50 protein-coding genes and 1 other RNA gene (2 of these 51 cut by a window edge) are annotated in these 57,671 nt (G+C 46.1%); 14 read left to right on the top strand and 37 right to left on the bottom strand.

Features of this window, described 5'->3' with window-relative positions:
- Positions 1-893: the final stretch of an aminopeptidase P family protein gene (locus PEB0122_RS08680; protein ID WP_075916750.1), read on the top strand. The gene continues 934 nt to the left of window position 1, outside the view; 893 of the gene's 1,827 nt are visible here — the last part of the coding sequence; its start codon lies beyond the left edge, outside the window; it ends in the stop codon at positions 891-893.
- Between the two features lie 466 nt (positions 894-1,359).
- Here PEB0122_RS08680 and PEB0122_RS08675 read toward each other — a convergent pair whose 3' ends face one another.
- The 25 genes from PEB0122_RS08675 to PEB0122_RS08545 all read right to left on the bottom strand — a co-directional run bounded on the left by PEB0122_RS08675 (position 1,360) and on the right by PEB0122_RS08545 (position 33,474).
- Positions 1,360-2,289, bottom strand: a complete 930-nt coding sequence (locus tag PEB0122_RS08675; protein ID WP_075916748.1) for a DMT family transporter — start codon at positions 2,287-2,289, stop codon at positions 1,360-1,362.
- Positions 2,282-4,441: an NAD-dependent DNA ligase LigA gene (gene ligA / locus PEB0122_RS08670; protein WP_075916879.1), complete on the bottom strand. Its 2,160-nt coding sequence runs from the start codon at positions 4,439-4,441 to the stop codon at positions 2,282-2,284. Before ligA ends, PEB0122_RS08675 begins: the two co-directional genes overlap by 8 nt.
- A gap of 795 nt (positions 4,442-5,236) precedes the next feature.
- On the bottom strand, positions 5,237-6,904 hold the full coding sequence (gene recN, locus PEB0122_RS08660) for a DNA repair protein RecN (RefSeq protein ID WP_075916746.1): 1,668 nt from the start codon (positions 6,902-6,904) through the stop codon (positions 5,237-5,239).
- 6 nt (positions 6,905-6,910) lie between these two features.
- On the bottom strand, positions 6,911-7,804 hold the full coding sequence (locus PEB0122_RS08655) for an outer membrane protein assembly factor BamD (protein WP_075868688.1): 894 nt from the start codon (positions 7,802-7,804) through the stop codon (positions 6,911-6,913).
- Positions 7,805-8,027: 223 nt separating this feature from the next.
- Positions 8,028-8,921 carry a UDP-3-O-acyl-N-acetylglucosamine deacetylase gene (gene lpxC, locus PEB0122_RS08650; RefSeq protein WP_075916744.1) on the bottom strand — a complete coding sequence of 298 codons (894 nt, stop codon included), beginning with the start codon at positions 8,919-8,921 and terminating at the stop codon, positions 8,028-8,030.
- Positions 8,922-9,703: 782 nt separating this feature from the next.
- On the bottom strand, positions 9,704-11,488 hold the full coding sequence (gene ftsZ / locus PEB0122_RS08640) for a cell division protein FtsZ (RefSeq protein WP_075916740.1): 1,785 nt from the start codon (positions 11,486-11,488) through the stop codon (positions 9,704-9,706).
- A 71-nt stretch (positions 11,489-11,559) separates the two neighbouring features.
- Positions 11,560-12,858, bottom strand: coding sequence for a cell division protein FtsA (gene ftsA / locus PEB0122_RS08635; protein WP_075916738.1), 1,299 nt, complete (start codon positions 12,856-12,858; stop codon positions 11,560-11,562).
- Positions 12,855-13,784, bottom strand: a complete 930-nt coding sequence (locus PEB0122_RS08630) for a cell division protein FtsQ/DivIB (protein ID WP_083639709.1) — start codon at positions 13,782-13,784, stop codon at positions 12,855-12,857. The genes ftsA and PEB0122_RS08630 overlap by 4 nt, the downstream gene beginning before the upstream one ends.
- Positions 13,751-14,671, bottom strand: a complete 921-nt coding sequence (locus PEB0122_RS08625; RefSeq protein WP_075914219.1) for a D-alanine--D-alanine ligase — start codon at positions 14,669-14,671, stop codon at positions 13,751-13,753. The genes PEB0122_RS08630 and PEB0122_RS08625 overlap by 34 nt, the downstream gene beginning before the upstream one ends.
- Before the next feature lie 843 nt (positions 14,672-15,514).
- Positions 15,515-16,489, bottom strand: a complete 975-nt coding sequence (gene murB / locus PEB0122_RS08620; protein ID WP_083639710.1) for a UDP-N-acetylmuramate dehydrogenase — start codon at positions 16,487-16,489, stop codon at positions 15,515-15,517.
- 11 nt (positions 16,490-16,500) lie between these two features.
- Positions 16,501-17,910 carry a UDP-N-acetylmuramate--L-alanine ligase gene (gene murC, locus PEB0122_RS08615; protein ID WP_075916736.1) on the bottom strand — a complete coding sequence of 470 codons (1,410 nt, stop codon included), beginning with the start codon at positions 17,908-17,910 and terminating at the stop codon, positions 16,501-16,503.
- Positions 17,907-19,031, bottom strand: a complete 1,125-nt coding sequence (murG, locus tag PEB0122_RS08610) for an undecaprenyldiphospho-muramoylpentapeptide beta-N-acetylglucosaminyltransferase (RefSeq protein ID WP_075916734.1) — start codon at positions 19,029-19,031, stop codon at positions 17,907-17,909. Before murG ends, murC begins: the two co-directional genes overlap by 4 nt.
- Position 19,032: 1 nt before the next feature.
- Positions 19,033-20,178: an FtsW/RodA/SpoVE family cell cycle protein gene (locus tag PEB0122_RS08605; RefSeq protein ID WP_075916732.1), complete on the bottom strand. Its 1,146-nt coding sequence runs from the start codon at positions 20,176-20,178 to the stop codon at positions 19,033-19,035.
- Between the two features lie 182 nt (positions 20,179-20,360).
- The gene (gene murD / locus PEB0122_RS08600) at positions 20,361-21,752 is read right to left on the bottom strand and encodes a UDP-N-acetylmuramoyl-L-alanine--D-glutamate ligase (RefSeq protein WP_075916730.1); all 1,392 of its coding nucleotides are present in this window, start codon (positions 21,750-21,752) and stop codon (positions 20,361-20,363) included.
- Positions 21,753-21,757: 5 nt separating this feature from the next.
- Complete coding sequence (mraY, locus tag PEB0122_RS08595; protein ID WP_075868714.1) at positions 21,758-22,828, bottom strand: phospho-N-acetylmuramoyl-pentapeptide-transferase; 1,071 nt, start codon at positions 22,826-22,828, stop codon at positions 21,758-21,760.
- Positions 22,829-22,850: 22 nt separating this feature from the next.
- Positions 22,851-24,269, bottom strand: coding sequence for a UDP-N-acetylmuramoylalanyl-D-glutamyl-2,6-diaminopimelate--D-alanyl-D-alanine ligase (locus PEB0122_RS08590; protein ID WP_075916728.1), 1,419 nt, complete (start codon positions 24,267-24,269; stop codon positions 22,851-22,853).
- A complete protein-coding gene (locus PEB0122_RS08585) occupies positions 24,266-25,714 on the bottom strand; it encodes a UDP-N-acetylmuramoyl-L-alanyl-D-glutamate--2,6-diaminopimelate ligase (protein WP_075916726.1) in 1,449 nt (482 codons plus the stop codon). The genes PEB0122_RS08590 and PEB0122_RS08585 overlap by 4 nt, the downstream gene beginning before the upstream one ends.
- A gap of 18 nt (positions 25,715-25,732) precedes the next feature.
- Entirely contained in the window at positions 25,733-27,484 is a 1,752-nt protein-coding gene (locus PEB0122_RS08580; RefSeq protein WP_075868718.1) for a peptidoglycan D,D-transpeptidase FtsI family protein, read from the bottom strand.
- Positions 27,481-27,888, bottom strand: a complete 408-nt coding sequence (gene ftsL / locus PEB0122_RS08575) for a cell division protein FtsL (RefSeq protein ID WP_075868720.1) — start codon at positions 27,886-27,888, stop codon at positions 27,481-27,483. Before ftsL ends, PEB0122_RS08580 begins: the two co-directional genes overlap by 4 nt.
- Positions 27,885-28,910 (bottom strand): 16S rRNA (cytosine(1402)-N(4))-methyltransferase RsmH, encoded by a 1,026-nt coding sequence (rsmH, locus tag PEB0122_RS08570; protein WP_075916724.1) that lies wholly within the window; start codon positions 28,908-28,910, stop codon positions 27,885-27,887. The genes ftsL and rsmH overlap by 4 nt, the downstream gene beginning before the upstream one ends.
- A gap of 125 nt (positions 28,911-29,035) precedes the next feature.
- Positions 29,036-30,349 carry an Nramp family divalent metal transporter gene (locus PEB0122_RS08565; RefSeq protein WP_075914211.1) on the bottom strand — a complete coding sequence of 438 codons (1,314 nt, stop codon included), beginning with the start codon at positions 30,347-30,349 and terminating at the stop codon, positions 29,036-29,038.
- Between the two features lie 113 nt (positions 30,350-30,462).
- Positions 30,463-30,857, bottom strand: an RNA gene (gene rnpB / locus PEB0122_RS08560) — RNase P RNA component class A.
- A gap of 667 nt (positions 30,858-31,524) precedes the next feature.
- Positions 31,525-32,292, bottom strand: coding sequence for an N-acetylmuramoyl-L-alanine amidase (locus tag PEB0122_RS08555; protein WP_075916722.1), 768 nt, complete (start codon positions 32,290-32,292; stop codon positions 31,525-31,527).
- Positions 32,289-33,002, bottom strand: a complete 714-nt coding sequence (locus tag PEB0122_RS08550; RefSeq protein WP_075916720.1) for a J domain-containing protein — start codon at positions 33,000-33,002, stop codon at positions 32,289-32,291. The genes PEB0122_RS08555 and PEB0122_RS08550 overlap by 4 nt, the downstream gene beginning before the upstream one ends.
- Before the next feature lie 115 nt (positions 33,003-33,117).
- Positions 33,118-33,474 (bottom strand): hypothetical protein, encoded by a 357-nt coding sequence (locus PEB0122_RS08545; RefSeq protein WP_075916718.1) that lies wholly within the window; start codon positions 33,472-33,474, stop codon positions 33,118-33,120.
- Between the two features lie 116 nt (positions 33,475-33,590).
- Here PEB0122_RS08545 and PEB0122_RS08540 point away from each other — a divergent pair, with 116 nt between their 5' ends.
- Together PEB0122_RS08540 and PEB0122_RS08535 are read left to right on the top strand one after the other, a co-directional pair.
- Entirely contained in the window at positions 33,591-34,394 is an 804-nt protein-coding gene (locus tag PEB0122_RS08540) for a glycoside hydrolase family 25 protein (RefSeq protein WP_075869827.1), read from the top strand.
- A gap of 146 nt (positions 34,395-34,540) precedes the next feature.
- Complete coding sequence (locus PEB0122_RS08535; RefSeq protein WP_083650296.1) at positions 34,541-35,785, top strand: lytic murein transglycosylase; 1,245 nt, start codon at positions 34,541-34,543, stop codon at positions 35,783-35,785.
- A gap of 1,271 nt (positions 35,786-37,056) precedes the next feature.
- Here PEB0122_RS08535 and metF read toward each other — a convergent pair.
- Complete coding sequence (metF, locus tag PEB0122_RS08525) at positions 37,057-37,974, bottom strand: methylenetetrahydrofolate reductase [NAD(P)H] (protein ID WP_075868734.1); 918 nt, start codon at positions 37,972-37,974, stop codon at positions 37,057-37,059.
- Entirely contained in the window at positions 37,974-38,981 is a 1,008-nt protein-coding gene (locus PEB0122_RS08520; protein ID WP_075914204.1) for an ArsR/SmtB family transcription factor, read from the bottom strand. Before PEB0122_RS08520 ends, metF begins: the two co-directional genes overlap by 1 nt.
- A gap of 555 nt (positions 38,982-39,536) precedes the next feature.
- Here PEB0122_RS08520 and PEB0122_RS08515 point away from each other — a divergent pair.
- Complete coding sequence (locus PEB0122_RS08515; protein WP_075914203.1) at positions 39,537-39,848, top strand: DUF2293 domain-containing protein; 312 nt, start codon at positions 39,537-39,539, stop codon at positions 39,846-39,848.
- Positions 39,849-40,138: 290 nt separating this feature from the next.
- Here PEB0122_RS08515 and PEB0122_RS08510 read toward each other — a convergent pair whose 3' ends face one another.
- Complete coding sequence (locus PEB0122_RS08510; protein WP_075916714.1) at positions 40,139-40,843, bottom strand: L,D-transpeptidase; 705 nt, start codon at positions 40,841-40,843, stop codon at positions 40,139-40,141.
- A 123-nt stretch (positions 40,844-40,966) separates the two neighbouring features.
- Positions 40,967-41,194 (bottom strand): hypothetical protein, encoded by a 228-nt coding sequence (locus PEB0122_RS08505; protein WP_075916712.1) that lies wholly within the window; start codon positions 41,192-41,194, stop codon positions 40,967-40,969.
- Positions 41,195-41,302: 108 nt separating this feature from the next.
- On the opposite strand from PEB0122_RS08505, the gene PEB0122_RS08500 reads away from it, so the two are divergent.
- Together PEB0122_RS08500 and PEB0122_RS08495 are read left to right on the top strand one after the other, a co-directional pair.
- A complete protein-coding gene (locus tag PEB0122_RS08500) occupies positions 41,303-42,244 on the top strand; it encodes a hypothetical protein (protein WP_143238821.1) in 942 nt (313 codons plus the stop codon).
- On the top strand, positions 42,234-42,686 hold the full coding sequence (locus PEB0122_RS08495; RefSeq protein WP_075916708.1) for a hypothetical protein: 453 nt from the start codon (positions 42,234-42,236) through the stop codon (positions 42,684-42,686). The genes PEB0122_RS08500 and PEB0122_RS08495 overlap by 11 nt, the downstream gene beginning before the upstream one ends.
- Here PEB0122_RS08495 and tam read toward each other — a convergent pair.
- Entirely contained in the window at positions 42,679-43,443 is a 765-nt protein-coding gene (gene tam, locus PEB0122_RS08490; protein WP_075868742.1) for a trans-aconitate 2-methyltransferase, read from the bottom strand. The two genes, PEB0122_RS08495 and tam, sit on opposite strands and share 8 nt — an antisense overlap.
- A gap of 678 nt (positions 43,444-44,121) precedes the next feature.
- On the bottom strand, positions 44,122-45,771 hold the full coding sequence (gene ettA / locus PEB0122_RS08480; RefSeq protein WP_075868746.1) for an energy-dependent translational throttle protein EttA: 1,650 nt from the start codon (positions 45,769-45,771) through the stop codon (positions 44,122-44,124).
- A gap of 545 nt (positions 45,772-46,316) precedes the next feature.
- Here ettA and PEB0122_RS08475 point away from each other — a divergent pair.
- Together PEB0122_RS08475 and PEB0122_RS08470 are read left to right on the top strand one after the other, a co-directional pair.
- Entirely contained in the window at positions 46,317-46,868 is a 552-nt protein-coding gene (locus tag PEB0122_RS08475) for a hypothetical protein (protein ID WP_075916704.1), read from the top strand.
- A 93-nt stretch (positions 46,869-46,961) separates the two neighbouring features.
- The gene (locus PEB0122_RS08470; protein ID WP_143238820.1) at positions 46,962-47,303 is read left to right on the top strand and encodes a hypothetical protein; all 342 of its coding nucleotides are present in this window, start codon (positions 46,962-46,964) and stop codon (positions 47,301-47,303) included.
- Between the two features lie 475 nt (positions 47,304-47,778).
- On the opposite strand, the gene pncA is transcribed toward PEB0122_RS08470, so the two are convergent.
- Entirely contained in the window at positions 47,779-48,390 is a 612-nt protein-coding gene (gene pncA, locus PEB0122_RS08465) for a bifunctional nicotinamidase/pyrazinamidase (RefSeq protein WP_075916700.1), read from the bottom strand.
- A 91-nt stretch (positions 48,391-48,481) separates the two neighbouring features.
- On the opposite strand from pncA, the gene PEB0122_RS08460 reads away from it, so the two are divergent.
- Positions 48,482-49,780 (top strand): UDP-glucose dehydrogenase family protein, encoded by a 1,299-nt coding sequence (locus PEB0122_RS08460; RefSeq protein ID WP_075916698.1) that lies wholly within the window; start codon positions 48,482-48,484, stop codon positions 49,778-49,780.
- Positions 49,781-49,889: 109 nt separating this feature from the next.
- Positions 49,890-51,362 (top strand): ArnT family glycosyltransferase, encoded by a 1,473-nt coding sequence (locus PEB0122_RS08455; protein WP_075916696.1) that lies wholly within the window; start codon positions 49,890-49,892, stop codon positions 51,360-51,362.
- Positions 51,363-51,526: 164 nt separating this feature from the next.
- On the opposite strand, the gene PEB0122_RS08450 is transcribed toward PEB0122_RS08455, so the two are convergent.
- Together PEB0122_RS08450 and PEB0122_RS08445 are read right to left on the bottom strand one after the other, a co-directional pair.
- Positions 51,527-51,856, bottom strand: coding sequence for a lipid-A-disaccharide synthase N-terminal domain-containing protein (locus PEB0122_RS08450; protein ID WP_075916694.1), 330 nt, complete (start codon positions 51,854-51,856; stop codon positions 51,527-51,529).
- Entirely contained in the window at positions 51,853-52,584 is a 732-nt protein-coding gene (locus tag PEB0122_RS08445; protein ID WP_075916692.1) for a glycosyltransferase family 2 protein, read from the bottom strand. The genes PEB0122_RS08450 and PEB0122_RS08445 overlap by 4 nt, the downstream gene beginning before the upstream one ends.
- A 594-nt stretch (positions 52,585-53,178) precedes the next feature.
- Here PEB0122_RS08445 and PEB0122_RS08440 point away from each other — a divergent pair.
- Entirely contained in the window at positions 53,179-53,769 is a 591-nt protein-coding gene (locus PEB0122_RS08440; RefSeq protein WP_075916690.1) for a hypothetical protein, read from the top strand.
- 516 nt (positions 53,770-54,285) lie between these two features.
- On the opposite strand, the gene PEB0122_RS11675 is transcribed toward PEB0122_RS08440, so the two are convergent.
- Positions 54,286-54,477: a hypothetical protein gene (locus PEB0122_RS11675; protein ID WP_143238819.1), complete on the bottom strand. Its 192-nt coding sequence runs from the start codon at positions 54,475-54,477 to the stop codon at positions 54,286-54,288.
- 82 nt (positions 54,478-54,559) lie between these two features.
- Here PEB0122_RS11675 and PEB0122_RS08430 point away from each other — a divergent pair, with 82 nt between their 5' ends.
- Positions 54,560-54,841: a hypothetical protein gene (locus tag PEB0122_RS08430; RefSeq protein ID WP_143238818.1), complete on the top strand. Its 282-nt coding sequence runs from the start codon at positions 54,560-54,562 to the stop codon at positions 54,839-54,841.
- 118 nt (positions 54,842-54,959) lie between these two features.
- Here the strand turns inward: PEB0122_RS08430 and PEB0122_RS08425 are convergent, their stop codons facing one another.
- Positions 54,960-56,018, bottom strand: a complete 1,059-nt coding sequence (locus PEB0122_RS08425; protein ID WP_075868770.1) for a DUF475 domain-containing protein — start codon at positions 56,016-56,018, stop codon at positions 54,960-54,962.
- A 679-nt stretch (positions 56,019-56,697) separates the two neighbouring features.
- On the opposite strand from PEB0122_RS08425, the gene PEB0122_RS08420 reads away from it, so the two are divergent.
- The gene (locus tag PEB0122_RS08420) at positions 56,698-57,321 is read left to right on the top strand and encodes a YceI family protein (RefSeq protein ID WP_075916684.1); all 624 of its coding nucleotides are present in this window, start codon (positions 56,698-56,700) and stop codon (positions 57,319-57,321) included.
- On the opposite strand, the gene PEB0122_RS11755 is transcribed toward PEB0122_RS08420, so the two are convergent.
- Positions 57,305-57,475 carry a hypothetical protein gene (locus tag PEB0122_RS11755; RefSeq protein WP_158025429.1) on the bottom strand — a complete coding sequence of 57 codons (171 nt, stop codon included), beginning with the start codon at positions 57,473-57,475 and terminating at the stop codon, positions 57,305-57,307. The genes PEB0122_RS08420 and PEB0122_RS11755 overlap by 17 nt on opposite strands.
- Before the next feature lie 129 nt (positions 57,476-57,604).
- Here PEB0122_RS11755 and PEB0122_RS08415 point away from each other — a divergent pair, with 129 nt between their 5' ends.
- Positions 57,605-57,671 carry the 5' portion of a DUF2218 domain-containing protein gene (locus tag PEB0122_RS08415; protein WP_075868778.1) on the top strand. Its footprint extends 236 nt past the window's final position, so only the first 67 of its 303 coding nucleotides appear in the window; the start codon lies at positions 57,605-57,607; its stop codon lies off the right edge, out of view.

The raw sequence follows: 57,671 nt of genomic DNA, 5'->3' as shown, positions 1-57,671 counted from the left end.
CAATCAAAAACGAGGCTGAGCTTAAAGGAAGCCGCCAGGCCCATGCGCGCGATGGTGTGGCTCTCTGCCGGTTTTTCTCTTGGCTTTCACGACAGAAACCCGCCACAGTGGACGAGATTTCGGCAGCGACGAAACTTGAGAGTTTTCGTGCCGACACTGCCTTGAAGATGGGTTCAAAACTCGAAGACCTGTCATTTGATACGATTTCGGGAAGTGGTAGCGATGGTGCTATTATCCATTATCGGGTTAATACTGCAACCAACCGGCCGCTCAATGAAGGCGAGCTTTATCTCGTTGATTCCGGTGCGCAATATCGTGATGGCACAACCGATGTCACCCGCACCGTTGCAATCGGCCATGCAGACTCGGAAGAAAAACGGTGTTTCACACTCGTTCTCAAAGGTATGATCGACCTTTCCTCGGCGCGTTTTCCGAAAGGCACACGTGGGCAGGATGTTGATGTTCTGGCGCGTATCGCTTTATGGAAAGCCGGACTGGATTTTGCCCATGGCACGGGACACGGCGTCGGCTCCTATCTTGCTGTTCATGAGGGGCCGCAAACCATTTCAAAACGTGGTGGGCAAGAACTTTTACCTGGAATGATTGTTTCCAATGAACCGGGCTATTATCGCGAAGGTGCATTCGGCATCCGCATAGAAAACCTGCTTGTTGTCAAACCGGCCGAACCTGTCAAGGGTGGCGATATTGATATGCTCGGTTTCGAGACTCTCACTCTCTGCCCGATCGACCGTAACCTTATTGCCGTTGATATGCTGACGAATGAGGAACGCGAATGGCTAAACGCCTATCATGCCCGTGTCATGAAAGAAAACGCACCACACCTTGATGAGGTTGATCGCAAATGGCTTGAGGCAGCAACGCAACCTCTATGAAATTGAAATAAAACGCGAAAGAAAAATCTTTCGCGTTTTTCATTCCGCAAGTTTGGTCACTTGTCACTGCACAATAACCTTTCAGCAACTACCGTAGCCTATAAAGACTAAAGGTGGTCTTCAGAGATGGACTATGCTTACAAGACCAAAACGCAAGAACGAGTGAGGCAAAACGTTTGGCCTCCTCGCAAAAGCGGCGCCAACGAACGTAAATATAAACCACATATCATAAATGATTTTGAGTACGGGTATAAATCGCTATATCCTTGCAAAAGAATTGAACGCTTTCACCAATCCGACGTGGCAAAGGCTCCAATGCGGCACTCAGCAGAGCGCAGACGATAAAGGTGAAATATCGGGCGATGAATATCCCGAAATTGCGGCTCATTTTTGCCTTATAACCGCCAGCCCGCTTCATAACTCGACGGGAGAGACAAGCTTTCGAGTGCACGAGGTTTCTTTCGCGTTACTTCACAACGATTTTTGCTGTCTTTACCTGTTCGCGGAAGAATACAAACAAACCGCTTCCCACTACCAGAGCAGCACCAACCAACGTCAATATATCCGGCATATCACCGAAGACAATATAGCCGATGATAACCGACCATACGAGCTGCAAATAGTTGAACGGCTGAACCACTGTAAGAGGCGCAAGGCTCAACGCTTTGATCATTAAAAAATGACCGACAACAGAGGTAAAGCACAAAGCCACGAGTATCCATACATAATGGCTATCCATATGAACCCAGAAGAACGGAAGCCCCAGATTCATAACAACAAGCCCGACAAGCCCGACATAGAAAAACGAAGTTTGTGGCTTGTCAATACCGCCAACAAGGCGTGTCAAAGCCATGTAAAGGGCGAAAAACAATGCCGCAACGAGTGCCCAGATTGCACCCACCGATAATACACCACTTCCAGGTCGCAGCATAATCAAAATACCGACAAAGCCGATAACCAGCGCACACACTCTTCTCCAGCCAACTTTTTCCTTCAACAGAAATACCGCTATGATCGTACCAAAAAGCGGATAGGACTGGAAAATGGATGTCGCTTCGGCAAGTCCCATAACACGAAAAGCCAAAGCAATGGCAATGAGTTCCAGAAGAAGCAACAGACCACGCAAACATTGGACAATCGGGCGCTTGCTTTTGATATTGGCAATAAGCCCCCCACCTGCCGTTTTAGCCATATAGACACCGGCGAGGAAAAACACCCAATAGCGCACCATAACAATAAAAGTAGCCGGATAGTTATGAACCAGCGTTTTGGTCATGGCATCCTGACAGGCAAAAATAACGGTTGCAGCAAGTGCAAGGCAGATGCCTAAAATATAACGTGGCTCTGTCGATGGCGCGATTTTTGCGTGAAATTCCGGTGGCGCCGCTTTACGCATCTTCCTCACCAATCAGTTTGAACCACTGATCTTCGTCAATGATTTGCACACCCAACTCCTGTGCTTTTGTCAATTTTGAACCTGCTCCGGGGCCAGCCACGACAAGATCTGTCTTCTTCGAAACAGATGCGGCAGTTTTCGCCCCCAATCTTTCTGCCATTGCCTTTGCTTCGTCACGGGACATGCGCTCCAGCGAACCGGTAAACACAATTGTTTTGCCCTGTACGGGCGACCCGTCGGTAACCGGCAAAACTTCATCCAAAGGAGTGACTTCGGCAAGCAAGGCTTGCAAAATATTGCGGTTATGTTCCTCACCATAGAAATCGACAACAGCTTCGGCAACAATAAAGCCTATGCCTTCAATATTGGTGAGCTCGTTCCATGCATCATTTCCGCTTTCGCCGCTATTTTCTTCCGGATAACGTGCCGCCAAAGCAACCTTTTCGAAAGCATTATAGCTTTTATAAGCTCGTGCAAGTCTTCTTGCATTGACTTCGCCAACATGGCGAATACCCAAAGCGTATAAAAACCGGCTTAGCGGTATTTGCCGGCGGGCATTGATTGCATCATAAAGTTTATGAACCGATGTGCGTCCGAAACCTTCAAGATTTTCCAATTTACTCAATGCTGTCTTCTGGCGCGTTTCAAGAGTAAATATGTCAACGGGGCTGCGGATTGCCAAATTCTTGTCTTCAGTATTGAAGAAAAATTCAACCTGTTTTTCACCAAGCCCCTCTATGTCAAAGGCATTGCGGGAAACAAAATGACGTATGCGCTCCATTGCTTGCGCCGGACAAATAAGGCCACCTGTACAACGACGAACGGCCTCCCCCTCTTCCCGCACTGCGTGACTCCCGCAAGCTGGACAAATATGGGGAAAGACATAAGGCTCGGCCGTCTTCGGGCGGCGCTCTTCCACAATATCGACAATTTGCGGAATAACGTCACCGGCGCGTTGGATGACTACCGTGTCGCCAACTCGAATATCCCTGCCGCCCCGGATAGTTTCCCCTTTATTGCCAATACCCTTGATATAATCTTCATTATGAAGTGTAGCATTGGTAATCACCACGCCACCAACCGTAATCGGTTCGAGACGGGCAACCGGTGTCAAGGCACCTGTGCGCCCCACCTGAATATCAATGGCTTTCAGAATGGTCATAGCCCGTTCAGCCGGAAATTTATGGGCAATTGCCCATCTTGGAGAACGCGAAATAAAACCGAGCCGCTGCTGGAGCGCAAGGTCATTGACCTTATAGACCACACCATCAATATCATAGTCAAGATCGGCACGTTGTTCTTCGATTGCATGAAAATGTTCAAGCAGCCCGTCGGCCGAATGAAAGAGTTTCGTTAAAGGATTAACTGTAAAACCGTAAGAGCGGAAGACATCCATCATACCCAATTGCGTATCGGCCGGCATGCGGCTGACCTCGCCCCAGGCATATGCGAAATATTTGAGTTTACGCCGCGCGGTAATGCTGGCATCAAGCTGGCGCAAGGAGCCAGCAGCAGCATTTCTGGGATTGGCAAAAACCTGCTTGTGTTCAGCTTCATGGCGCTCGTTCAGCGCCTGAAAATCGGCGTGCGCCATATAGCATTCGCCCCTAACCTCGATAAGATCGGGATAATTGCCTTTCAAAACATGTGGAATATCGGAAATCGTCAACGCATTGGCGGTAACATTTTCACCCACCGTTCCGTCACCGCGGGTTGCTGCTGTTACGAGTTTTCCGTTTTCATATCGTAAAGACAGTGACAAGCCGTCAATCTTCGGCTCGGCGCTGATATCAAGCTCGTCATCATCTTTCAGCCGCAAAAACCGCCGGATACGGTCAACAAAATCGTAAACATCCTGATCTGAAAAAGCATTATCAAGCGAAAGCATCGGGATGCGATGACGCACTTTTTCAAATTTTTCGGAAACCTTGGCGCCAACTTTGCGGGAAGGCGAATCCGGCCTGATCAATTCCGGAAAACGCTGTTCAATGGCGTTGTTACGCCGGCGGAGCGCATCATATTCGCCATCCGATATTTCCGGCTGATCCTTGGTATTATATAAATAATCATGGTGGGCAATTTCTTTTGCCAACCGTTCCAGTTCCAGTTTTGCCTGTTCGGCTGTAAGATCATCAACTGAAATATCTTGCATCATCGGTTTCCAGAATTCTTAAAAATAAGCCTGACAATATCATCGCTAACCGTTTTCTATTTCATGAAAACAAACATTGAATATGGCCCATTTTTAATATGTGACCATATGTTTAGCGGATAAAATGCGAAAGAACCACAACCAACCATTGGTGCCACACTTTTATTTTATCAATTTATCGACATTCCGCTGAAGCCATGAACAATTTGACGGAAAAATCGAACTCGTTGCTTACTGTCGGTTTGATGAGAAAATACATCGCATTTCTCGAAGACCATACCTCTAGCAAAATAACAGATACGTAAAACTTCGCAAAATCGACTTTCTGGAACTTTTTCCATAGATAAATCAAATCCTCCCGACTTCGGCATAATGTCCGGACTTTTGATAAAAATAGAATTCCGTTGGAATAGAGGTCAGTCGTCGTTGTTTTTATTGCCGAATATTAAAAAGAATGATGAACACGGTACCCGGAATATCCGACAAGGAAACAAAACTATCGGTCAAAAAAATATGCAGGTCGACCTTTCCTTGTTTCTGATTGTTTCCGGATTCACTTGGCCGTAATGTTGGCTTTAGACAGCTATTTCTTCAAGATTTGCTGCAAGATTATGCGGCACTATTATAACGCATTCCGGCTTTTCTGATGCGAATGATCCAACCTTTTTTCAAAATCATATAGCCAGTCGCTTGATGAATTAGCCAGCCGCTTGACTTCGATTGATTAAACGAATTGCCGAACAACAGACTTTGAAATCGTTGAGCTTTTACGCCGCTACTTAAATTTGGTGTTTTCTATTTTGCATTAAGCAGTTTCAATGCCGCGGCGCGGGCTTCATCGGTAATATGTTCGCCTGCAAGCATGCGTGCAATTTCCTCGGCGCGTTCATCCATGTCGAGTTTATGGACACGCGTAATCAGGCGGTCACCATCCCCATGTTCGGATTTGGATATCAGGAAATGGCTGTCGGCACGGGCAGCCACTTGTGGCGCGTGGGTTACAGAAAGCACTTGTACACCTTTGGCAAGTCTAGACAGCCTCTGCCCGATAGCGTCGGCAACTGCACCGCCGACCCCGGTATCAATTTCATCAAAGACCAGTGTCGGAGCAGACTCCCGATCGGCAAGAGCCACTTTCAAAGCCAAAAGAAAACGCGACAATTCACCGCCCGAGGCCACCTTCATCATCGGACCTGCTCGTGTTCCGGGATTTGTGCGCACCCAATATTCAACCCTGTCTATTCCTTCGGGCGTACGTTCATCTTTGTTGCTCTCAATATTGACGATAAATTCCGCACGTTCAAGCTTGAGAGCAGGCAATTCGGCCATGACGGCTTTTGTCAATTCTTCTGCCCGTTCATGCCGTTTTTGCGAAAGCCGTCCGGCCGCCTTGTCATAATCGGCAAGGGCTGCAGCAACTTCTTTTTCAAGTTTTCCGACGGTTTCCTCGCTCTCATCAATATCTTTCAAATCCTGATCCATCTTGTCGCGCAACTCCGACAGATTGTCGGCTGGAACATTATATTTACGTGCGGCGGCACGCAAAGCAAACAACCGTTCTTCGACATTGCTTAATTCTTGCGGGTCAAAATCGAGAGCGCTCATGGCTGCATCAACGCTATCTTGTGCAAGGGCCAAAGCTTCAAGCGCATTATCGATTGAATCCACGATCGGTTTGACAAGTTCTTCTGCTTCGGGAATTTTCCTTTCAAGCCGCCGAACGAGATTTGCCAAAACCGGAACCGGTGATTGCGCGCCGTTCAACATATCTCCGGCCTCATTGATGTCGCCTGCAATTTTTTCGGCTTTCATCATATCGGTACGCCGGATTGCCAAACTTTCTTCTTCCCCAGCCTCGGGGCTAAGCTTATCCAGTTCTTCAACAGACGAGCGCAAATAGTCCGCCTCGCGCAAAGCTTCTGCAACTTTTTCGCGATGTTTCTTCAACGTTGTTTCGAGATCATGCCAATGGCGATAACGTTCTCTCACCGCGTTAAGGTCATCGTCTACACGTCCATAGGCATCAAGAAGATCGCGATGGGAGGCAATATCGACAAGCGCACGATCGGCGTGCTGCCCATGGATTTCAACAAGCTCATGGCCAACGTCACGCATCAGAGCAACGCTTGCCGCCTGATCGTTAATGAAAACTCGCGAACGACCATCCGAAGACTGGATGCGGCGAAGGATAATATCACCTTCGTCATCAAGGCCATTTTCTTTGATAAGTTTTCTGGCAGGGTGGTCAATCGGCACATCAAAAACAGCCGTTACCTGCCCGCTTTCTGCACCATGGCGCACAAGGGAAGCATCACCTCGCCCCCCGAGTGCAAGCGAAAGCGAATCAAGCAGAATAGACTTGCCGGCACCGGTTTCACCAGTGAGTACCGACAGGCCCGTTTCAAAGTTGATATCGAGCCTTTCGATCAGAACGATGTCGCGGATCGAAAGCTGTACAAGCATCTAGGGTCAAGAGCCTTTTTTCAGACCGGTTTTATTCAAAGCGCGGGATATCCACGATCCTTTGTTTTCCTGAGGAGCGACACCACCCTTTTGCAGCAGGTTGAAGGCATCCTTATACCATTTGCTTTCCGGATAGTTTTGTCCAAGAACGGCAGCAGCCGTTTGCGCTTCCGATGTTAAACCCAAAGCATAGTTTGCTTCTGTCAAACGATAGAGCGCTTCCTCGATCTGGTTTGTATTCGAATATTCTTCGACAACGGTGCGGTAACGCTTGATAGCCGAAAGATATTGCTTACGCTCCTGATAATAGCGGCCAATCTGCATTTCTTTACCGGCAAGCTGTTCGCGGCCGAAACGTATCTTGGTCTTGGCATCATCGACATATTCCGAATTCGGATAGCGGTCGACAACTTCCTGCATAGCGGCAATTGCGCGCTTTGTGTCTTTCTGGTCGCGCGTAATATCGGGAATCTGTCTGAAGTAGGAAAGGCCGATGATGTAATAGGCGTATGCAGCTTCTTCGGATGTCGGATAAAGGGCAATATAGCGCTTGGCCATATTGACCGCTTCATCATAGTTGCCTTTGCGGTAATTGGTGAAAGCCCCCATGACCAGAGCTTTACGAGCCCATTCGGTATAAGGATGCTGGCGATCAACCGCATCGAATTTTTTTGCAGCTTCGCTCAAACGACCTGCATCAAGGTTGGCCAGAGCCTGATTGTAAAGAACATCCGGCGGATCGATCTTTTCGACATACGATGTCAAATCGACATCTTTATCTTTTTTCGAACAACCGGCTGTCAGGCATACGCTGCCAAGCATCAGCCCGATCAGGACTTTACGTACGATAGTGGATTTTTTGCTTCCAGCATCCATAATATACGAATTCAACTTCGTCATGCTCTCTCCGGCCTTCCGGCATTCCCTTGTTTATCAAAACCCAAAAGACAACACCGGGAACATGTCCTTGCCCGAATAGAAGTCATGGGAGGTTATAACCAGCTATTATCAACCTATAACATTAACATTGGATTAGCCGATTTTTACTCACTCGGTCAATCATTCGTTATAGACTGAATTATGGCAATTCCCTGAAAACTAAAGTATTGGAAGTCAATTTCCATCAAAATTCTTTGGTCTCGAATGCGGAAGTATCCTGAAGCAACGCTTTTACGAGCTTCGCATTCAGCGAATGTCCACCGCGAAAAGAACGGAAAAGACCTATAAAAGGTGAACCTGTCAATGCTGTATCACCAATGGCATCCAACAATTTATGGCGAACAAATTCGTTTTCATAATAGGTTCCGCCAGGGTTTATCACCTTGTCATCTGCATCAATAACAATTGAATTTTCCAGGGAGGAACCGAGTGCCATACCAGCAGCCCATAAAGTTTCCACATCTTTGAGAAAGCCGAATGTGCGGGCTTTTGAAATCTCTTCCTTGAACTTTTCCGGCTCGCAATCAAAAACGAATGTACTCTTTCCGATTATCGGCGTTGGAAATTCGATCGAAACATCAAAACGTCTACCTTCAAACGGCTCGATCTCGGCAAAACCGGTCGCTGATTCGACTCGTACAGTTTTTTTTATGACAATAAATTTGCGTTTGGCCTTCTGGTTGACGATGCCTGCCTCGTCAAAAGCTTTAGAGTAACTCCATGATCCCCCGTCGAGAATGGGTAGTTCGTTCTGTGATACTTCAATATGAAGGTTATCTAGATTATAGGCGCTGATTGCGGCCATCAGATGTTCGATCGTTTCAACACGCACCGCGCCCGTTCCCAAGCTCGTCGAACGCTCGGTTGCTCCGGTTTCTGCCGAGATGGCACGGAATTTCTTTTTTTCACCTGTCGGGGTCGATCTTATAAACACGATCCCCTCGCCGACTTCTGCCGGATGGATTATCACAGTCGAGGCAAGTCCGCTATGAACACCGTGTCCGCTTAACGTAACAGACTTCGCCAAAGTCGACTGGTAATGGGGATCAAAATGAGAATTCTTATGTTTGCCAACCATAGTTGAAAGATTTTCCCTTTGTGAGGCTTATCGAAACTTTCTTTCACATAGCACTATTGTCAACAATCTTCGACATTGAATTTCGTTTCTCTTCATCCAGCGCAAAAATCGCCTTTTGATTTACCGGAATTTGTACATCGGATATCTTTTAACCTGTCTATTTGTGAACCGCAGTTTCTTGCAGGTTCGAAATCCGAAAATCCACTTTTGCATCGGCGTGCATTTCACCAGTTTGAAATGAGAAAAATTCTAACCTCTTTTTTCTCGGTTTCACTTCAATTTAAACAAATTCTTTCCGCATTTATTAAAGGTAGTCACACCGCATTCCCGACTTTAGCCATTTCAAGCTTTCATTGTTATTTTATTGGAATGAGCGATTATGCAACGACAGAGCCTCTTTCCAAACTCTTGCATACGTTCGGCGAGTTATCGAACCCCGAAATCAATAAAAAAGCAAAAACGTGGCCACGCGATACAATGAATAGCTTCATGAATTAACCTCCCGAAGAGATAATGTATTGACTGATGGTCGGTCGAATTTCCGCTGTCTCTATCACTATATTTTCAAAAATCTGTTCCCGAGCGTGCTTGCCATAAAATCAGCAATCGTTCATGATAAGCTCATTTAAAAACCGGAATTAATAAAGAAAAATTAGGAAAAATTTATAAAACGCAAAAAAAACCGCTGTTTAAAAAAACAGCGGTAATTTTGAGAAGGTTATTGGGGCTTTTTATTATATCGGCTTTCCATTCCGGAAAGCCGAATTATTATTACCATTTATTCAGTTTGCCTGACGGCGCAGAAAAGCCGGAATTTCCAACTGTTCTTCTTCACTGACAGGTTGCCGTTGTTGCGTCTGAGGGCGCATTTGCGGTTCAGCCGCCTGCTGACGGCGCGGTGCATAAACTGCAGCGTCAGATGAAAGCTGACGGCGATTTTCCTGTGCGGGTAAGACCGGCTCACGATTTTGCTTGCGTTGAGGTTCCAACCGTGCAGTCGGTTCCTCGTCACGATGGATAAGGCTCTGTGTCAGTTTCTGCCAGAGGCTACGTGGTCCCTGCTGAGCCGGTTGACGATGTGCTGCCGCATTGGCTTTTTCGCGGGCAACCGACGGAAAATCACGCAATTCCGGCATTCTGACAGGTGCAGGACGCGATTGCGGTGCCGGTTGTTTTTCACGCATTGACGGCACTTCCGTCATTTCGTCGAGTACGCGGGCTGTTGCTTCCATGTTAACCGGCGCAGCAGATGCTTGCGGTTGTGCCAAGCGCGGAGCCTGCTGCATACGCGGTGTTTGCGGCATTTGCTGCGGTTGTGCATGCACTGTAGACGAAGCCTGGATTTGTGGGTTGGCGCGCTGGGGAATAGCATTGCCATTTGACATCGGCGTTTTGAAAATTTCGCTTTGCGGACGGAACGGTTCTTCAACCGGTCTATTCATTTCCAGTTCGAGAGCTTCCATAACTTCAACCATTGGCTGGGCCTTGGTGCCAGACAACTGTGCCTTAGGACCATTTTGCGGAGCAGCCGAATTTTCGAGTTTACGAACCGGACTTGCAATTTGGCTTCCTTGTCCGTCGGTATCGGCGCCTTCTACATTCGCGCGATCAATGCCGGTTGCAACAACCGAAACGCGGATGACACCTTCAAGCGACTCGTCGTCAATGGCACCAAAAATAACATTGGCATCGGCATCGACTTCTTCGCGGATGCGGTTTGCAGCCTGGTCAACCTCGAACAAGGTAAGATCGCGACCACCTGTAATCGAAATCAACAAGCCGCGTGCACCGCGCATTGATGTTTCATCAAGCAACGGATTGGCAATGGCCGCTTCCGCAGCAGCAAGTGCACGATTTTCACCGGAAGCTTCACCGGTTCCCATCATTGCACGACCCATTTCATGCATGACCGAACGTACGTCGGCAAAATCAAGATTGATAAGGCCTTCTTTGATCATCAGATCGGTGATCGAAGCAACGCCCGAATAAAGCACCTGATCGGCCATCATGAACGCATCGGCAAAAGTTGTCTGTTCATTTGCAATGCGGAACAGGTTCTGGTTTGGAATAACAATCAATGTATCAACACATTTTTGCAATTCCTCAATGCCTGCTTCGGCAGTTTTCATGCGACGGGCACCTTCAAATTGGAAGGGCTTGGTCACGACACCAACTGTCAGAATGCCTTTTTCTCTTGCTGCACGGGCAACCACTGGTGCTGCACCGGTTCCGGTGCCACCCCCCATACCACAAGTGATGAAGACCATATGCGAATTACCAAGATGATCGACAATCTCGTCGAGACATTCTTCGGCAGCCGCCTGACCAACTTCCGGAAGTGCACCGGCGCCCAGACCTTCGGTTACCGCTGCACCAAGCTGGATCACACGATCAGCCTTTGACATGGTAAGCGCTTGCGCATCTGTGTTGGCGACAACAAAATCAACACCTTGTAATCCGGCATTGATCATGTTGTTGACTGCATTACCGCCGCCACCACCGACGCCAAAAACAGTGATGCGTGGCTTCAATTCTGTAATATCTGGCCCGTGCAGATTGATTGTCATTGTCTTTTCCTTCTCAATAAGTACACCGCAAAGCCCTTAGCGGTAGAATTTTAAAAACATAACTCAACAACTCAAAAACTCTCGCGCAGCCATTGGCCTACGCGTTGAAACCGTCCCCCCGTACCAGTCTTGAGTTGACCGATCGTATGGACAATTTTTTCCTCGAAACTTGTTGTCTGCGGATAGATCATCAAACCGACGACTGCCGAGAAAGCAGATCCTTTTGCCAAAGTCGGCAGCCCCGATACTCCGAGTGGACGGCCGACCCGCACATTGCGTCCCAATATTTTTCTCGCCGTTTCCGGCAAACCAGTTAACTGGCTCCCGCCGCCAGTCAACACGATACGCTTTCCAATGACATGACCGAAGCCCGAGCGGTTCAAACGGTCACGCACCATTTCAAGAATTTCTTCAACCCGTGCCTGAATAATCCGGGTAAGCACAGCGCGCGGATATTGCATTTCACTACGCTCGTCGGCAATCGGCGAAATACTGATCATATGGCGGTCATCGACGCCTCCGGGAAGTGTCGACCCGTGCATAACCTTGAGCCTTTCGGCATCTTCAAGAGGCATCGAAAAACCGCGGGCAATATCAAGTGTTACATGATTGCCGCCAACAGGAATGGCATCGGCATGAACAAAACGGTTATCCGAAAAAACAGAAAATGTCGTGGTGCCACCACCAATATCAATGCAGGCAGCGCCCAAACGCGCTTCATCATCGACCAGAACTGCAAGGCCACTTGCAAATGGTGTTGCAACCATTGCTTCAACACTGATGTGGGCACGATTGATGCAGGCTTCCAGATTTCGCAACGGTACAGTTTCTGCGGTTAGAACATGAACATCTACGCCAAGCAAATTACCGGTCATTCCGACAGGGTCGGAAATGCCTTTTTCACTATCCAGCGAATAACTAAGAGGTATTGAATGAACAATATGACGATCAAGCTCGAAAGCCTTTTGCGAAGCACTCGCCAGAACCGAGCGGACATCGCGCAAAGAAACTTCACGACCGCTTACATCATATTCACCATGAACGACAACGCTTCTCAAGCGGGCAGACGAAAAATTGACGATCAGTGAATCGACAATGAGGCCAGCCATTTTCTCGGCTGCATCAACTGCCAAGCGAACAGATTGTTCGGCTGCTGCCATATCCATGACGACGCCGGACTTTATTCCACGAGAGCGCTGTACACCGAACCCCAATATTTCGATATGGTGCGTGCGGCCGGGAAGATATTGCATATGATCAAACGGGCGCAAACGGGCAATGACACAAACAACCTTGCTTGACCCCATATCAAGCACCGTCAACAGGCGTGCCTTGCGCAATCCGTTATGGCCTGAACCAAGCAAATTCATGCGTGACCTGCCTTCTGCGCCTTCAAGCGACGCTCTTCTTCCTTAACAACGTTATTGCGTCGTTCCACTGCCTCGTCCGACAGTGCAACGGTAATACGATCAGGAAGCCGTAAATCAACACTCAGCACATCACGTGAAAAAAGCCCTTGTTCCTTATCTGCTTTGACTGCATCGGCAAGTCTCGCCATAGCATTGACTTCCGGCAATTTGATGCGAACACCATTATCAAGAAGTACATCCCAACGTCGGTCACCAACACGTATATAAGCCCGTACATGTTCCTGAATTTCGGGAAAAGCTGCTAATTCATGTACAAAGCCCGATGCTTTTTTATCGGCACCAATACCGACAACAAGTGGTAAATCACCAGCAAGACCGGGCTTGAAAGGAACGATAACCCTGCCGTCATTATCGATAATGTCAAGGTCATCGCCATGTTGCCAGACGGCGTATGGCTGGCGTTCGACAAGCGAAACACGTACGCGATCGGGATAGATTTTTTGCACATCAACCGATTGCACCCACGGCAATTCGCTTAAAACTTTACGCGCTTCAACAGCATCAAAACCTATCATTGAAGTTTCGCCGTCAAGTCCAAGCGCCGAAAGAACGTCAAGTTCCGACATTCTGTTATTGCCGGCAATCTCCACATCTTCAACTGCAAAACCGAATGTCGAGGTAGTAGCTTTCACCACCTCATCGGTGTGGCCACCGGCTGAAATACCATAGAGAGCCGTTGCCCCTAAAAAAAGAACTGCTGCAAACGTGCCAAAATGGCGTGGCAGCTCGATATCGGCCAAAACGAGTTGCGAGACAGTACGCCGCAACCGCCTGTAGAGGCGGGGCAAATTCGACATGACAGGCGTCGAAAAACCATCTCCGTTCTGACTGTTCAACGCATACACGACGCGTCCTCCACCATCCATTTTACGAGGTCACCAAATGAAAGACCTGAAACTTTCGCCATATCGGGAACAAGTGATGTCGGTGTCATTCCGGGTTGCGTATTGATTTCCAACCAGACCAACTCACCCTTTTCCTCGTCATAACGAAAATCCGAACGGCTAACACCCTTGCACCCTAATGCCTGATGTGCCGCTACCGACATCCTTTGCACATTTTGGTAAATATTTGGTGAAAGTGATGCAGGACAAACGTGTTTTGACCCGCCCGGTTTGTATTTTGATTGAAAATCGTAGAACTGGAATTCTTTATCCGGCACAATTTCGCAAACATCCAGTGCTTTGTCGCCCAAAACTGTGCACGTAAGCTCACGTCCGGCAACGTATTTTTCAACAATAACATCATCACCATAATGCCAGGATGAACCGGTTATTTCTGCGGGCGGTGTGTTCTGACCGGCTTTGACAATAACAACGCCGAAACTTGACCCTTCATAGACAGGCTTAATGACATAAGGTGGTTCGATCGGATGAGTTTTGCCAATTTCAAAACGGTTCATAACACGTGACGGTGCCACCGAGACGCCATTTGCCGAGGCAACAATTTTTGCCCGCCCTTTATCCATAGCAAGAGCAGATGCCAGAACACCCGAATGGGTGTAGGGAATTTGCAAAAATTCCAATATGCCCTGAATGCGCCCATCTTCACCGAAAATTCCGTGCAAAGCATTGAACGCGACATCAGGTTTTATTTCGGCCAGTTTCGAAGCAACATCACGCCCGACATCCACTTTGGTGACTTTATAGCCGACACTTTCGAGAGCTTCCGCACAGGCTGCGCCGGAGGACAAACTGATCGGCCTTTCAGAAGAAAAACCACCCATCAATACGGCAACGTGCTTGCTTGCCATGCTCAAAAGCTCCCTCAGCAACTACTATATTTAGTCCCCTTGCATCAAACCGATACAATTGATCGTTTTGAATTCCAAATCATCCTTGCGAATCAATGGACTAGCGTTAACCATAATGAATCAGAATCGGCCTTCCATGACAAGTCCTGCAAAGTGCAAGATGCTGATTCGTAAGGTGAAATTCCGTTCATCCCCTTGAAATGACTCATAGATTTTTTTCAGTTTTTTTTCATGCTTGGCTTTTTCGAAGAAGCATAAAATTCGCATCTCTGAAAAACGTGAAAATTTCAAATTGAAACATTTATATTTTTAGAAAATTTTTCTATATTTATTGCTACCAACTGTTTGCCCGCTTTCTTCACCGAAATAGTTTCCGTTTTTTGATGCGTAATGGCAATAAAAAATCATAAATAACCAAGTGTTATCATAAAATTTTCGCCTAGTGGTTTGCAAGGAAACACAGCCATTCCAAAGCAGTTTCATTTTTTCCACGCTAATATTTAATAACACTTTAAATCGTATTCTGTATTTGCTTAATCAAAATAACAAACGCATAAATTGGTTTTATGCCAAACATTTCTTATTTTATAAGAAAATTCGCAATAAATTTTATTTATAAAAAACAGATTGTATTTATTTTTAACTTATTAAAGCGTTTTGTGATGACTTGCGGCGCTTCAAAGGCAACAAGCATAGGAATGAACAAACATCGCAAGAATTGAAATAGACAGACGAGCAACCGTCCATTTCCCGAAAAATTATTCTAGTTGTTGCGATAATTTCCACTTACAGTCATCTATGGTAACTGGACGAGCCATCGTAATAAGCTCATCCTTCCATTATTTATGCGTTATCTGAAGGAGACGGCACAAATGGCTTGACTTCTTTACCGGTCACAAATTGGCCTATACGTTTGATTTCCCAATGGAGGTTAATTCCGGTTTTTTCAAACACTCGTTTCCTTACTGTTTCGCCTAAAAGCTCGAGATCATAGGCAGTTGCATTGCCGGTGTTGATCATGAAGTTGCAGTGCATGGTGCTCATCTCGGCACCACCAATTGTCAAACCACGGCAACCTGCTTCATCAATGACTTTCCAAGCCGACGTGCCCTCCGGGTTACGGAAGGTTGAACCACCGGTTTTTTCGCGGATCGGTTGAACCTCTTCACGGTGACGAATGGCCTCGTCCATGGCTTTCTTGATATCTTCCTTATTACCTTTTTGGCCTTCAAGCAGTGCTCCAACAAAGATCAAACCATCGTCGACTTTTGATTGACGATAGGAATAGTGCATATCCGATAGATTGAGGATATGGCGTTTTCCTTCGCGGTCGAGTGCATAGACTTCAACAACATGTTGCGCTGTTTCACCGCCATTCGCACCGCCATTCATCTTCAATGCTCCACCGAGACCACCCGGTATGCCACAATAAAAATGAAAGCCTGAAATTCCCGCCTCAAGGGCAACAGAAGCAAGCCTTTTATCGGTCGTTGCGGCACCGGCAAAAATACGCGTCTGCGAAACTTGCTGGGTTTCGCCGAAGCCTTTAGCCGAAAGGCGGATTGTTACGCCGGCAATGCCGCCATCACGTATCAACAAATTGGAACCGATGCCGACAATTGTTATCGGCACATCCCGCGGCAATTTTTTTAAAAAAACCGCTAGATCGGCTTCATCTGCCGGTTGATAGAAGACTTCGGCAAGGCCACCGGCTCGAAACCAGGTGACTTTGCTCATATCCACATTCGGGTGAATTCGCCCTCTTATACCTTCAAGAGAAGGTTGCAACCGCTTTAAAAGTGCTTCGCCATCTATCATCTAACTAAAACTTATTTTTTATCAAGATCTGCCAATTCATTGGGGAGAGCATAAGCCCATTGTGTAATATTGCCAGCCCCGAGGAACACAACATAATCACCGGGCTTTGCAATTTTTCTCACGATCGGAGCGATTTCTTTCGGGTCGGCAATATAACGAGCATCACGGTGGCCGGCAGTTTTGATCCGGTCAACCAGAGCTTTCGAGTTAACACCTTCAATCGGGTCTTCTCCGGCCGGATAAACCGGAGCGACGAGAATTGTGTCGGCATCATTGAAACAGGTGGCAAATTCGTCAAAAAGGTTATGAAGGCGTGTATAACGGTGTGGCTGCGCAATAGCAATCACACGACCTTTTACACTTTCACGCGCTGCTTTCAGCACAGCCTTTATTTCAACCGGATGGTGTCCATAGTCATCGAAAATTTCCACTCCGTTCCAGCTACCGGTATGGGTAAAGCGGCGTTTGACACCACCAAAGCCCGCCAATCCTTTGATAATGGCGTCATCAGAAACGCCAAGTTCGTGGGCAACAGCAATGGCTGCCGTGGCATTAAGAACATTATGACGGCCAGGCATTGGCAAAACCAGTTTTTTCATCTCGATAACCGCGCCGGTTTTACGCGAGCGGATGACAACATCGAAATGCGATTTCGGGCCTTCCATATGGTGGTTCAGAAAACGCACATCCGCCTGCGGGTTAGAGCCGTAAGTAATAACGCGGCGATCATCAATGCGGCTCACCAATGCTTGCACTTCCGGATGATCAAGACACATGACGCCAAAACCGTAAAAGGGGACATTCTCGACAAATTGCAAGTAAGCCTCACGTTCAGCCTCGAACGTGCCGTAATGGTCGAGATGTTCAGGATCAATATTGGTAACAACCGCAACATCGGCAGGAAGTTTCAAAAATGTACCATCGCTTTCGTCGGCTTCGACCACCATCCAGTCACCTTCCCCCATACGAGCATTGGTACCATAAGCGTTGACAATACCGCCATTGATCACAGTCGGGTCCATATTACCGGCTTCCAAAAGCGTGCCGATGAGTGATGTGGTCGTGGTTTTTCCGTGCGTACCGCCAATGGCAACAGCCTGTTTGAAACGCATCAATTCTGCAAGCATTTCAGCCCGCCTTACAATTGGCAAATGCCGTTCTTTGGCTGCAATATATTCCGGATTATTTTTATGAATAGCGGTTGAAACAACGACAACTTCTGCCTGCCCAAGATTATCGGCACTGTGGCCGACATGAATTTTTATTCCATGGGCGCGCAAACGCTCGACATTGGCATTGTCCGCCTGATCGGAACCTTGAACTTTATAACCAAGATTATGGAGCACTTCGGCAATACCGCTCATGCCTATGCCCCCAATTCCTACAAAGTGGATAAGGCCAATACTCAAGGGCATTTTCATGAAGTTTCTCCTTCTTTATATTCTTTTACTGTTTTGCCCGCCACCAATGCTTCTGCAAGATCTGCCAATTTTTTTGTGGCATCTCTATGACCTGCAGTTTTGGCAGCTTTTGCCTGTGTAACGAGAAGAGTGCTATTTTTGGCAACAGCATCAATCATTTTTGCAAGCTCTTGGCTATCAAGTTCTTTCTGCTGCATCACTTTAACGGCACCTGTTGCCGCGAGCCTCGCAGCATTGGCTGCCTGATCGTGATCAAGTGCGTAAGGATAAGGAACAAGCAAAGCGGGTCGACCGATTGCTGCAATTTCCGACACTGTCGAAGCGCCCGACCGTGCGATAATAAAATGTGCATCGGCAATACGCTTCGGCATATCCTCGAAAAATTCTTTAACTTCGGCTTCGACTTGGAGATTCCGATAGGTTTCCAGGAGTTCCTTATCGTCGCCCCTGACCTGCTGGACAATATGGAGGCGTTTTTTGACATCATTGCCAAGTAGTTTTACCGCCGCCGGTACAACTTCGTTGAAAAATGAAGCGCCCTGACTGCCGCCGAAAATCAGCAGATTAAATACATCAGTTCCATCAGACGGACGATATGGCTGGTTTGAGGCGTCAATCACCGCGTCGCGAACCGGATTGCCGGTTACAACAATCTTGTCTTTATACTGCCCTTCATCTTCAAGAAAACCACCGGCAATCGCATCAACCCGTGCAGCCAAAGCTTTATTGGCGCGCCCCATCACTGCATTTTGCTCGTGAATAAAAGCGCGCAAACCGATCGACTTTGCCGCATAAAGCGGTGGCAATGTGGGATATCCACCAAATCCGACGACAAGAACCGGCCGCAATTTCCTGAATAGCCGCCGTGATGCGCGCACACCTTTCAAGAGTTGCCAGAGCGTTCGTGCAACTGCGAAAGGATTTTTGCTCGTTATGGTTGCCGAGGGAATGACGTGCACATGATCATCGTCAAATGTGCGTACAAAGCGTCTCGCCCTGTCATCGGTAATCAAATGGACATCATAGCCCCGCCGGACGAGTTCGCCTTTTAAAGCTTCAGCAGCAAAAAGATGGCCACCGGTGCCGCCCGCAACCAGAACAATTGTTTTTTTATCAGTCATTTTACACCGCCGGCATAATTGTCGGTAACGACGCGGAAAGCCTTGCTTCAGGGCGTCTGCGCGTCAAGCTCAACAAGATTCCCATGGAAATCGCAATGGCCACCATAGACGAACCGCCATAAGAGATAAATGGCAAAGTCATGCCTTTTGGTGGCATCAAGTGCAAGTTCACTGCCATATTGATCATGGATTGGCAACCGAACAGAATAGCCATGCCGGCAATGGCAAAGCGGGTAAAAGAATCCCGTTCGTTCATAGCAATTTTCATGGATCTGATAACGATGAATGCAAAAAGTGCAACAATCAGCAGGCAAAGAACAATGCCATATTCTTCCGCAGCCACCGAAAATACAAAGTCGGTGTGACTATCAGGAACAATACGTTTGACAGTCCCCTCGCCCGGCCCCTGCCCGAACCAGCCGCCATGCAAAATCGCTTCGCGTCCGACATCCACCTGAAAAGTATCGCCTTCGCCGGTCAAAAACCCGTTGACACGTTCCTGAACGTGGTGAACGAAGAGATAGGCACCAAAACCGCCGACAATTGCAAGCCCGATGAACAGAATAATAATGAAAATCGGCACACCGGCAAGGAAGAACAAGCCGCCCCAAGTGGCACTGATCAGCATTGTCTGCCCGATATCGGGTTCAAGCACCAGAAGGCATGCGCATGTTGCATAAAGAATAATGGCAAGCAAAAAGCCGGGAATGCCATTTTTACGGGTCTGATCGGAAAAAAGCCATGCCGACATAACGACGAAAGCCGGTTTCATGAATTCGGATGCCTGAACGGATACGCCAAGCACGGAAATCCACCGCCTCGACCCCTTGACTTCAGCTCCGAATAATAAGGTTGCGACCAATAGAACAAGCGTTACAAGCAATAGCAGTGCACAAAACCGGCGAATGTTGCGCGGAGTAAAAAAGGAAACAAAAATCATCGTAAAAAGTGCGGGGAAGCTGAAAATGATGTGCCAACGCACAAAATAGAAGCTGTCTGCAATACCGATTTTGCTTGCAACGGTAGGACTTGCAGCAAAGGAAAGCATAATGCCAAGCCCCATTAACATGAGACAGGCTGCCAGAATTGGCCGGTCTATTGTCCACCACCAATTGGCTATCGGTCCACGGTCTGCACGAGAAACCATTTCAACCCCTTTGTCACTATCATCCAGTCAAGCACAACTTTTGCTCATTCGCCCCTTGAAATTACGCCGAAAAGGATTCCGGTTGGTTAACGTCGACTAAACTTTTTAATTATTGGACAAAAAAAATGGCTTCAGCGTTCTTAAACCGAAGCCATAAAATATAGGAGAAACAAAAGCGGAGATTACAACGCTTTTACAAAAGCCTTGAAGGCATCACCGCGAGCGCCGTAATTTTTAAACTGGTCATAGCTTGCACAAGCAGGCGAAAGCAGAACGGCCACTTCTTCCGCTTTGTCTGCCCCCGCATCCTGATGGGCTTCCTGAACAGCTTTTTCCAGTGTTCCCGACATTGAAATCGGAAATGCTCCGTTGATAGTGCGGGCGAAATCTTCCGCAGCATCACCAATGAGATAGGCTTTACGGATTTTTGGAAAATAATCTTTCAAAGCGTTAATGCCGCCTTCTTTTGCAAGACCACCGATAATCCAGTAAATATGGTCAAAGGTGGCAAGTGCCGGTGCACTGGCCTCGGCATTGGTTGCCTTGCTATCGTCGACATAAAGAGCATGGCCGATTTTTCTGACCTGCTGCATACGGTGCGGCAGCCCGACATAGGAGGCAAAGATCCGCTGCAATTCAACCGGTTTTATTTTCAAAATATCAAGGGTGGCGAGTGCCATTAACGCATTCTGGGCATTGTGGCTGCCGCGAAGCGAGGAAATTCCGGAAAGCGACAAACGTGCTTCCGGTTTGCCATTCTCCACACTAAAAAGCTCGTCTTTAACAGCATAATATCCGCTCTTCAAAACCTTGTCTTTTGATACCGGATAAACTTTATGATGGTCATGTAAAAGCTCTTCATAGATTTTTGTCGAGTTTTCATCATCAACCGCAACGAGTGCCGTTTTCGCGCCGTTTACCAGCCGTTTCTTGATTTCGCAATAATGGGCAAATGTCCCGTGCCGGTCGATATGATCTGGCGAGATATTAAGAAGAATGCCGACAGTCGGATTGATGGACGGTGTGAGATCAATCTGGAAAGACGAGCATTCAATCACATAAAAACGATTTTTCTCAAATGCTTCAAGCGACAGAATAGCGGTGCCGATATTGCCACCCATTTCCGACAATTTTCCACTCTCGTTCAATAGGTGATTGATGAGTGCTGTTGTAGTCGATTTGCCATTGGTGCCGGTAATTGCAATGAATGGCATATCCTCGTCGGAAAGTTTATGATGTTCGAGATAAGCGTTGCGCTCGCGAATAAACAGTTCGATGTCGCCGATAATTTCGACACCGGCCGCTTTTGCAAGTTTGACTGTCCAGTGGGGCTCCGGATTGGTGAGCGGCACACCGGGAGCTAGAACGAGAGCCGAAATTTTGGACCAATCGACGTTATGAAGATCGCTCACCGGTATATTCTGGCCCCGCGTTTTTTCGACGGTCTCCATCTTGTCGTCCCATGCGAGAACTTCCGCACCACCGGCAAGAAGCGATTTTGCTGTTGCAACACCCGAACCACCGAGTCCGAAGAGTGCTACTTTTTTATTTTTGAAAGAATTGACTATAATCATTTTGCTTATCTCAGTTTGAGAGTTGAAAGACCGATCAGGGCAAGTACAATCGAAATAATCCAGAAGCGTATTACAACCTGGCTTTCAGTCCAGCCTTTTTTCTCGAAATGATGATGAATCGGTGCCATGAGGAAAACGCGTTTTCCTGTCAATTTGAACCAGAACACCTGAATGATGACGGAGAGTGCTTCCATAACAAATAATCCGCCAATGACAGCAAGAACGATTTCATGTTTGGTTGCAACCGCAACAGCACCCAACATGCCGCCAAGTGCAAGCGAGCCGGTGTCGCCCATAAAAATCGCAGCCGGCGGCGCATTAAACCACAAAAAGCCTAGTCCCGCTCCGACAACAGCGCCGAGAAGAACGGTAAGTTCCCCCGAACCCGCAACATAATGGATTTGCAGGTAATCGGCAAAATTGATATTGCCGGACAAATAGGCGATGAGCGCAAATGACGAAGCGGCAACCATGACCGGAACAATAGCAAGTCCATCAAGACCATCGGTGAAGTTGACCGCGTTACCGGATCCCACCATGACAAAAGCAGCAAAGGGTATGAAAAACCAGCCAAGATTGAGCAAATAATCTTTGACAAAAGGAAGTGCGAGACCTGTTGATTCCGTATGCATAATGACGCCGGACGCTACAATAGCAATGATAAATTCCAGTGTCAGACGGGCTTTTCCCGAAAAGCCTTTTTCGCTTTGTTTGGTAACTTTGAGATAATCATCATAAAAGCCGATTGCCCCGAACGCCAACATGACGAGAAGCACAACCCAAAAATAGATATTGGCAAGGTTACACCATAAAAGTGCAGAAACCACCGTGCCACTTAAAATCATCAAACCGCCCATTGTCGGTGTACCGGCTTTTTTGAAGTGGGTTTGCGGGCCATCGGCACGAATTGGCTGGCCTTTGCCCTGACGTACTTTCAACGAAGCAATAATGCTTGGTCCGAACAGAAAAACAATAAGTCCCGACGTTAGCAAAGCCGCACCGGTGCGGAATGTGATATAGCGGAACACACCGACACCGGGCAGAATATCGGTCAGTGATGAAAAATACATCAACATGGAAGCTTGGCCTTTTTAACTTTCAATTGGCTTTCTTATAACGTTCGAGCAAAGCCGACACAACACGCGAAGAGCGAATAGAATTCGATGATTTGACCATGATGACATCACCATCATGAATATCTTTGAGAATGAGAGGGATAATCTCTTCGACATTTTCTTTCAAATAGACTTTGAGCTTTTTGGTAAGCTCCTCTTTTAAAGGTTCGATTTCACGACCGATGAGATAAACCGGATTGGCACCCGAGGCAAAAACCGGTTCGGCAAGTTCGCGGTGAAGTTTTTCGCTATATTTGCCAAGTTCGAGCATATCACCAAGCACGGCAATGCGGCGCCCGCGTGCACCGGTTTGTGCTTGTTTCAAAAGTTCAAGACTTGCCCGCATCGAAGCGGGATTGGCGTTATAGCTTTCATCAATCAGCGTGAATGTACCGCCCGATGGCAGTTCCAGATGATAACGCGCACCACGCCCGTTTTCGGCGCTAAAAGTTGCCATTGCCATCACAATATGCGCCATATCGGCACCAACGCAATCACACGCGCCGAGCACTGCCAGACAGTCTTGCACGATATGGCGCCCGGGAGCGGCTACTTTCACCATGGCTTCATCGTTGCCAATCTTCACACTCATACTTGAACAGTCGGCCAACATATGGAGTTTTTCCAAACGGTAATCAGCAAAATCGGCTTCGCCGAAACTCAATATATTTTCAATCCCGCAGGCTTTCGCTTTATCGGAAAGAAAATGGAAAAAATCATCATCAGCGTTAAGAAGAGCTGTTCCGCCTTTGATGACACCTTCGAAAATTTCCGCTTTGGCAGTTGCAATTTCCTCGATACTTGAAAAGAATCCCAGATGCACCGCAGCAACCTTGGTGATAATGGCTAAGTGAGGCCGCACCATTTTTACCAATGGGCGGATTTCACCAGAATGGTTCATGCCGATTTCAAACACTCCGTAATCTGTATCGGCTGGCATACGGGCAAGGGTTAGCGGTACCCCCCACTGATTATTGAACGACGCAGGATTGGCGTGAACTTTTCCGACAGCTCCAAGACAGTGGCGCAGTGCTTCTTTCGTCGTCGTTTTGCCGACAGATCCGGTCACAGCAATAATTTTTGCGCTTGATCTTGCCCGCGCTGCCACTGCAAGCTCATCCAATGCCTTCAGCGCATCATTAACCGCTATCATTGGTACGCCAAGCTTTTGGAGATCCGCTTTGTGGGCTTTTTCGATAATCAACAAGCCTGCGCCAGCCTCGGCAGCTTTCGCCGCAAAATCATGGCCGTCGAGTTTTTCGCCCTTGATACAGAAAAAGATTTCGTTAGGCTTTACGGTGCGGCTGTCTATCGAAACGCCTGACAATTCATCCGGCAAATTGCCGATGACCTCGCCATCAATTGCTTTTTGTAACTCGGCTTTCGTCCATAATGGCATCATTTATGCTGTCCTTCCAAGGCCTCCGTTATTTCCTGATGGTCAGAAAAAGGATGGACTTCGGTTCCGATAATTTGGCCCTTTTCATGCCCTTTTCCGGCAACAACCAATGTATCGCCGCTCTGAAGCAGAGAAATGGCATAACGGATGGCTTCGCGTCTATCCCCGATCTCCTTGGCACCGCTTGCTGCTGCCATAATTTCTCTACGGATTTCGGCAGCATTTTCGGTGCGCGGATTATCATCGGTCACAATAACAATATCGGCATATTTGGTAGCGATTCTTCCCATAATCGGGCGTTTACCCTTGTCACGGTCACCGCCACAGCCGAACACCACAATCACTCTTCCGGTGGTGAATGCTTTTACAGCAAGCAAAACCTGTTCCAGCGCTTCCGGTTTATGGGCATAATCAACATAGATTGCCGCTTTATCTTTTGTTGTACCGACAAGTTCAAGCCGCCCCGGTGCTCCCTGCAACCGTTCAAGTGCACGGAATACTGCTGCAGCAGAAACACCGGTTGCAAGGGCAAGCCCGCCGGCAACCAGCGCGTTGGAAACCTGAAAATCGCCTGCAAGTGGCAAGGTGAACTCGAAAACCTCTCCATCGACAATGCAATCGACAAATTGACGTGAGCGTTGATGCTCGACATGACGGAGTTTGATAAAATCGCCCTTGCGACCGACGGTCAGAACTTTCCGTTTTGCACGTTTGACATGTTCAATTGCCGCTTCCGAAAACTTGTCATCGGCAAAAATGACGGCCGGTGCATCTTTCGGCAAAAGTGTGTCGAACAAACGCATTTTTGCCCTGAAATAATCCTCGACAGTCGGGTGATAATCCATATGGTCACGACCGAGATTGGTAAAGGCTGCTGCTTTCAATTTCACCCCGTCAAGCCGGCATTGATCTATACCATGGGAAGACGCTTCCATGGCCACATGGGTCACACCTTCGTCAACAAGTTCGGCCATTGTTTGTTGTAATCTTACCGGATCGGGGGTCGTGAGTGAGCCATATTCGTTTCTTGTCGGTGTAATAACACCGATAGTGCCGATCGTTGCTGCTGCAAAACCGGCATCCTTCCAGATCTGGCGCGTAAATGACGCCACAGATGTTTTGCCGCTGGTGCCGGTAACGGCCACAACTGTGTCGGGTTGCTTGCCAAAAAACCGTGCGGCAACAATGGCAAGCTGGTGACGTGCATCGGGAACTCGCAAAACCGGCACTTTTTTCGACTTCAGTTTAAAATCATGGTCGGTTAGAATTGCAACTGCGCCCCGTTTTGCTGCATCCTCCGCGTAAACGCCGCCATCTCCCTTATTGCCTTTAAGTGCAACAAACAGAAATCCGGGTAATACTTTTCGTGAATCGGCTGTAACACCCTTGATTTCAACCGAAGAAAGGGATGAATCCAATGCTTTTCCCAAAAGTTGATCAAGTTTCATGCGTTATCCCCTTTCGGCCTAATCATTGAACGACGTCTCAGGCAACTTTTGGTTGCCGGAAGAAGCGAGAACAGGTGCATATTCTTCTTTGAAATCCGGTCTTACACCAAGGAAAGTTGCAGACCGGTGAATGATCTTTTCAACCATCGGGGCTGCGTTAAAACCGGCAGTTGCGCCAAACTTTCCTTCTTCCGCCTTTGGTTCATCAATAATTGTCAAAACAACATATTGCGGGTCGTCAATCGGGAAAGACGCAAGGAAGGCGTTAAACCGTTTGGTTTTTGAATATTTGCCGTTTTCGACTTTTTCAGCAGTACCGGTTTTGCCACCAACACGATAACCTTCAACCTTGGCTCGGCGCCCCGAACCGATATCTCCATTCAATTTATAAAGATAACGCATGTCGCGGCTCGTTTCCGGTGAAACAACCTGTTTGGAATGTTCTTCCGCCTCCTCGGCTGTGCGTTTTAAAAATGTCGGTTCGATAAGCCTGCCGCCGTTCATCAAGGCACTGGCACCGACCGCGGTTTGTAGAGGTGTTGTCATCATGCCATGGCCGAAAGCAATGGTCATGGAATTGACAGTTTTCCAACGCCTCGGCTCGACCGGACGGGCAACTTCGGGAAGTTCTGTCGTCATACGGTCAAGAAGTCCCATTCTTTTTAAAAATTCGCGGTGCCCGTCAATGCCGATTGTCAACGCTTCTTTTGCTGAACCGATATTGGAAGAAAAGATGAAAATTTCCCAAGCGGTCAACGGACGATATTTACCGTGGAAGTCACGGATGAAATGTCCACGTCCGGCAGCAAGCGGCTTTGACGCGTCAATCACGCTATTCAGCTGGAATTTTCCCGAGTCGAGCGCCATTGCAGTGGTAAAACTTTTAATTGTCGACCCCATTTCGAAAGTACCGGCTGTCATCCGGTTAAGGCGATCTTTTTTAAGTGCATCGACCGGATTATTGGGATCGAAATCGGGCATGGAAGCCATGGCAAGCACTTCACCGGTGTGGATATTGATAACCACCGCACCGGCGGCAATTGCCTGATATCTTTGCATGGCGTCTGCCAATACATCACGCATAATGGCCTGAACACGAATATCGATTGAAAGTTTTACCGGTTCAAGTGACGTTTCGTCGGCAAGTCCGGCTGCACGCAAATCGCTTAAACCCGCATTGTCGATATATTTTTCCATGCCGGCCGTGCCCTGATTGTCGACATTGACCATACCGAGAATATGGGAAGCTGTTGGTCCACCCGGATAGAAGCGACGCACTTCCGTGCGAAACCCGACACCGGGAATACCAAGAGCCATAATCTGCTCTTTCTGACTTGGCGTAAGCCCGCGCTGAATCCACGCAAAACCGGTTTTCTTTTTAAGCTTTTTATAGGTTTCCTGCCAATCAAGATTGGGCAGAACCGTTGAAATCAATTCGATTGTTTCATCAACATCAATGATGCGGCGCGGTTCGGCAAAAAGTGAATAAGTTTTCAAATCGGTTGCAAGGAGACGTCCGTTACGGTCAAGAATATCGGGACGGGCTGCCGATTGTTCGACCGCCGGCCCTGACGCCTCTTCAATCTCGCCACCTTTGATACCGAAATAGATAAGACGGGCAAAAATAACTGCATAAACACATAAGAAACAGCTCACCACCACCATCAGACGGCGGCGGGTTCTGCGTGAACGATATTCGGCCTTTTGCAACTCTTCATAACGATTGAGAGGTGCCTTCGGTTTACGCTTCAAAAACGGAATAAACTTCATGGCCGGACACTTCCTGTTGCGATATTATCGATATTCGCGTTGCCGTTGCGGGCAAGCAGCGAATTCTTTTCTTCAAGCTCGTCATCCTTGATCAGATTTTCGATCTGGTCTGGCAGCCGTTCAGGTATATCCTGCAACTTGATAATCTGGCGGGGTTCGGTTACCTGCAATCCGAGTTGGTCCTGATAACGGGTGGCCAATACCTGCATACGTTCCGGCTCTATCATCATTGCCCATTCGGCATGCAGCAGGTTGATGGTGTTTTTTTCGGCAACAATTTGTCGTTCGATACGCTGGACTTCACCAATGCGTTTCAGTGCGTCGTACTTCACCTTGTAGGTAATACCGGCTGCACAAATCATAATAGCCACCAAGATCATATCAAATGTACGAAAAACTGTCATTTTCCACTACCATCATTTCGGGCATCAGTTCGGGCATTAAATCGGGCTAGTTCAGGAAGTCCGAATATTGATTTATCAAGAGGTGCAATGTCGGCATCTGTGCGGATGCCAAAACGGAAGCGCGCGGAGCGTGAACGGGGGTTGAATTCGAGCTCCGCTTCATCTGCGGTAATGCCGCTTTTGACTTTAAGCGTGAATGTCGGCTTTTCTGTTTGTTGAACCGGCAGATAACGCGATTGTGCGGGAGCTTTTGACCGGAGAGCAAAAAACTTTTTGACCATGCGGTCTTCAAGTGAATGGAAGGTTACAACACCAAGCCGCCCGCCCGGCTTCAACACCGCTTCGCCAGCTTCAAGCGCTTTTGCCAATTCCTGAAGCTCGTCATTGACGTAAATGCGCAAGGCCTGAAAAATTCTTGTTGCCGGATGGATATGCTCGCCGGGTTTGCGCCCCACCAATGTCTCGACAGCATCTGCAAGATCAGACGTCCGCAAAAACGGCTTTTTCTCACGCCTTTCGACAATCATTCTGGCAATGCGTGCCGCATGGCGCTCTTCCCCGAGAAGACCGAAAATGCGCGTAAGGTCATTCACCTTCATAGTGTTCACGACATCGGCTGCGCTAAAGCCCGATTCCGACATACGCATGTCAAGGGGGCCATCTTTCTGGAACGAGAAGCCGCGCTCTGCCTCGTCAATCTGCATGGACGAAACCCCGATATCAAGAATAACACCGTCAACTTTATCTTCTGTCACATGGCCGAGATTGGAAAATTCTGTATGAACGAGTTTCAATCGCGGACGATACTCTTCAACCAGAGCTTCACCATCACGGATCGCTTCAGGATCCCGATCAAGTGCAATGACATTGGCTCCTTTATCAAGAAGTGCGCGCGAATAACCACCTGCACCGAACGTGCCATCAATGATTGTTTTACCGGCGCAAGCATCCATTCCCGCAAGAACAGGTTCAAGTAAAACAGGGATATGACGTTTAAAAACAGTATCCTTAACAGTTGGCATCGTTATCTTTTAACAGCACGTTTAAAAATCGATTGGCGCATCCTGACCTTTCAATCGGTCAAAATGCGTCAATCTCCTTTATCGCACAGTTATGCTTAACGAAGTGTTAGGATCGGGCTCATCAATCACGAAATTTCCGGTATCAAACCGAATGTCATGAAGAGCAATACAAAATTCAGTATCAAAACAACAATTGCCGAAAGAATGGCAACAATCTGGGTAACAATTCCGTTGGAAAATTGCCCCATAATGGATTTGCGACCACTAAAGTAGAGAAGCGCAATCATAGGGACAGGTAACGAGATTGAAAGAATAACCTGACTGACAACCAGCGCTTCGGTCGAGTTGACGCCAAGCGCCACAACGATGAAGGCAGGAATCATTGTAACAAGACGGCGAACCCATATCGGTATGTAGAAACCGACAAACCCTTGCATAACCATTTGTCCTGCCATCGTGCCGACAACCGAACTTGAAATACCCGAAACAATCAGAGAAACGAGGAAAACGCCTGCTGCACCGATACCGAGAAGCGGTGTCAATGTGTAATAGGCCTGATCGATTTCGGCAATGTCGTTATGCGCACCATGAAACGTACTTGCCGCCATAATAACCATGGCCATATTGACCATACCGGCAATAGCAAGAGCAACAATAACTTCGCGGTTGGAATAGCGCACAAGCTGGCGACGATCCTTGTCACTCTGGACTTTGGCACGTGCTTGTGTGAGGCCGGAGTGAAGGTAAAGCGCATGCGGCATAACGGTGGCACCGATAATGCCGACGGAAATAAGCAAAGCGTTGGCATCAGGCATTTCCGGAGTAAAAAGGTGCAACCCCGCAGCTTCCCAATCAACCGGTGCTATGACCATTTCAATAAGATAACAAAGACCGATAATCGAAACCAGAATACCGATCAGAATTTCCGTCGGGCGGAAACCGCGGCTATCAATCATCAGAAGCGCATAGGTAACAATTGCAGTGATAATCATACCGACGATGAGCGGCAAATTGAACAACAAGGCAAGACCGATAGCACCACCGAGGAATTCGGCAAGGTCGGTTGCCATTGCAGCAATTTCGCTGATAATCCACATAGCCACAACAACAGGCTTTGACAGGTTGTCACGGCAGAGCTCTGCGAGGTTGCGGCCGGTTACAATGCCGACTTTAGCCGACAGTGCCTGAAACAACATGGCAATCAGATTGGCGAGCAACACAACCCACAACAATGTATAGCCATAGCCGGATCCGGCCTGAATATTGGTTGCAAAGTTACCCGGATCCATATAGGCGATCGAAGCAATAACGGCAGGCCCGACCATGAGAAGAAATGTACGTCCGCCCTTTCGCTTGCCGGCAAGCATTGCAGAAATGCCTTCCGACGTCCGTTCGGTGAGTGAGGACTTACGGGAAAATTTATCATCTTGAAGAGACATGCAACAAAACTTTCTAATTGCGAATGCTTTGCATTAGCTCTAAAGGTATTATCCCGTCAATCGGTTTTAGACAAAAATGTTGTGATTATTCATTCTATAACAAAATAATGAAAAATGTCAGTCGGTCTGTAAGCCGGGTTCTGTATGGCGAAATTTGATTAAAAATTCCGCGTGACAGCCATTCATCTAGTACGGATGTTACCACCCGTCTCGTGCAACCTACCCGAATGACAGGCCCGGAAATCGGCTGCAAGCAAAGCTCGCGTGTCATTCCTATTCGGTCTTGCTCCCGGTGGGGTTTACCTTGCCACATCCATTACTGGATGCGCGGTGGGCTCTTACCCCGCCTTTTCACCCTTACCTGTTTGAACAGGCGGTATATTTCTGTGGCACTTTCCCTGAGGTTGCCCTCGCCGGACGTTATCCGGCACCGTTATTCCATGGAGCCCGGACTTTCCTCACCTTTCACCTTTCGGTATTGAGAAGGCGCGGCTGCCCGACCAACTGACGGGCTCTTTATAAAACAAAAACAACCGGCTGCAAACCAATAAAAGCTGCTTCATTGCCAAACTCTCCGCGAACCGCTCCGGAAAGGAACGACGTTCTATTTTTAAAAAACCTGAAAAACAAAAATTCCGGAAAACCGAAGGCGATAGGGGTCATTCCGGTCACTCGATTGCTAAACTTTACAAATGCCATAAGACAGGCTTCGCATGCGAAATAACGACTTGAGACGATACAAAAGCCGACCGTTCTGCCCCTTGAATGTCCATGAAATATTTTAAAATTGGGCCTGAATATCGGTTAAGCTGTTTTTTAAATCCGACAAGGAAGATTGGCTAAAAGCAAAACAAACTATTGATTGTTTTTCGGGCAATTGCACGACCGAGATAAAGTCCGAAAAGCCGTTGCCCGACGATTCTTGCCCATATAAAAATCTTGGAAGTACAAAACTTTAAAAATTTTCCGTAAATGGCGCTTTTCCGGAACAATCAGAACAAATCTATTTTCTATGAGAAAAAAGACCTTCGATTTGAACAACCAAGATCAGAAACAATTTGACAAGGAAAAGAGCAAAAAGCGCTCCATTTTTTAAAAAATATAGTCAGGCTGCCTACTTCCATTGAAGCATAGCCATTCAATTGTTCCGGCTATATTTTTAAGAACCTTACGCTTCAGGTGAGGCTTTTCAACGTGCCAAGCAAGCGATGAAGTGTATCAATCGTCGAGACATCCGCAACACCGTCAACCTTTTGTGGTCTGAAATGGCGTTGAAAGGCTTTTGTTACCAGTTGCGTGCGTTCGTCGAAAGAACCGGTGATATCAATGCCATAACCGTAAAGCGCAAGCATTGACTGATAGGCTTCAACAGGTCTGCCACTTTCACCATTGGTCATGAAGCGTCCACCGGAAATTGCGGCCGGACGCACAAAATGGCCAATACCGGCGTTATAAAGGTTTTCCCATGGAAATTTTTCACCCGGGTCACTTTTGCGATGCGGTGCAATATCGGAATGGCCAAGCACATTCCGTTTTTCAATTGAATATTTTTCGATAATCGATTTGCAAAGTTTGATGACCGATTCAATCTGTTTTTCCGGATAATCGGGAAAGTTCAACAAAGGTCCACCATTGACAATCTCAATACCGATAGAATGGGAATTCACATCTGTGACACCGCGCCAGAAACTTTCACCGGCATGCCACGCGCGATAAGCCTCTTGAACCAGTTGCACAACTTTCCCGTCTTCTTCCACAACATAATGCGCTGAAACCTTTGCTTCCGGCGAACATAAAAGGCGTTCGGCACTTTCGGCATTTTCCATGCCCGTATAATGAAGAACAAGAAATTGCGGTTTAGCGCCATCTTTGCGCTCTTCAAAATTAGGCGAAGGGCGCACAGTTGCTCCCTGATAATCCGCTTTGAAAGTTTCTGCACTCATACTGTAACAAACTCCTCACGCACGATAGCCCATGCGTTATTAATAGCCGCCAGACGCTCGTTGGCAATAGCCAGAAATTCCTTTGGCAAACCGCGTGCCATAACCCTGTCGGGATGGTGTTCGCGCACGAGATCATGGTAGTGTTTACGTGCTTCCTCGAAGCTTATGCCTTTTTTGAGGCCCAAAACCAGCCACGGATCACTTTCACCGATAACAGCGTGACGCGCGCTGATTACCCTGAACTGCTCACGAGAAAAGCCGAAAATATCGGAAACCTCTCGCAAAAAAACGAGCTCGTCCTGATGGATTACACCGTCCGATTTGGCAATATAGAAAAGGCCTTCCAGAACATCTTCCAATAATTGTCCCTGACAGTCGGATTCCTGACAAAGCCGAAACAGGCGACGCGCGTAGACGTCAAAGCCTGCAATGTCCTGTTTGGCGAGGTTATAAAGGCGTTCGACATTATGAAACTCGTGGTCAGGGACCGAAAAGATTTCATAAAATGCTTTGACCTCGGCATCGCTTACGACACCATCGGCTTTTGCCATTTTTGCCGATAAAGCAATCATGGCAATAGAAAATGCAACTTGTCTGCGTGTTTCAGGATCCCCTTCAAAGAAGGTACGTACACGTTCGACAATAGCATTCAATGCGTCGCCAGCAATGTTGCTGATAAGCTCGCCAATACGTGTCCATAATGAAGGCATTCCGTTTTCCTGAATTTGAAGTTAATAAGACTGTTCTGTTTGATCGGGCGCCTTAACAACTATTTGGCCAAAGCCGATAATTGATAGTGCGAAGCGATATGAATGAAGTCGACTGTTATTGTTCTTTATCCCCGTCAACCGTGGAAGGACGGTTCATTGCCTGACGGGCAACTTCACCCGCTTCACGTGCAAAATTTTCCGCCTGTTCTTCACTCTGACCACTTTTCAAGGCAGATGCTTTTGCGTCTTCCATCAATTTATTGATGACATCCTGTTTTTGTGCTTGCGTCATATCCGATGGTGTAAGCGGCACTTTTGGCAAACTTATGGCTGCCCCTTCAGGAAGACCCTTTTCCCCGTTTATTTCACCGGAATCCTTGAAAAAATATAAATATCCCCACCACAAGCCGGCAATGAAGACAATGAGGAGAATAACAAGACCGATGATGCGACGCCAACGAAGTTTCTTCATATTTTTTCCAAAAGTTTTTATTTATATGCCATTCTTTTACTATTTTTAGCAATGGTGAACAGTGATTTTAGAGCCCGATAGGTGTCGAATTGTTGTTTAAAGATAATTTAAAAAAAATGGCGCGCACATTACTGGCGTCAATTGCTTCGGCTCTGTTGCTTACAAGCTGCACTTCCTTGTCTTATGATCTTGGCGATATCGTGCCACCATCCGGCACAACACCCAAGGGACCAATCAATGCCCCACGCTTCGATGACCGCAAGCCTCATGACTGGGCCGAGCTTACCCCATGGCATTACCCCATTCACGGAACCGATGTTTCGAAATATCAACAGGCAGTTGACTGGGCAGCAGTCAAACATAGCGGTATTTCTTTTGCTTTTATCAAAGCAACAGAAGGCGGCGACCGTGTAGATGACAATTTTCTCCACAATTGGGATGGGACAAAAGAAATCGGTATGCCGCGCGGCGCCTATCACTTCTTCTATTATTGCCGGCCGGCTTCCGAGCAAGCCAAATGGTATATCAGAAATGTACCGAAGGACCCGACAGCCCTGCCACCGGTTCTTGATATGGAGTGGAACGATTCTTCACCGACGTGCAAAATCCGGCCACCAGCAGAGACTGTTCGTAGTGAAATGAAGGTCTTCCTATCCATTGTTGAAAAATATTATGGCAAGAAACCCATCATCTATACGACGGTCGATTTCTTCGATCGGAACGGCCTGTCGCAAATCAAAGGTTATTCGTTCTGGCTCCGGTCAGTCGCCGGCCATCCGCAAGAAAAATATGGCACCCATCCGTGGACATTCTGGCAATATACCGGAACGGGGCGTGTTCCCGGTATCAAGGGTGATGCCGACATCAACGTCTTTTATGGCAGCCGCGACGAATGGCAAAAATATGTTTCCGGAAAATAATACCAATCAGACAATAGGCAAACATCGTGTTACTCAAGTGGGCAAATATCGCTTTGACTTGCGAGCGAATTACGCATGCCTCTTTATTTCTGATAAAAAATGGTACAAGACATTTTAAACGTCATAAAGTGCAGGAATGAGAATAAATGTTCAAGACAAGACAAGCAATTCTGGCAGCTTCGACATTCTTGTTTGCGACAGTTTTCTGCCCGCTTTCACAAGCTGAAGAACCTGAAGCGACAACCCAGACTGATGATGTCGCAACCAAAGTGGCACGCGAGGCCTGCGGCACGCCAATCGAAACATTCAGAGAAAATGTCGCCGATGAAGCTCGCAAAGCAGGTGTAAGCGAACACGCGATCGATGAACTCAAAAAAGCAACGATTGATCAGAAGGTTATTGACCGTGACAACGGGCAGGCCATTTTCAATCTCACATTTGCAGAATTTTCAAAACGCGTCATCCCTGAAGCACGTTTGAAAAAGGGTAAGGAAAACTTACAAAAATATTCCGACGTTTTTGCCAAGGCCGAGGAAAAATATGGGGTTCCTGGCCCCGTTATTGCAGCCTTTTGGGGGCTCGAAACCGATTATGGTGCGGTGCAAGGCAATTTCGATACTTTGAATGCCCTTTTCACCCTTTCCCATGATTGCAGGCGGCCGGAACTCTTCCGCCCGCAATTGATTGCACTTTTAAAACTTTTCGATCAGGGAGTCGTCAATGCCGAAACAACCGGTGCTTGGGCTGGTGAAATCGGTCAAATGCAACTTTTGCCAAAGGACTATCTGGAACGGGGTGTTGACGGCGATGGCGATGGTAAAATCGACCTTAAAGGGTCTGTTGCCGATGCTGTCATGACGGCCGCCCATATGCTAAGCGATCTTGGATGGCGGCGCGGTGAACCGTGGCTTGAAGAGGTGCGCCTCACCCGTGACGATCTTCCTTGGCAAGAAGCAATCAGGCAAAATCGCAAACCCCATTCACAATGGACCAGTTGGGGCGTTACCGGCATTAACGGCCCGCTAGGGCCTGATAATGGAGATGCGTCACTTATGTTGCCAATGGGCCGAAAGGGGCCCGCATTTCTGGCCTATAACAATTTCGATATTTTTGTCGAATGGAACAAATCGATTGTCTATGCAACAACCGTTGCCTATTTTGCCTCGCGGCTCGCCGGTGCACCGGCTTTTGACATCGGCCATCCCGAACCTGGGTTGAACACCGAAGAAATGAAGCAATTGCAACAAAAGCTTGCAGACCGTGGTTATGATATGGGCAAAGTGGATGGCGTTTACGGTATATTGACACGCGACGCAGTGCGAACCGAACAGCTCCGCTTGGGACTTCCTGCCGATTCCTGGCCGACGAAAGAATTGCTTGACCGGCTTTAGAACTGCATTCCATGTGGTCAAAAAAAGAGTGTACTTAACTCATCGCAAGACGGGTATTTTTGCCCGTTTTTGTTATGACATTTGTTTTTTTGGGGATAGCATTTATACGATTGGCAGTTGAAGGCTTTATGTATTTATTTCCGGAACTATACGGTTCCCCCCTGCTCTTTTCATCTTACAAGCATCTTTGCCGCTAATTGTAATTTCTATGATTCTTCAATAGATGCATTTTGCGTTTTTCGCGTGCTGGACGATATTTTACGTTAAACGACTTTAGCTTCTAGTGCCTTTAATGCTCCTTTTGTCAGCTTTGCAAAAAGTAAATTTTTGTCGTCGTCGCATAAAGGCTTGAACCCAATCATTTTTCCGATGGGGCATGATTCCAGCACTTTCAAAGCGCTTGCAAAATCGGGTTTTGAATTCGCCGAAATCGATGCCAATAAACTGTCAAATGTCACGAAAAATGCGACACCGGAGAAAAGGAAAAAGCGTCAGCACTTATCCACTTATCGGGAACATTGGCTGCAATAATGACACCTGAAACGCCCTGAACCATTTTAAAGACAAATTCAAAGCTCCGAGAGGATCATTCAAAGAGCAAGCAGGATAATTTCAAGTGCCGGGAGTATGAGCTTTTTAGCTCAGAACACCTAAAATAAAACCCGACCGGAGCAAGCTCCGATCGGGCCTCAACCAAGGGAAATCCGTTGCGGGGGGTCTCGGTCTCCCTGGTTGGTAATCAATCTCTTGCACTTTTATGACAGCGCATGATTGATATGACCGATACGGCATCCGATAGCAAGAAAGCAGCAAAAATTATCACTTCATTTTAAGAATTTTTTACTCGTTTTACATCTATTATGATAAAATCATGTCTAAAATGTATTATAATGAAGCAATTTTGTTTAAGATAACTCTTTTAATAGAAAATTATCCCATTTAAGCAGCAAGGTTCCGGGTTAAACATCGCCTTTCGGATGTAACAATCCAAAAGGCAAATTTAGAAACCGTTTGAAAAACACTCTTGTGCCTGCAACAGCGAGAAAGCTGAAAGACTAACCAAAGTGGTTCGTCGAAATCCGTCCACGCCAAGCAACAACGTGCCAGTAAGCCCGACACAGCGGATGAAAACTTGAAACCAGCCGCTGTTGTCATGAAATCGGGCAGCCGACATTTTGCTGCACCGGCTTTCATTCAATCAAACAGGTGGGGACGGGCGTGCGTCCGCGTTCGACGTTACCGGCTGCAATAAACGTTTAAATCATGCCTCACTACTTGGCGTTATTTGCCTTAAGCGCTGATTGAGGCCGGATGCCGATGAGATAACATATAGCGTAGACGAGATCGGCACGGTTGAGCGTATAGAAGTGGAAATCTTCAACACCGTGTTCGACAAGATCAAGAACCTGTTCGGCAGCAACGGCGGCTGCAACTAGATCATGTGTTTTCTGGTCGTTCTCCAGCCCCTCGAAACGTTGTGCCAGCCAATCGGGAATATGTGTGCCATTGCGCGAACAAAAGTTTTTAACCTGCCAAAAATTATGGATTGGCAATATGCCGGGTAAAATCGGAATATAGATACCGGCTTTACGCACTCTTTCTATGTAATCTTCATAAAAGTGGTTATCAAAAAAACATTGGGTGATGGCCTTTGTCGCGCCATTGTCTATTTTACGTTTGAGGAGATCAATATCGGTTGCAAAATCGGGACTTTCGGGATGTTTTTCGGGATATGCCGAAACGGTGATTTCAAAATCCGGATTAATCGCTTTCAAACCGGCAACGAGTTCAACCGCATTGGCATAACCTCCCGGAGTGGGATGATAGCGCCCGCCCGCTCCGTTGCTTGGGTCACCACGAAGCGCAACAAAATGATGAATTCCCATGGAAGCAAATTGCCGTGCCACGCCGTCGACTTCTTCGCGTGTTGCATCAACACATGTCAAATGCGCAGCTGCATTAAGGTGTGTTTCTTTAATGATACGTTCAACAGTTCTGCCGGTCCTCTCCCTCGTCGAGCCGCCTGCCCCGTAAGTTACCGAAACAAATTCCGGCTTTAATGGTGCAAGACGTTTGACCGTTTGCCAAAGCATTTCTTCCATTTTCTCCGTTTTTGGCGGGAAAAATTCAAATGAAACCTTCAGCTTGTCGCCCAAGTCGGGGCGGCGGGAAAGTGATGGGGCAGACATTAAGCGGTCTCCGTTAGAAATGTTGTTTTTCTGGCAATCAACAAACGTGGATCACGGGCAAGCCACAGCTTGAGTGTGAGCCCTTTTGTATTGCCATTTTGTTGGGGTTGAAAACTCAAAGTTTTTTCCAATGTCAAGCCGGCCTTATCAAGCCAGTATTCCATTTGGGAATCGGAAAATCCCATACGCACATGAGCATATTTTTCGCGTAAATATTCAAGTTCATGCGGAGCATAGTCGACAATAATGAGCCGCGCCCCCGGTCGCATGACGCGCGCCGCTTCAAAGATTGCAACTTCAGGGTCAGACAGGAAATGTAGAACCTGATAAATAGTAACGAGATTGAACGTTTCTTTCTCGACCGGCAAATTGGCCACATCTCCCAACCTGACCTGAGCGTTCGAAACGCCTGCCTTATCCAGATTGACGCGTGCAACAGCCAGCATATCGCGATTATTATCAATGCCGATCGCCCGTGTATAAAGGGGCGCAAAAAGCTTCAACAAAGATCCGGTACCTGTGCCGATATCGAGCATGGATTGGAACGGCGTTGTTCCGACAAGTTCTACCATGGTTTGTTCGACAGTGTTGTCGGGCACATGGAGCAATCTGAGTTTATCCCAGTCGTGCGCATTTTTGGAAAAATAGGCAGCCGCAGCGCGGCTTCGCTCTTTCTTGACTTCACCAAGCCGCATCAAATCCGCGTTAATAAGATTGTCTTCAACATCAATATGTTGAAGCACTATTTTCAGCATTTCCCGACGTAACGAACAAGAAGATAAAGAAAAATAGGCCCATGCACCTTCCTGATAACGCTCGATCAAACGGGCTTCCGTTAAAAGCCGTAAATGACGCGATACGCGTGGCTGCGATTGACCCAGAATTTTTGTAATGTCGGAAACCGTCAGATCGCCTTTATCCAACAAAAACAGTATGCGCAAACGTGTTGTTTCAGCAACCGCCTTTAATACGTCTACCATTTCATTCAACGCCAATTGGCGAACCATGACTTTTCTCCGCTCTTATAGACATAAAGATATCTTTATATATTTCACAAATGTCAAGCAGAGAGATTACTTATGCCCACAAACACCGGAAAATTCCCCTTCAATACATATCTTTTTACGTCGGGACATGTTTTCTCCGAAGCCGTTTTGCTTGATAGACGGAATATCGCGATACGATGCAACCCGAGATAATCTTCGCGAAAAAAGAGTTTATACGCCTATAAAAAGAAGTTATTCAGCACCGTTTTTTCAATTGTTTTTTCTTACCCCGTTTAGGGAAGCGCTTACCGATCTACATACAGTTAAATTTTTCAAAAATCCCGTTTTAGTACTGTTCGGGCTGTTGATACGCCCAACATTGTTTTTCAAAAAAGCTTTATCTTAAAGGTAGGAATTGCTTTTCGGGAGTATTGAGAGCAGCAAATCTTCCCTTTGATCAATGGAAAATTGTAACCTGATTAGCGGGTGCAACTGTTTTTATATTTTGACGTATAAGCTTATATAAACGCAAATGACAAAAATCTGTTTGACAAGAAAACAAGTTCAATTTTTTATTTGTCCATGACGACGAAGAGACAACGCGCTGTTGCAAAAGAATTGACGCTACTGATACCGCAAGCCCCCTATGCCGATAGCGAACCGATCAGGTCTGCATCGTTAAGCCCGCATATGAAGCATCTTCCCCCCTCTATTGCCGTTTGGTTGTCGATTGTTGCTTATATCCGACACACTTACACAAATTATGATGAATTGCGTGACGAGGGATATGATAAAGACTCGGCACGGTTTTTTGTCATTGATGATATTAACGAAAAACTGACAGAATGGCGGGCAACCCGTTTTGTCGACGTGGAAGACAAATTGTAACACACGCTTGAACGACTTCTGCGATATTAGCCAATCGCATAGAGAAAATATGCGATTACACGAAAATCAGCACCAATTCGGACTTTATTCTGTTCGCATCGTGATTTTTCAAGCACCTCATCGAAGATAATAAATGCGGCTATCAAAGCTTAAAAATCCGGCCTCATGATTTCATAAGCAAAAATATAAGCCTGCGAACCGATGCGACATGTTTTAAAAAAACAATCGAGGTAGGAAAAGAAAAAGGGCGGGAAAACCGCCCTTTCAAATGAACCACTTATGAGGAAAAATTAACGAACAATCACTTTTGAGCCGATCTGTACGCGCTCGAAAAGATCAACAACATCCTTGTTCAACATACGGATGCAGCCTGCTGACACATTTTTGCCGATGCTTGAAGGTTGTGTTGTGCCATGAATACGGAAATAAGTGTCGGTATTCCCCTGGAAGAGATAGAGCGCGCGGGCGCCAAGCGGGCTATGCAAGCCACCGGGAACACCATCGGCAAAACGCTTATATTGCTGGGGTTTACGCTGAACCATATCGGCAGTCGGAATCCAGCGCGGCCATTTACGCTTGAATTGAACCCTCGCTTCACCATGGAAGCCAAGACCGGAAGCACCGACACCGACGCCATAGCGAATAGCCTGACCGTCGCCCGTTACAAGGTAAAGGTAGTGATTTTCCGGTTCGACAATAATGGTTCCGGGAATCTCGGTGGTCGGATAAGGAACAACCGTGCGCTCGTATTGTTCAGGAATCTTTACTGTAACCGGTGGAATTTTAAATGGCTCGTCAGGAGTTTGCTCATAACGGTCATAAACCGATTGGGTGCCAAGCAAAGTTGACGTGACAACCGTTTTTGCCGGTGCAACGTTTACATTGTCGTTCGGTACTACTGTTGGAGCAGGTGTCGTTGCACAGCCGACAAGCCCAAAGCCCAAAATGCCGAGAGCCGCTGCAAGCCCCGTTTTTTGTTGCCAGAAGTATTTCATTTGATGTCTAGAAACCTCGTTATTGCGATACGTTTGACCGCTGGTATTTTTCTCGTACAACGTGGTTAATAGATAGTTAACATAATAAAAAGTATTTTCAGATTATAACCACCATTTTTAAAGCTATTTAAGTTCTTTAAAGACAACTTTTCCGCGTAGCAAGACAATTATGCAACAGTAAATGAAGTGGTGCGCCGCTTTTAGTGAGCAAATTTCAACCCCGAAAACTTCAAAAACACTAACGCGGTCAAGACGAATCAATTGGCGGTTAAAAACACCATTAAAAATCGTCTTCCCGTTTATTATGGCAATTGCTTCGCTTACATTTCCTCCCCACATCGGATTTTTCATCTGCTATTTCATTATTTTATGTTCGATTTATTGGTAGATTCCAGTGTAAAATGCAACACTAGAATCTATCTTTATTACTTTAGCATCAGATATTGTAAAGGTTAATTGATGAATAAATTTGAGCGCATTATCCGATATACATGTTTAATTGCAGCGGTTCTGACTGTGTTTTACATGTTATTTTCTTTTTATACATCAATGCTGGCAAGGGAACCCCAGATCGTGAATGAACAGATTGATGATACAGCGCCTAGAGCTTACTCCTATTTCAAACATGAGGCCCCTGCTGTTTATCATTTAGCACGCAAAATTGAACGACAAGACCCCATAACAGTGGACGAGGTGAAAGCCCTGCCCGAAGGCAGTCTCAATGCTCGTTATGAAGGTGAAATCACCTTGCTGTATTTTGCGCTTGATCAATATAATCTACAGGCCATTGATGCTTTATTGGCTGGTGGTGCAGACCCTTATATGATTGATCAGCCCTCAACCGGTTCAGGACGCGATTTTACTTATTATATGGGAGCCATGAATATGTCTTCCCGGCCCGACCTTGGCGTCAAGTTCAAGACAGACCTGATTAAAATTTATCTCAAAAACGGTGGTGATCCAAATCACAAGTTGCCTGGCCAATCTGGTTCACCATTTTTCTATTATGTTGCCCTCATGAAGAATTTTGATGGGGTAGAGGTTTTGCTTAAAGCCGGTGCCAACCCGTTAGTCTATGATAATGATGGTAATTTTAATGCAGTCATTTCATTAGCTCTCAATCGAGATGAGCGAAGTATGAAATTGGTGTGTGATATTGTATGTCATGGTGCTTTTGACTTTGCTTCAGATAAAGCGGTATCGGATATTGTTAATATTTTAAGCCCGTCCGGCCCTGATAATCCAAAGCGTGAAGCTGTTTACAAAAAATTGGCCATGCGCATTTTGAAATATCATCCAAATTTCAAAGAAAATCCAAATACGCAAAGAATGTTTAATGGATCTATTCCATGGAAAGATATTTTAGCCCTTGATGACAAGGAGCTGTGCAATGACCAATGAACAGACACAGGTGCATGGTAGCACCATTAGCAATTATTGTAAGATGCAGGCCGCTTATTTATGCAAGCTGATTTATAAAGACCCGCCGGGAAATGAGCCATTTGATACAAATTGGCCAGACAAAATCAATGAAGCAGAACAAAACTGGGAGGTCTGGGAAAATTTTTATCATACGGACAGAACTGGTTTTGTAGCACGTTTATATAAGCCTAAAGGTTATAAGGCTGATTGCGAAAATGACGGGAACATATGTGGCAGAACCCCATTGGGAAATCTTCGCGACAAATCTCGTAAAATGATTTTAATCCGAAAAATTATTTTATCTCATCCCGATGTGAGCTTGTCCGGAAAACCGGAAAATAAAAAGAGCCATAACATATATGGCTCTTTCAATTGGATTCATGATAGCAACACGCAGATTTTGATCTTGAACTTTACTTGACCAAAACCAAAAACATGCGCGGAAAACGCAAAAGCACTTTACCGTCATATTGTGTCGGATAAAGCTTTTTAATGCGTTCAAGATAAAGAGCAAGGTAGTCCTGCTTTTCCTCGTCGTTCAATGGAGCCAGAAACGGCCGCAAGGCTGCACCTTTCACCCAATCGACAATCGCTTCATGATTTTCCATAATCGGGTTGTAGATTGTCTGCCAAATATCAATATAGCGCACAAGCGGCTTCAAAGCATCGTAATAGACAGAGACATTCGGGAGTTTTTCCCGTGCTACAGCACCGATACGATCATTCCAACGTTTGTCTTCGGCAACGTGAATCATTGCCCGATGAAGTGGCTCGAACAGGTTATCCGGCATTTGTACGGCCAGTGCTGCACCGCTTTTCATGGCAGAGACCAACCGTTTCATCTCATCAATATGATCTGGCAACCATTGAAACACCGCGTTCGAGAACAATAGATCGACATCGCTGTCCGGAGACCATTTTTCAATATCCTGAACCGTAAATTCGATTTTTGGCAACCGCTTCTTCGCACTGGCGATCATCTCGGCAGAAGAGTCAAAGCCCGAAACCTTGGCTCTTGGCCAATGCTCGCACAGAACTTCGGTTGAAGTTCCCGGGCCGCAACCAAGATCGACAATGGTTTTTACCTCTTTCAGAGGAACAGCATTGGCAAGGTCATGTACCGGTCTTAAACGTTCATCCTCGAATTTCAAATAATCTTGTGCTGACCAATCTTGCATAAATTTTCTCCATTGTCTTATCGGGCAGTGAAACCAGTTTACCACTTTTTGCGGTCAAGACACCCATAAAGTCAAAAATTCCCCATATAGTCCGAATTTCTCTTCAAACGTGAAAAACGTTTGGTTTTAAACCTCCACCGGTTGTGTTCTTTCGCTTCATCTATCTGAAAAAGACCATATCGGGTTGCGCATGTTCTTTCACCGTTCGTCGGGATGGACGGATGTACTTCGAGTGCCTCAACCGCTTTTTTCACGGCTGTTTTTAAAATCCTTTATCCTGCTTTTAATTGGCTGGTAAAGCTTCAATTTTGACGAAACTTATTTCCATCTAACTCATCTCTCATAACCGAGTTTTCCAGCCTTCTCTTAGTCGGTTTTAACCGAATAGATTTTTTCATTTTAAAGGAATGGATAAAGCCTGAACGACCGGAAAGCCTGCTGATTTATTTTAACCGGAAAAATTGTTGCCGATTTTTATCGGGATTATATCCAGTTTTTATTCTATGGTTTCGTCTCTCAGTTGAAAATCACACAGGTAAAAATGTTAGCAAAATGGCCGACACCGACATTGGCAGCAATCGATCAAACAGGGAAAAATAAAAAAAGCGGGGAAACCCCGCTTCTTCTCTCATAAAAATCGAAACCCGACGATAATGGTTCTTGAAAGCGTGATGAATCTCAGCGTGTCAAACGTTTGTAAGTGACCCGTTTCGGATTGACGGATTCCGGTCCAAGACGGCGTATTTTATCGGCCTCGTATTCTTCAAAATTGCCTTCAAACCATTCCACATGACTGTCACCCTCGAAAGCCAGCATATGTGTCGCCAAGCGATCAAGGAACATACGATCGTGGCTGATAACAACGGCACAGCCGGCAAAGTTTTCGAGAGCTTCCTCCAAAGCTGCCAGCGTTTCGGTATCAAGATCGTTGGTCGGCTCGTCGAGCAACAAAACATTGCCGCCCTCTTTCAAAAGTTTGGCAAGATGCACACGGTTTCTCTGACCGCCCGAAAGGTTGCCAACCTTTTGCTGCTGGTCACCACCCTTGAAGTTGAACGCACCGCAATAGGCACGGCTATTCATTTCATATTTGCCTAGTTTGATAATATCGTTGCCACCGGAAATTTCTTCCCAGACTGTTTTATTCGGGTCGAGTGCATCACGACTTTGATCGACATAGCTCATTTTGACTGTGTCACCAATACGGATTGTCCCGGAATCCGGCTTTTCCTGCCCCGTCAACATTTTGAACAATGTTGTTTTACCGGCACCGTTAGGACCGATAACACCGACGATACCGCCTGCCGGTAATTTGAAAGACAGGTCGTCGATCAACATGTGATCACCAAAACCTTTGCTTAAATGTTCAACTTCAATGACAACCTGCCCCAATCTTTCGCCAACCGGAATGATGATTTGCGCTTCACCGGGACGGCGGTCATTGGCAGCCTTGACCAATTCGTCATAAGCCTTGATACGCGCTTTCGATTTTGCCTGCCGAGCCTTCGGACTTGATGCAATCCATTCTTGCTCACGTGTCAAAGCCTTCTGGCGGGCAGCTTCTTCACGTCCTTCCTGTGCAAGACGTTTGGCTTTAGCTTCCAGATAGGCTGAATAATTGCCCTCGTAAGGTATGCCATGGCCACGATCAAGCTCCAGAATCCAGCCGGTTACGTGATCAAGGAAATAGCGATCGTGGGTGATGATGAGAACCGCACCCGGGTATTCACGCAAATGCTTTTCAAGCCATGCTGTGGTTTCGGCATCAAGATGGTTGGTCGGTTCGTCAAGCAATAACAGATTGGGCTGTTGCAACAATAATTTACATAAAGCAACGCGGCGTTTTTCACCACCCGATAATTTGGAAACGTCGGCATCTGCGGGCGGGCAACGCAGCGCATCCATTGCCATTTCCACCTGTGAATCAAGATCCCACAGGTTGCGGCTGTCGATAATATCCTGAAGTTTTGCACCTTCTTCGGCGGTTTCGTCAGAATAGTTCATCATCAATTCATTATAGCGGTCAAGAATTGCCTTTTTATCGGAAACGCCTTCCATCACATTTCCACGGACATCTTTTGTCGCATCGAGAACCGGCTCTTGTGGCAAATATCCGCAAGTAGCACCTTCGGCAAGCCAGGCTTCACCGGTGAATTCTTTGTCAATGCCGGCCATAATCCGCAAAATCGTCGACTTACCAGCGCCGTTTGGCCCCAGAATACCTATTTTTGCATCGGGATAGAAAGACAGATTGATATTGTCCAAAATTTTTTTATTGCCGTAGGATTTGCTAAGACCAGCCATATGATAGATAAATTGCCGCGCCATATATGTTCTTCCATTCCTTGATTGACGGGAGTTGAAATGCTTTTTTTCGCATTTTCCCTTTAAAAGCGTTTTATTGAAAACACTGTGTCAAAACCATGTTGTTTCTGTCTTTTAACCGAAAGAGTCGAGGTCGGCAATCTATAGTCAAGGCAAAAAGGTTCGAAATCGCTTATCCCTTTTTACCTTGGGCGGGTATAATACCCCTCTTCCCCCGACCCAAATAAATCTGCTGTTATTGTTACCTCTTGAAACCAAGCGGATGTGGAACGCGTCTCCCTATTTTCGGTTTTTTCAAAGGGATTTTATGCGCTGCTATCCCCCTCTTTTAAATCGGGTGCTACAATGAGGCTTAGAAAGCTTCATAACAAACTTTGCATTATTCGCCCGGCAAGCCGGATTTTTTAAATAATGGCATTGTTTTTTCAAGTTCGACAAATAAGAATATAAAACACAAATTCGGTGTTTCGATATCTTCAGCAAAGTGAATGAAAACACGTTGAAAAATGCTTAAGGTCCAGAACCAGCTAACGCTTGGAAAAAACCTAATGCCGCCGATCGTTTTCGATCGCGATGGCAAGACAGAAAGCTCGGTCGAAAGCGACAATCTCCTTCTTGTGCCCGACAGTTTGTTTGAAATACCTTCAGCATTTTCTGAACAAGAAAAGAAACAGTACCGGATTGGTCGCAATATCTTTCTTGAAAAGGCAAGACAACAAAACAATTTCATTGTTTACGCACCGTTTCCCTTGGGATTTTGGGCTATCCCCGCACTTGCTCAAGGCCGGTTTGCGAAACTTGTTCTTGATAGGCCGGAAGATTATAGCAACTGGCGATACTTTGCGACACGGTTTTGTTTAAAAAATGAAAAGCGGCGCATGGGGTCGGACGTCTACAGTCCACGTCTGATGAGACAATTGCATAAAATCCTTTCAATTGCGGATTATTTTTCGCTAACAATCGGGGATTGGCTTTATCTTGCAGAAAAATCGAAACAATATTTGCCTCGATTGGCAAATATGATTTTGTGGCTCGACGAGAAAACACCGCAGCAGGACATCTCGATTTTTTTGGGTAGCGGACGGAAAAGTGCCTCTTGACATGACTTTTCTTAACTTCATTAGCTGGATAAAATGTTTTTCAAGTTCATATGCCGTTTCAAACAGAACCCCTCTTTCGATCAGGAGACTTTGATGCGTTTTGCTAGCGTCTTTTTTGTTTTTGTTCTTTTTCCATTAACTGCTTTTTCACAGGAAACCGACATTCCATGCAAAGATGTTGCAGAGGTCGGCCGATCTGTCATGATGGTTCGTCAAAGCGGTGTGCCGATAGAAAAGGCCATGGGGCTTGTTCTTAACGGTTTGAAAGAACAATCTAACGAGCACCAGAAAATGCTTGAGCCGGTTTACAGAAAAATTGTTACCCTTGCCTATCAGGAACAACAATATTCAACGAATCGCGATCGTATTGATGCAACAGACAAATTCGTCAAAAGCATCTTCAACCGCTGCGCAAGGCGCCTGCCAAGAAGTTGAAATTGTAAAAACAAGTTTTAACCGGAATATCAGCTTTTGAGTGGAACGAGTTGAGGGCATCACCTTTCGAACTTATAGCCCGTTATCATCGAGCTATTCGAGACATCGTCTTACAAAAAAGACATGAGATAAAATTCTATTGTTGTTTCAAACTCTGATGTCGAAAACTGTCCTCTCCTTTTTCAATTGGAGCATCTTACAAACTTCAACAGGAGAAATGACAAAATATCCTGATTTCTCGCCGATTATGCAAATGGGTCGATGAGCCTGAACTATCGTTAATAATCCGGTATGTTTGAAAACAGCTCATCAACAACGAGGTTTCGTCACCGAGCGCTTATTTTCAGCAAGTAGCAATTTCCGATTTTGAAAAACAGACACTTGCCCGATAGACTTAGGCTGACCCGAACAGAATTGCATTATCACGACGATAAGTCAGTGCACTTTACTGAATAAGGAAACTCCGCCCCTTGGTCTAAAGTGCACCCATTAGCAGCTCGACACCGGAATCATTCATCGTCTTAAGCATAAGGTCGAGAGAACCGTTAAGATCAATTCCGGCACAGGCGGCAAGAGCGACCGACGCTTCAAAGCCGCAATTTTTGGCGTCAAGTGCCGAATAGGCTACACAAAAGTCGGTTGCCAAACCGCAGAATGTAAGCTTGTTCAAACTACGCTCTTTGAGGTAGCCACGTAACCCTGTCGGGGTTTTTCGATCATTTTCAAAAAATGCCGAATAGCTGTCTATTTCCGGATCCATTCCCTTGCGGATAATCATTTCAGCCTTATCAACGGGCAGCGAACCATGGAGAGCCGCGCCATTAGAACCTTGTATACAGTGATCCGGCCAAAGTGTTTGCGGGCCATAATCAACGGTAATCGTATCATATGGAGAAAATCCCTGATGGTTGGAGGCAAAACTTTGATGATTTTGCGGATGCCAATCTTGAGTAAGGATGACATGGTCAAAGCGCATCATCAGTGCATAAACCGTCGGAAGAATGAGATCACCGTCCGGAACTGCCAGCGCACCGCCGGGTAGAAAATCGTTTTGCACATCCACAACAATCAGTGCCTCACCAGCCATTTTTTCTCCCCTTATTTCCCCTGGTTGACGGTTGCAGTCACATAAAAACAGTCATATCAAATACCAAGATTAATTTGCAAGGAAGACTTTAATGAAAATTACCATGATCGGTAGCGGATATGTCGGGCTGGTTTCGGGTGTGTGTTTTGCCGAATTCGGTTTTGATGTCACATGTGTCGATACCAATGCTGACATAATCGCGCGACTGAACAGAGGCGAAGTCACAATTTTCGAACCTGGCCTTGACGAAATGATGCTGAGAAACATCAAGGAACAACGCCTATCTTTCTCGACTGATCTCGAAAACAGTGTCAAAGAAGCCGATGTAATTTTTCTTGCTGTCGGCACACCTTCACGCCGCGGCGATGGTGAAGCCGACCTGCACTTTATCGAGCAAGCTGCCGATCAGGTGGCGGGAGCCATGAAGGATGGCGCAGTTGTCGTTATCAAATCCACTGTTGTCGTTGGAACCAATTCCCGTATACGCAAGCGTATGGAAAAAATTCGTCCGGATATCCATTTTTCTATGGTTTCCAATCCCGAATTTTTACGCGAAGGTTCGGCGATTGAAGACTTTATGCGTCCGGACAGAGTCGTTGTCGGTGTCGAGGACGAGCGCGGAAGAGACACAATGCGCAAACTTTATCGGCCGCTTTATTTGCGCGAAACCCCGCTTGTCATCACCTCGCTTGAAAATGCCGAGCTCATTAAATATGCAGCCAACGCTTTCCTTGCAATGAAAGTTACCTTTATTAATCAGGTTGCCGATTTATGCGAAAAAACCGGTGGCAATATTCAGGAAGTTGCCCAGGCTATCGGAATGGATAAACGCATCGGTTCCAAATTTTTGCATGCCGGACCGGGCTTCGGCGGCTCGTGTTTTCCGAAAGATACGCGCGCTTTTGCCGCGACCGGTCTTCATTACAACGCCCCCCAGCAATTGATCGAAACCGTTATTTCAATCAATGAAGAGCGCAAAGTAAAAATGGGTGAACGTATCATAAAAGCCGCGAAAGAAAGAAACGCCGATACTGTTGCTGTGTTGGGCGTTACTTTCAAACCCAATACCGACGATGTTCGCGAATCCCCTGCTTTGACGATTATCAAGGTTTTACAAGAGGCGGGCTTGACCGTCCGCGCGCATGATCCGGAAGGTGAAGAGCAAGCCAAAAAAGTTCTCGACAATATTGTCTGGTGTTCTTCTCCTTATGACGCGGCCAAAGGTGCTGCCGTCTTGACAATTATTACCGAATGGAACGCCTATCGCGCCCTTGATTTGAAAAAACTTGCCAAACTGATGCCAGGTGGAAAAATCATTGATCTTCGCAATATTTACAAAAAGGAAGAATTCGAGGATATAGACCTCGACTATATGTCAATCGGGCGTTGATTAAGGCAAAGATAACAAAAAGAACGGTGCGCACGCCCGTTTATTTGCTGGTATTGTCCAACGATAACGCGTTAATTGATATGCTGCCAAGCAAATTAAGGATGGTGTGATGGCAAATAATAAACCGGATTACGGCACGATTGCTGTTTGCTTCATCATTCTTTATTTTGCGTTCGAAGCACTGTTCGTTACTCTTTTGTCGCAAGGTGCCGGTCTTGATGACGCGGAGCTTGCTTCCAATATCAGTTTCTGGAATTGGGGCTATGGCGGCTCCCAACCGCCACTTTATACATGGATTGCCTTCGGCGTCGAACAGCTCTTCGGGCTACATTTTTATTGGTTGCAAATTATCAAATTCGGCCTTCTTGCAACGACATTTCTTTCCGTCTATCTCGGTTTGCGCCTTCTTCATGTGCGTCCCGTCGTTGCCGGTGCATCCATGCTTGCAATGTTTTTGCTACCCCAGATTGGATGGGAATCGCAACGCGCACTGACCCATTCCATCATGGGAACCGCCGGTTCTGCCTATACATTTCTTGCATTCTGTTTTTTTTCGCGGAAGCCTTCCTGGGGACGGGCAATTCTTCTCGGGCTTGCATGCGCAACTGCCATTTTGGGCAAATATAACGGCACACTTTTTCTCGTCGCTCTTTTCGGCGGCACAGCGTTGACAGCCGAATTTAGCAGCACGTTGAAAAACCGCTATTTTCCGGCGGCTATTCTGACAACCCTGATCGCGATAGCCCCGGCTTTCATTTACATGTTCGCCCATCCGGCAAGTGTTGTTGCACGGGCAAACAAGCTTGCAATGGGTAAAACCGGCAATTTCTTTTCCGACCGGCTTGCTGGACTTGCCGATTTCTTCGTTGCCAGTCTGGGCTTTGTTTCTGTTGCCCTCATTATTGCGCTGATCCTTGCAGGCCTCCACACCTTTTCCAATGCAAAAGTTTCACAATTGACCACTAGGCAAGAAAACAAGGCAGAGCATCTCCTTTATCATATTCTGCTTTTCGGAATTCTACTCATTGTCGGCCTTGTAATTGTTTTAGGCATTACCAATGTCAAAGACCGCTGGTTACAGCCATTGCTTTTTCTTGCACCGGCCTATTTTGCCCTCGTTCTTTCGCGGCTTTGCTATTCATTGAAATATGTGCGTGCTTTCGGCATTGCCGGTGCTATTGCGGCACTTGTCGTCCCTTTTGTGCTTTATCTCAATATAGCAACTGCCTATAACCGGTTTGACCCGCCCGAACAGCTATTTGATTATCCAAAACTTGACCAACAACTTCGTGCCGCAGGACCATTTTCCATGGTGTTTGCACGTCATCCGCAATTGCCCGGAAATTTGCGCTTGTTGGACCCGACATTGAAAACAATCCATATCGGTTCACCATTTGTAGTAGAACGGCTTGAAACACCGCTTATGGTGCTCTGGTCGGGAAACGGTAAGCTGCCGGACGATTTACGCAATGTTCTTGAAAAAGCCGGCCTGCCAACCGAAGGAAAAACCGGACAAATAGAAATCGGCTTTGGTGGCGGAAGCGATGTCAAACGTATCGTTTCTTATCTTTACCTGCCTTGACGATGCTTTAAAACCGGCTTTCCGGATAAAAGAGCCCCCCCTCCTCATGCAAATGCTCTATGCATAAAGCATTTGGCACAAGAACCGTTCTCATTTGTTAACGAACATGATCTCGTTTGCTCGTGCTGCAGGTGTAACCGGTATTATGTACCGGCCTGATTTTTTTAGGAATTTGCCTGTTTGTGTTTCTTTTCCCGATAAATCAAACAGAGATTACGGATATAAACAATCAGCCCCAAGCCTTGACCGGCGATAAAGACAGGGTCTTTTTGCCGGATTGCATATATGAGCAGAAGCGTGCCGCCGCCAAGTGAAAAAAACCAGAAGGCAACCGGCATAACACTTTTTTTGGCTTTTTCGGAAGCAAGCCATTGCACAACAAAGCGCATCATAAAAAGTCCCTGAGCAATAAAGCCAAGCACAATCCAGCCATCCCATTGCGCGACAAAGACATCATGCAACCATTGGGTAAATTGTGAGAAAATACCACTCATTTTTCGCCCTTTGCCTTTATTTCCGTCACCTTGGGAACCACTTTGCGCCGCCGACGCAACCACCAGACGCCATAGAGATCAAGAATGCCGCGCAGTCCGCGATCAAGAATGCCGTAATTGGAATGGCCATGGACACGCTGGCGATCAACCACATCAATATGCGTGGTTTTGAAACCTTCACGTAAAACCAGCGCTGGCAAATAACGGTGCCAACCGTCAAAAAATGGCAATTGTCGAAAAAGCTCTGTACGGATTGCTTTGAGCCCGCACCCTGAATCACGAGTATTATCTTTCAAAATTGCCTGCCGCAATTTATTGGCAAGCTTGGAGGAAAGCTGTTTCAACTTAGTATCGGTGCGTTTTAAACGTTGGCCGGCTGCCAGCCCGTATTCCGGCCCTGCTGCAATAAGTGCATCGGCAAGCTTCGGCAAATAAACGGGATCGTTCTGCCCATCTCCATCAATTGTCAGTATAATATCGCCGGAGGCTGCAAAGACACCCGAACGCACGGCAGCACTTTGCCCGGCCGAGCGGTCATGGCGTATATGGCGCAAAGGTTTACCTTCGCTCATACGTTCAAATAACACCTTGGGTGTGTCGTCGGTCGAACCGTCATCTACAACGAGAATCTCGTAATCGCGCCCTTTCATGGCATTATCGACTTCATCAAGCAGAAAGGCCAAATTTTCAGCTTCATTACGACAGGGAATGACGACAGATAGTTTCATTTAAATAACTTTGTTCTAATGCTACGCGAGATTGAATAGCATTGAAAACCGCAAGTGTCCATGAAACGCATCATCACCGGTTGCTGAAACTGTTAAAAAACCTATTTCCCCTGTTTTCCATTCGGGAATTTTATCCTTTCCGGTAAAATTACAGTTTTAAAGATTTTTGCGGGCAAACACCCTTTTCACCAACGGAAACGAAGTCTTAAGAGAATTTCCCATAAAACAGAGGCGGGCAAAGACATCATAGCGTGATTGGCACCAATATCCGTTATCCCGATCAACAACTGCAACAAAACAGCGTTTTTCTCGTGGGCTGTTATTTTTCCGCTGTTTATATAAAGTTTTCAAATTGCAACCTTTTACGTAGGGACTACACGTTTTTCAATACGGGTTTTGTCAAGTGCGTTTTCTTTCTCTTGAAGTATGAATTCAGTTTTATGAGCATCAAACAAATAAAAAATATTCAAAGAAGCAATTTTCGATTATTCAAATAGATCCCGAATTATTCTTGTATATTGATCAATTTTATAGACACAATCCAAAACCTTTCTATATTCTTTTTAAAGTTCATTATAGAGAGGGATACCTAAAATGGCTCTAATATTTTTGATATTAGGTTTTATTGCATCAATTGTGCTTATATATTTCTTCTATTCACTCGTAAGCACCCAGTCACTCTCCGGCCAAAGCCAGTCGCGGCCAACATTATCGAACCTGTCATTTACATTGATACGGCAAAGATTTACCGGACTGGGTTGGGTCGGCGTTGTGTTGGTGTTTCTCGCTCCGCTTGCAACAGCAATCATTGTATCGGCCAATCTAAAGGCAATCGCCGAAGCCACATTCTTTGACACCCCTATTCCCGATTTCACCCTCCTTTACCTTTCCCTAGGCTTTTTGGGACTGATCGGTTTTGTCTTCATCATCATCGGACGTGAATTTTATAGTCTTGTGCCTGCAAATGGTAGCTTGGAAACTGAAGCCAATAAACCCGCCCCCCATCCGGCGCCACATCATTCGGCCCCCCATAAACATACTCCCGACCATTCGCCTCATAAACCGGCTCACCCTCAGCCACCTTTGCCGCAAAATCCAACGCCTCTACCGGAAGCAGAGCCCGTTCCGCGCCCCGAATTTGTGACCACAATGAAGGATGACGTACCTCCGTCAACCAAACTTTAAAGGCAAAAAACTTTGGAACGATATTGCTTTTGCGAACCATCGCTTGGATCTTAAAATTGGAGTCGTTCAATATCCACCAACCAAAAAGTCAAAACGGGACAATCATAAAATTGCCCCGTTAAAGACTTCGGCAATACTAAAGAGCGTGACAAGAAGTTTTATAGTTGGTTACGTTCCGTTCTGTTGTTTTATATTTTTCACCTGCCCGCGTTTTTTAAATTTATGGTGCTCTTTTTTGCCCTAGAAACTCGACGACAATCAAGAAAACATAGGCAAATGGATTTCAGAAATGCGGGGAAATAAAACAACACGTTTTTCTAGTCTCTGTTCATACGATCGACACTTGCTTGAGTTTTGCTTGGCAAATTTCAAGAGCACCGCACGTAAGCCGGTTTTAAACCTCTCTGTAATCGGTATTCTGCCCTTAGCGGTCGTAACTGTTCGAAAGTGTCAAAAACAACCAATTACAGTTATTGGTAATTACCGACGATATCGGAAATCGTTTTGCCTGCTTGGTCATAAAGTTCGGGTAAAAAGTCCAAATAGCCTGATAAACAGGCCGTTTTCACGTGCATTCCGGCGATAATGCGATATTGCAGGACTCGCAAATCCGGCTTTTTGCCGCTGGGCTTCCAATGTGACATCGTTGATATTTTTATCAAGTAAGAGAGCCAGATGAAGCCCTTGTCGCGACGGGATGATATGCATGAAATTTTTCCCTTTCCCGCATTTCAATCCTTCAATCAGAGCATCCCTATTCTTTTTGACAATTTTGATTAGAACGGCGCAAATGCCGGGTCTAATGCCCCTCATTGACAAAATCGGCCAAAGCTTCTTCAACAAAAGTTATAACGCGCCTGTCAACGAGATTAGGGACGTTGCAGCAGCAAAGAGGCGCGCATCAGGCACTAATGACGACGAGGAAGATTATACCACCTCGATTTGGGCAGACGTTATTCCGGTTACAACAATTATCGGCAGCTTTCAGCCTGACGAGCGCCTTGAAAAAGGTTTAACTCCTTCAAAATCATTGAATGTCTGGTCGCACGGAAAAGGCTTGAGGATGTTTTAAGCGAAACTCACCAACATTATATGGATCACTTAAAGCAGACGAAAGACAAATGAAGTTGATTAATCACCAAGAACGGCATTACGAATGCGGGTAACGCCGTTGAACTTTTTTCTCTCGTCTAATCTTTCGGAATATTCAGATGCCAATCAGGATGATTGCGATTGAACCTGATAGAAGAATAAAGTGCGGACAAAATGAACACCATTCCGATAACGCCGGTAACGACTTCCGGTATGTGAATAATGGTCTGCAAATACATAATGAAAGCCAACACCAGAATGGCGTAAAAAGCCCCGTGTTCAAGGTAGCGGTATTGCGCAAGTGTCCCTTTATCAACAAGAAGCACTGTCATTGAACGGACATAGAAGGCACCAATCCCGAGTCCAATTGCAATAACAAAAAGATTGGTGGAAAGCGCAAATGCGCCAATCACACCATCAAAAGAAAAGCTTGCATCCAACACTTCCAGATAGATAAACGCGCCAACACCTCCCTTGTAGACATTTTCCATCGTGTGTTTTCTGGCATCCATCAACACGCCCAAGCCTTCGACAGCAATAAACGCAAGCAAGCCATAAATTGCCGAGACCAGAAATGTATGGTCGTCTTCCGGTTTTACGAGGCTGGAAAAAATGAGCACAAGAACAAGTGTAATGGCAATCTGGATACCATGGATGGACGCATATTTCTTGGCGCGCCCTTCAAGAAATAAAATCCAATGCGTATCCTTTTCGGGATCAAAGAAATATTTAAGCCCCACCATAAAAAGAAAAGTACCACCGAATGCGGCTATACCGACATGTGCGTTTGTCATGATGTCGGCATAATGTTGGGGTTCCCAAATAGCCAGCTTTAGCGCTTCCCACGGACTTATCCATGCCGCACACGCCACCACAATGAGCGGAAAAATAACGCGCATCCCGAAAACCGCAATGACAATGCCCCAAGTAAGAAAGCGATGTTCCCAAACCGGGCTCATATCACGCAAAATGCGTGCATTGATAATGGAATTGTCAAATGACAGCGAAATTTCAAGAACACCAAGGACACAGCAAATGAACAGATATTCAAATATGCCACTTGTCGAACCTGTTTCGACATAGCCAAGCCACATACCAAGGCTCAGACCGACAACTGTAAAAATAAAAGCGCCGGTAAAATAGCGTAAAACGCTCATTATAATCCCTCTTGTCAGCAGCCTTTTAAAGGCTCTTGGCGTTTACCGGTTCATGACTAAAGATCCACAAACAATGTGTATATGGAAACATAACAAACAAAACGCAAGGGGCTTTTTCCCTCAATATTGGTGAAGGTTAACAGCTTGTCTTGAACAACCCAGGGTTATTTTCTGTCTTGTTCAAAAAAAATTCCAAAATATTGCACGCGACAGTGCTTTTCAAATGAGCTGCCATCTTGACCACCGAATTTCATGAAACTGCTCTCGCCAAGTGGTATTTTTTAAAGATGAATTGTGAAAAAACAGTTTTTACAAAAAATTTAAATCATAATTTTCTTAAATATGTCATTTATACATAGTATGTATGTATTCTATAACGATATTAATTTAATGTATTTATAATTCACTGTTCAAAAATTCATATGAAATTTTATATTTATTCATATATATTTTTTAATCATTTACATAAAAATATCTATTAAGACAGAAATTGGATATGATTATTTTTAAATAGTTTTTATAATAAATATATATCACATTATAATAATTGAATTTTTGATGAAATATTATATTGTCAATGAAACAAAAACATTCTGTCGTAAGTGTTGACACTTCCAACATGTTTCAAAACGGCTAAGCTATCTAAAATAAGAATTTACATATTTACGGAGGCGATATTATGTTTATCAATAAAACAAAAATTGCGGCTGCAATGATTGTTCCCGGTATTTTATTTGCAAACCCGGCAGCAAATGCAGCCAAGCTTGATATTCCGGGCGGTGCCTATGTTTCCGATGCAGCACACACAAATTTATTGTGGAGCATCAAACATTTCGGCCTTTCCAATTATTATGGGCGCTTTGACAAAATTGAAGCAAAACTTGATCTTGATGCAAATGATGTTGAAAAATCGGTTTTGCATGTCACAATAGACCCGAAATCGGTCGATACAAACTATCCCAAGACTCCGAATGAATTTAATGATGAAATTGCCGGAGAGATGTTTTTCGATGCCGATAAATTCAACAGCATCACCTTCCAGTCGACTGCGATCGAATTAACGAGCGAGAAAACCGGTAAAGTCACCGGAAATCTGACATTTCACGGTGTTACAAAACCGGTTGTGCTTGATGTGACCTTGAACGGCACGATTGCCTCGCACCCGATAACCAAAAAACCGGCAATGGGCTTTTCTGCAAAAACCGTAATCAAACGCAGTGACTTTGGTGTGAACGAGCTTGAAGGCCCGTTGAGTGACGATGTTAATCTGATTATCGAGGCCGAATTCAAGCCAGCGGAATAAAGGGATTTCTTCTCGCGATAAAAAGATAAGACTTCCGGTAAGTTTGATTGAAACCGGTTGACAAAAAATGGTTGGCTGCCAGCCGGTTCAAGGCAGTAAGATAATTCCAGTAAAGAGAATTGCCACTCAACGAATAGTCGATTTCTTCACTCATTATCAGCGTACGTGAAAGAACCTGACAAACAAAAGCGTCGTTATTTTTAAAAAAATCTATAGCTAATACAAAAAATAAAACCTATCTAATAGTAACGGGGAATGACAAGCGAATTTGAAGGAAAATAAAATGACAATCCGCTCGCGTGCAATTATCGAGACAGAAAATGCCAGTAAATATCTTCAACAACTTGCAA

It is taken from the genome of Ditibartonella apis (genome assembly GCF_001952075.1).
GTDB lineage: Bacteria > Pseudomonadota > Alphaproteobacteria > Rhizobiales > Rhizobiaceae > Bartonella > Bartonella apis.
Note: the sequence above shows the minus strand (reverse complement) of the source record. Positions and strands in the feature narration are given on the sequence as shown.

What these genes read in the sequence shown, in the direction of transcription:
- PEB0122_RS08675 (WP_075916748.1), bottom strand. Translation starts at nt 2,289, where the DNA reads ATGCGTAAAGCGGCGCCACCGGAATTTCACGCAAAAATCGCGCCATCG.
- ligA (WP_075916879.1), bottom strand. Translation starts at nt 4,441, where the DNA reads ATGCAAGATATTTCAGTTGATGATCTTACAGCCGAACAGGCAAAACTG.
- recN (WP_075916746.1), bottom strand. Translation starts at nt 6,904, where the DNA reads ATGCTTGTACAGCTTTCGATCCGCGACATCGTTCTGATCGAAAGGCTC.
- PEB0122_RS08655 (WP_075868688.1), bottom strand. Translation starts at nt 7,804, where the DNA reads ATGACGAAGTTGAATTCGTATATTATGGATGCTGGAAGCAAAAAATCC.
- lpxC (WP_075916744.1), bottom strand. Translation starts at nt 8,921, where the DNA reads ATGGTTGGCAAACATAAGAATTCTCATTTTGATCCCCATTACCAGTCG.
- ftsZ (WP_075916740.1), bottom strand. Translation starts at nt 11,488, where the DNA reads ATGACAATCAATCTGCACGGGCCAGATATTACAGAATTGAAGCCACGC.
- ftsA (WP_075916738.1), bottom strand. Translation starts at nt 12,858, where the DNA reads ATGAATTTGCTTGGTTCAGGCCATAACGGATTGCGCAAGGCACGCCTG.
- PEB0122_RS08630 (WP_083639709.1), bottom strand. Translation starts at nt 13,784, where the DNA reads ATGGATGGTGGAGGACGCGTCGTGTATGCGTTGAACAGTCAGAACGGA.
- PEB0122_RS08625 (WP_075914219.1), bottom strand. Translation starts at nt 14,671, where the DNA reads ATGGCAAGCAAGCACGTTGCCGTATTGATGGGTGGTTTTTCTTCTGAA.
- murB (WP_083639710.1), bottom strand. Translation starts at nt 16,489, where the DNA reads ATGATAGATGGCGAAGCACTTTTAAAGCGGTTGCAACCTTCTCTTGAA.
- murC (WP_075916736.1), bottom strand. Translation starts at nt 17,910, where the DNA reads ATGAAAATGCCCTTGAGTATTGGCCTTATCCACTTTGTAGGAATTGGG.
- murG (WP_075916734.1), bottom strand. Translation starts at nt 19,031, where the DNA reads ATGACTGATAAAAAAACAATTGTTCTGGTTGCGGGCGGCACCGGTGGC.
- PEB0122_RS08605 (WP_075916732.1), bottom strand. Translation starts at nt 20,178, where the DNA reads ATGGTTTCTCGTGCAGACCGTGGACCGATAGCCAATTGGTGGTGGACA.
- murD (WP_075916730.1), bottom strand. Translation starts at nt 21,752, where the DNA reads ATGATTATAGTCAATTCTTTCAAAAATAAAAAAGTAGCACTCTTCGGA.
- mraY (WP_075868714.1), bottom strand. Translation starts at nt 22,828, where the DNA reads ATGTTGATGTATTTTTCATCACTGACCGATATTCTGCCCGGTGTCGGT.
- PEB0122_RS08590 (WP_075916728.1), bottom strand. Translation starts at nt 24,269, where the DNA reads ATGATGCCATTATGGACGAAAGCCGAGTTACAAAAAGCAATTGATGGC.
- PEB0122_RS08585 (WP_075916726.1), bottom strand. Translation starts at nt 25,714, where the DNA reads ATGAAACTTGATCAACTTTTGGGAAAAGCATTGGATTCATCCCTTTCT.
- PEB0122_RS08580 (WP_075868718.1), bottom strand. Translation starts at nt 27,484, where the DNA reads ATGAAGTTTATTCCGTTTTTGAAGCGTAAACCGAAGGCACCTCTCAAT.
- ftsL (WP_075868720.1), bottom strand. Translation starts at nt 27,888, where the DNA reads ATGACAGTTTTTCGTACATTTGATATGATCTTGGTGGCTATTATGATT.
- rsmH (WP_075916724.1), bottom strand. Translation starts at nt 28,910, where the DNA reads ATGCCAACTGTTAAGGATACTGTTTTTAAACGTCATATCCCTGTTTTA.
- PEB0122_RS08565 (WP_075914211.1), bottom strand. Translation starts at nt 30,349, where the DNA reads ATGTCTCTTCAAGATGATAAATTTTCCCGTAAGTCCTCACTCACCGAA.
- PEB0122_RS08555 (WP_075916722.1), bottom strand. Translation starts at nt 32,292, where the DNA reads ATGAGTGCAGAAACTTTCAAAGCGGATTATCAGGGAGCAACTGTGCGC.
- PEB0122_RS08550 (WP_075916720.1), bottom strand. Translation starts at nt 33,002, where the DNA reads ATGCCTTCATTATGGACACGTATTGGCGAGCTTATCAGCAACATTGCT.
- PEB0122_RS08545 (WP_075916718.1), bottom strand. Translation starts at nt 33,474, where the DNA reads ATGAAGAAACTTCGTTGGCGTCGCATCATCGGTCTTGTTATTCTCCTC.
- PEB0122_RS08540 (WP_075869827.1), top strand. Translation starts at nt 33,591, where the DNA reads ATGGCGCGCACATTACTGGCGTCAATTGCTTCGGCTCTGTTGCTTACA.
- PEB0122_RS08535 (WP_083650296.1), top strand. Translation starts at nt 34,541, where the DNA reads ATGTTCAAGACAAGACAAGCAATTCTGGCAGCTTCGACATTCTTGTTT.
- metF (WP_075868734.1), bottom strand. Translation starts at nt 37,974, where the DNA reads ATGTCTGCCCCATCACTTTCCCGCCGCCCCGACTTGGGCGACAAGCTG.
- PEB0122_RS08520 (WP_075914204.1), bottom strand. Translation starts at nt 38,981, where the DNA reads ATGGTTCGCCAATTGGCGTTGAATGAAATGGTAGACGTATTAAAGGCG.
- PEB0122_RS08510 (WP_075916714.1), bottom strand. Translation starts at nt 40,843, where the DNA reads ATGAAATACTTCTGGCAACAAAAAACGGGGCTTGCAGCGGCTCTCGGC.
- PEB0122_RS08505 (WP_075916712.1), bottom strand. Translation starts at nt 41,194, where the DNA reads ATGAAAAATCCGATGTGGGGAGGAAATGTAAGCGAAGCAATTGCCATA.
- PEB0122_RS08500 (WP_143238821.1), top strand. Translation starts at nt 41,303, where the DNA reads ATGAATAAATTTGAGCGCATTATCCGATATACATGTTTAATTGCAGCG.
- PEB0122_RS08495 (WP_075916708.1), top strand. Translation starts at nt 42,234, where the DNA reads ATGACCAATGAACAGACACAGGTGCATGGTAGCACCATTAGCAATTAT.
- tam (WP_075868742.1), bottom strand. Translation starts at nt 43,443, where the DNA reads ATGCAAGATTGGTCAGCACAAGATTATTTGAAATTCGAGGATGAACGT.
- ettA (WP_075868746.1), bottom strand. Translation starts at nt 45,771, where the DNA reads ATGGCGCGGCAATTTATCTATCATATGGCTGGTCTTAGCAAATCCTAC.
- PEB0122_RS08475 (WP_075916704.1), top strand. Translation starts at nt 46,317, where the DNA reads ATGCCGCCGATCGTTTTCGATCGCGATGGCAAGACAGAAAGCTCGGTC.
- PEB0122_RS08470 (WP_143238820.1), top strand. Translation starts at nt 46,962, where the DNA reads ATGCGTTTTGCTAGCGTCTTTTTTGTTTTTGTTCTTTTTCCATTAACT.
- pncA (WP_075916700.1), bottom strand. Translation starts at nt 48,390, where the DNA reads ATGGCTGGTGAGGCACTGATTGTTGTGGATGTGCAAAACGATTTTCTA.
- PEB0122_RS08460 (WP_075916698.1), top strand. Translation starts at nt 48,482, where the DNA reads ATGAAAATTACCATGATCGGTAGCGGATATGTCGGGCTGGTTTCGGGT.
- PEB0122_RS08455 (WP_075916696.1), top strand. Translation starts at nt 49,890, where the DNA reads ATGGCAAATAATAAACCGGATTACGGCACGATTGCTGTTTGCTTCATC.
- PEB0122_RS08450 (WP_075916694.1), bottom strand. Translation starts at nt 51,856, where the DNA reads ATGAGTGGTATTTTCTCACAATTTACCCAATGGTTGCATGATGTCTTT.
- PEB0122_RS08445 (WP_075916692.1), bottom strand. Translation starts at nt 52,584, where the DNA reads ATGAAACTATCTGTCGTCATTCCCTGTCGTAATGAAGCTGAAAATTTG.
- PEB0122_RS08440 (WP_075916690.1), top strand. Translation starts at nt 53,179, where the DNA reads ATGGCTCTAATATTTTTGATATTAGGTTTTATTGCATCAATTGTGCTT.
- PEB0122_RS11675 (WP_143238819.1), bottom strand. Translation starts at nt 54,477, where the DNA reads ATGCATATCATCCCGTCGCGACAAGGGCTTCATCTGGCTCTCTTACTT.
- PEB0122_RS08430 (WP_143238818.1), top strand. Translation starts at nt 54,560, where the DNA reads ATGCCGGGTCTAATGCCCCTCATTGACAAAATCGGCCAAAGCTTCTTC.
- PEB0122_RS08425 (WP_075868770.1), bottom strand. Translation starts at nt 56,018, where the DNA reads ATGAGCGTTTTACGCTATTTTACCGGCGCTTTTATTTTTACAGTTGTC.
- PEB0122_RS08420 (WP_075916684.1), top strand. Translation starts at nt 56,698, where the DNA reads ATGTTTATCAATAAAACAAAAATTGCGGCTGCAATGATTGTTCCCGGT.
- PEB0122_RS11755 (WP_158025429.1), bottom strand. Translation starts at nt 57,475, where the DNA reads ATGAGTGAAGAAATCGACTATTCGTTGAGTGGCAATTCTCTTTACTGG.